Genomic DNA, 57,671 nt, shown 5'->3' with positions numbered 1-57,671 from the left:
AAAAACCACCACAAAGGGGACAGGCACCTTTGTGGTGGTTTGGGACATCAATAGGTTCTAGGCGCCGCTACAGCTCCACGCAGGGATTGTCGCGGGTCACAAGCGTTTTCACGACAACCGTCGCTCCCAGATAGCGCTCGAGCAGCTCGGCTAAGCGATCGATCGCGGCCTGGCAATCCCCCATCCGCTCGGGCTCCACGCACTCAATCGCCAGGAAAGCATCGACCGAATCGTCGGACAGGGCCGTTCGAACGCCGTCGCGCCAGTTCCAGCAGCGGCATACGGCGCCCGCATCATCGATGTAGGCGAGCTCGCCGGGCAGCGTCGGGTCATCTGTCTCCTCGCCAAGCGGCAGAAATGAATCGCCACCGTCGGTCACCTTCAGGCAAAGGTCTCCCTCAATCGCGTGCAAATCCTCGCCGCCTACGGGCAGCGCGTAGGACAGCGACACCGTGTTGTAGATGTCCACCGCGGGCGTAATGTGGCCCACCGGCTTTCCTTTGAGCACGCGCTTGAGCAGGTTCTCAATTGAGCAACGCGCGCCCTTCTTGGTCTTGAATAGGCGATATGCCTCGCGCCATGCCTTAACCGGCGCATTCTCGCTGATGGTATCACTCGTCAGGTGACGCTCCGCATCGATATTGGCGCGGTCGAGCAACGCGGCAATCGCATCAACGTCCTCTTGAGGAATCTGAGCCGCGGGCTTCATGCCCTTTACGACCACAACACCGACAGCCGCCTGCGGAAATAGCTCCCAAAACGAATCCTCGGCAACGAAACTCTTCATGTGCTCTCCCTTCATAGCATGCGCCCGAGCCCGGGTGCCTAAACAAAAAGCGCCCTTACGACGGCCACCTTCAAAGTCCTACGGTGCCGCCACAAGAGCGCTTACGCTGCCCCCATCCGGAGAAGGGGGCGATATGTCAGGCGTATTGTAACCCGAGTCATTCGCCCAAGCAAAACCGCCACAAAGGTGCCTGTCCCCTTTGTGGCGGATATGGACTCGCGGCGACGCTAGTGGCGAAGTCCCAGCAGGCCGTGGCCGCGATGACGGGCGTCGGCGTGCACCTGAGCATGCGGACCGGCGGCCTTGACGGATTCGGGCAGGTGCGAGTACTTCTTCTCGAAGTTCTCCTCGAACATCACGGCCAAGTTGTGCGCGGCCTCGTCGTAGCGAGCGGTGCTCTGCCAATACTGGCGCGGCACCAGGATGCCGTCGGGTACGCCGTGGCACGTGGTGGGAATGTCGACGTTAAAGATGTCGTCGTGCACGAACTCGCTGTCCTCGATGGTACCGTCGAGGGCGCGGGCCACCAGGGCGCGCGTGTAGGCAAGCTCGATGCGATGACCCACGCCGTAGCCGCCGCCGATCCAGCCGGTGTTGACCAGGTACACACGCGTGCGGCCGTCGGCGATGCGCTCACCGAGCATCTTGGCATAGACCATGGGGTCGAGCGGCATAAACGGCTCGCCAAACAGCGAAGAGAACGTGGGCGTGGGCTCGGTGACGCCGACCTCGGTGCCGGGGATCTTGGCCGTAAAGCCCGTCACAAAGTGATACATGGCGGCGTCGGCCGTCAGGCGCGAGATGGGCGGCAGCACGCCAAAGGCATCGCAGGTCAAAAACAGCACGACGCTCGGAGTGGTGCCCATACCCTTGGTCCACGCGTTGGGAATGTGCTCCACAGGGTAGGCCACGCGCGTGTTGTGCGTGACCGAGACGTCATCGTAGTTGGGCTTGCGGCTCTCGTCGAGCACCACGTTTTCGCAGATCGCGCCAAAGCGGACGGCGTTGAAGATCTCAGGCTCGTGGAACGCGTCCAGGCCCTCGCATTTGGCGTAGCAGCCACCCTCGATGTTGAAGATGCCCATGTCGGACCAACCGTGCTCGTCGTCGCCGATCAGTAGGCGCGTGGGGTTAGCCGAAAGCGTGGTCTTGCCGGTGCCAGACAGGCCAAAGAACACGGCGGTCTCGTGCGTGACAGGATCCATGCTGGCCGAGCAGTGCATGGGCAGCACGTCGTCCTCTACGGGCAGCAGGTAGTTCATGACGCTGAAGATGGACTTTTTGATCTCACCGGAGTAACCGGTGCCGGCAACCAGAATCACGCGCTCCTGGAAGTTGATGACCACGGCGGCGCTGGAGTTGAGGCCCTTAATGGCGGGATCGCACTGGTAGCCGGGAGCGGCGAGCACGCAAAAGTCCGGCTCACCGGTGCGCGCAATTTCGCGAGCGAGCGGGCGAGCGAGCATCTGCTTAATAAAGAGCGCCTGGCTGGCACGTTCGCAGGCGACAAGCAGGCGACGTGTATGGTTGCGATCGGCACCGGCCATACCGCGCGTGACGAAAACATCGCGCTCGTTGAGGTAGTTGACGATACCGGCCTTGATGGTCTCGTAGCTCTCGATCGAAAGCGGTCGGTTGACGGCGCCCCAGGCGATCTTGTCGTGCACGTCGGGCGTGTCGACGATAAAGCGGTCATTGGGGGAACGACCAGTGCGCTCCCCCGTCTCGATCACCAGCGCGCCGTTGGATGCCATGCGGCCTTCTTCGCGGCGGATAGCGTGCTCGACGAGCTCCGCGGCGGGTAGATCGACCAGCAGACGGGGCTGATTCTCGGCGGGATCTTCGACCAGCGTAATACCAAAGTTGGACAAAACATCTGCAGGGGTAACACCAGGCATGGGGCCTCCTTTAAAAACGCGACACGAGGACACGACGCGCACTTTACTCACGTAAAGCCCGTTGTACCCGATATGCAAAAACGTTTTTGCGGCAAGGGCGGCAAGCCCGCCCAACGGTCAAAAATCGCAGGCAAGCGGCCTAGTCATTGGGGACGTTTTTAAACGACTAATCGTTGGGGACACTCTTGAACAGGCAACAACCAAGGAGCGTCCCCGGATGCCGGCACTCGGGGACGTTCCTAAAGTGCCGGCACATAAGGAACGTCCCCGAGTGCCGGCTACTGAATGGCGCCGCCGAAATTATCGAACAATCTGTTCAAAAACACGAACGAACACCGTCGCGTCTATACTAGAGCGCAGCAATAGAAAGGACTCCGCTTTGAGCATCACGCCCATCGATAGCATTCGCCGCGCCATCGCCCGCCGCAATGGCGTCGCCGACCCCACCGTATCGGACGGGGCGCACGGGCAGGGCGGACGCATCGAGAACGGCCTGTTCCCCGCATCGCACACCGCCGAGGAGCTCGCACGAATCCAAGAGCTAAGCCAGCGTAACGCCGGCGGTCCCGACAGCAGCCAGGCCACACGCCGTCGCCGCGAGCGCGATCGCCAGCCCGGCCCCATCCACCGCATGGTCAATGCCTGGTGGAACCGCCTGCTCGGAGCCGTCTACGGCGGCGGCTTCTCCACGCAAGAAGCCGAGTACGAAGATCACGCCACCCGTCGCGACTACCTTTGGAATACCCTGGGCACCGCCGTGTGGGGCATGGTGTTTCCGTTGCTCACCATCGTGTCTACGCAGCTCGTGGGCGCCGAAGAGGCTGGCAAATTCTCCATCGCCTTTGTCACCGGCACGCTCATAATGATCGCGTGCAACTACGGCGTGCGCAATTTCCAGGTCTCGGACATCGACGAAAAGACGTCCTTTGCCTCTTACCAGCTCAACCGCTGGATCTGCGGAGCGCTCGCGCTGGCATGCGGCCTGGTATACAGCAGCGCCCGCGGCTACGATGCGCAGATGGCCACAATCGGCCTGGGCGTCTACCTGTATAAGGCGATCGACGGCATTGCCGACGTGTACGAGGGCCGCCTGCAGCAGGCCGACAAACTCTACCTGGCCGGCATGAGCCAAACGCTACGATCCGTCGGCGTCATCGCGGTCTTTAGCGTGGCACTGTTCCTCACGCGCAGCATGCCCATCGCCGCCATGGCCATGGGTGTCACCGCCATCGCCTCGCTCGTGCTGGTCACCGCGCCGCTCGCCCTGCTCGAAACCGAAAAATCGCGCCGCGTGAGCCTGCGCGAGGTCGGTCACCTGTTTATCCAGTGCGCCCCGCTTTTTGGCGCGCTGTTCCTGTTCAACCTTATCGAGAGCATGCCCAAGTTCGTGATGGAAGGCACGCTGGCCTACAAGTATCAGCTGTACTTTAATGCCCTGTTCTTTCCGGCGCAGGCTATTTTGTTGAGCATTGGATTTATCTATAAACCGCAGCTTCTGCGTTTGTCGAGCATTTGGGCTAATCCTCGCAAGCGTCGTCGCTTTGACCTGATTATTGTTGCCGTTATGGCACTGATCGTGGTCATCACCAGCGTGTGCGCCGCATTTATGGCAGGTCCCGGTATTCCCCTCATGAGCTTCATGTACGGCCTCAATTTTGAGCGCTACCGCACGCTGGCACTGCTGATGGTTGTCGCCGGCGGCGTCACCGCGGCCATCGACTTTCTCTACGCCATCATCACGGTGCTGCGCCATGCCGGCGACGTCACCAAAATCTACCTGATCTGCTTCGCCGTAAGCGTAGTGCTGCCGGTGATCCTGATCAACCTGCTGGGTCTGATGGGCGCCGTGGTGAGCTACCTAGCCATCATGGCCCTACTCCTGGTGCTGCTGATTATCGAATACGCCCACATCCGCCAACGCATCGAGCGCGACCGCAACCCGTACGGCGCCTAATTGGCGCAATGGGGGGTCTCGTTGCGGACGATTTGCGACACGCAAAACTAAGTGAGTAGACTTTTGCCGAATCCCTGACCACACCGGCAAAACACAAGTCAGTGACCTGCGGTTTTGTTGAGGCAAATTTGCCGGCTGCTCGGCATTTCCAAAAAAGTCTACTCACTTAGCCAGCGGGCAGCCAAAAAAGAACCGTCGCAACGTCGTTTGACTCCGTTGCGACGGTTTTTCGAGCATTTTCGCACTGCCGAGGACGCAGACGTTCCTCATTTCTCGCGCTTACCGAGCAAGAAGGCGCTATTCTCCGAAAGTAGTCAAAAAAGCTCCGTCCCAAATTAGCTACCCTTTGCACCGATTATTCGCCTGGGTTGATATTCGCGTAGAACTCCGCGCCATCATCCAGGCGCAGGATCCCGACGCGGCCGAACTCGGAGCCGGTGGCGGCGGCGCAGTCGATATCGATACGATCGGGCACGCCGGCGGTATCCTCGCCACCCAGGCGCACAATCTGCCCGCGGCCCGACTCCTCATCAAGCCCCGCCAGGCCGCCAACCTCGCAATAGCGCCCAAGCGACACCGTGGGCGTGTGGCCGCTCACCACGACCGGACCCTCGCCCTCGGCAGAAAGCAGTCCCGTCGGCGCATCCCAATAGCCGTGACGAATCCACAGCAGGTCATCGGACGACTGCACCGCGAGCATCTGCTGCAGCAGCTCGCGATCGGCACCCACCGCTCCGACGCCATCGGCACAATCGACGCCATGCTCAAGTAAAAACGCGCGCGCCGCCTTCATCTCGATTCCAGCATGTACCAGCAGATACGGGCGCTCCTCGGTCTCGGCCACCGCGTAGAGCGGCAGCGCGGCCATCCATCGCACGAGCTCCTCGTATGCCTCAAATTCCATGTCGTTGAGCTGCTCGCGCGTCGTCCAGCCACCGTTGATATCCCAGGTCTCGGCATCGAGCGGATCCTGGCCAATGATGGCATCGAGCATGATCTGCTCGTGATTGCCCTTGAGCACGTGGGCGTTGGGCAGCGAGCGCACGAGCTTAATAACGCCGACCGGATCGGGCCCGCGATCGATCATGTCGCCCAACACGTACAGCGTGTCGTCGGACGTCAACGAAATCTTGGACAGGGCCTCGTCAAGCGCACGCACGTGCCCGTGAGCATCAGATGTCACATAGATCGCCATGGTACGCCTCTCCTTGCATTGCGGCCAAAGCCCGGCGCCGCAACTAAAACTTCAAGTTGAACTTAAACGTTACCCATTGTACTCCGTTGCAATAAAGCTGGAAAGGGTTTCCGAGCAGAGGCAAAGACGGCAGCCGTCTATGACGATATCGCGCACGCCCGCAATCCAACCCCATAAACCCACCATCTTTGGGTACAAATAACCGCAGACAACTAACCGTGCCACGCCAACCACCCAGGAGCGGACACCATCCATGAACCAGATCCTTCTTTTTATCGGCCTCGTCATCATTTTGTGCCTGACCATCAAACCCGTCGGCAAAAAGCTCCCCTTCCCCACCCTGCTTATCTTTATCGCGCTCGGCATGCTGCTGGGCGTCAACGGCCCGGCGCATATCGACTTTAGCGACTACGCACTCACCGAAACCGTCTGCAGCACGGCGCTATTGTTCATCATGTTCTACGGCGGCTTTAACACCAACATAGACCGCGCCAAGCCCGTCGCCGCGCCGGCGGTGCTGCTGAGCACGCTCGGCGTCGTCATCACCGCAGGCATCACCGGCGTGTTCGCCCACTTTGTGCTGGGCTTCGACTGGATCGGCGGCCTGCTGCTGGGATCGGTCGTGGCGTCCACCGACGCGGCCAGCGTCTTTAGCGTTCTGCGCGAGCACAGCCTTTCGCTGAGGGGCGGCACCGACTCGCTGCTCGAGGTCGAATCGGGCTCCAACGACCCCGTCGCCTACATGCTCACCGCCGTGCTCGCGACCCTCGCGGCGGGCGGCAATATCGACATTCCCGTGCTGCTGACCAAGCAGATCATCCTGGGCGTGGGGTTGGGCCTTGCCATCGGCTGGACATCCAGCCGTCTGATTGAGCGCGCACACGCAACGGCCGAAGGCGCGCAGACCATCTTCTTGTTCGCCGTGGCCATCGTCGCCTACGCGCTGCCGAGCTACCTGGGCGGCAACGGCTTTTTGGCCGTATACCTTGCAGGCATTGTGCTGGGCGCAAGCGACATCACCGGTAAGGTCGAGATGGCGCACTTTTTTGACACCCTCACCGAGATGGCCGAGATGACCATCTTCTTTTTGCTGGGCCTGCTCGTCACGCCCGCGCGCCTGCCGCAGATGCTGCTGCCGGGCCTGGCGCTCATGGCGTTTATGCTCTTTGCGAGCCGCCCCATCGCCGTCTGTCTGCTGCTGGTGCCCTTTAAGACGAACCCTCGCCAGGTTGCACTCGTAAGCTGGGCGGGCTTGCGCGGCGCGGCTTCGGTCGTCTTTAGCCTCTTTGCCATGGTAGCCGGCGTTCCCGGCGGTCACGACCTGTTTGACCTGGTGTTTGTGATTGCCGTATCGAGCATTGTGGTGCAGGGTTCGCTACTGCCGGCGGTGGCGAAGAAACTCGATATGATCGATGCGGCCGGCGACGTACGCCGCACCTTTAACGACTACCGCGACGAGGACGGCATGTCGTTTGTAAAGCTCAAGGTGGGCGCTGGCCATCCGTTTGCCGGACGCTCGCTCGCGGACATTGGCAGCGCCACAGACATGCTCGTGGTCTTGGTGCTGCGCGACGGGGCGCACCCGGTACTGCCCAACGGCGATACCGTCATCGAGGAAGGCGACCTTCTGGTGATGGCAGCCCCAACGTTCGAAGAGCGTGCCGAGGTTACGCTGCGCGAGGTCACCGTGACGCCCCACGGTCGCCTGGCCGGTCAGCGCCTGCGCGACGTGCCGCAAGGCAAGCACCCCTTTATCGTGGTGATGCTCAAACGCGACGGCCAAACGATCATCCCCGACGGCAACACCCTCATATACGCCGGCGACGAAGCCGTCATCGCCACGCTGGCGTCGTAGTGACCAGGGGTTAGCTAATTTGCGACGAAGAAATCAAGCGCCTAGAGAACCTCATGCCTTCGCTCGCAGATTTGGATTTGCCCGAGGAGTAAAGCACCCCTCCCCCATGTAACCATCCTGTAAATCATAGCGGCGCACTCGGGTTTTGCTGTGATTCGGTCGCGCCTGACGCTCCACTGTGCTAAAGTATCCCGAACGTTCAAACGACTACGAGGGGAACTAGAAGATGGCACGTGTGCACAACTTCTCAGCTGGCCCGGCCGCGCTGCCTACAAGCGTGCTCGCCGAGATCGCCGACGAGATGATGGACTACCGCGGTTGCGGCATGTCCGTACTCGAGATGAGCCATCGATCTAGCATGTACCAGCAGATTATCAACGACGCCGAGGCAACCCTGCACCGTCTGCTGAGCATCCCCGACAACTACCGCGTCCTGTTTTTGCAGGGCGGCGCCACGCTGCAGTTTGCGGGCATCCCCATGAACCTCATGCGCCGCGGCCGCGCCGGCTACGTCGTGACCGGCAACTTTGCCAACAAGGCGTACAAGGAGGCCGCCAAGTACGGCGAGGCCGTGCTGCTCGCGAGCTCCGAAGACACCAACTTCGACCGCATCCCCGACATGGCCGACATCAACGCGCGTATTGCCGCCGAGGCCACGGGCGACGGGCTCGACTACGTCTACATCTGCCAGAACAACACCATCTTCGGCACCATGTACCACGAGCTGCCCAACTGTGGCGATGTGCCGCTGGTCGCCGATGTCTCGAGCTGCTTTTTGTCGCAGCCGCTCGACGTCGAGCGCTACGGACTCATCTACGCCGGCGCTCAGAAAAACGCCGGCGCCGCGGGCGTGACCGTGGTCATCGTGCGCGACGATCTCATCGCAGATGGCCCCGCCTTTGCGCAGACGCCGCAGTACATGGACCTTAAGACCCAGACCGCCAAGGGCTCCATGCTCAACACGCCTAACACCTTTGGCATCTACGTATGCGGCAAGGTGTTCCATTGGGTGGAGCAGACCGGCGGGCTCGCAACCATGGCCGAGCGCAACTGGGCCAAGGCCAACCTGCTCTATGACCTGCTCGAGCACAGCGAGCTGTTCCATGGCGCCACGCAGGCCGACAGCCGCTCCATCGCCAACGTCACCTTCCGCACCGGCGACGCCGAGCTCGACGCGGCCTTTGTCGCAGGCGCGGCCAAGCACCAGATTCAAAACGTCAAGGGCCATCGCCTGGTGGGCGGCATGCGCGCCAGCGTCTACAACGCCGTAACCATGGAAGACGTGCAGGCACTTGCCTCGTACATGAAGGACTTCGAAGCGCAGCATAGTTTGAGTCCGCGATCTAACTAGCCCGCAACGCGCGGGCCGACCAGCCATCTCAAACCACCCTGTTTAGATCAAAACCTGCTAAGGAGTTTTTCCATGCGTAAGATTAAGACTATCGACGACATCACCAAAGACGGCAAAGTCGAGTTTGGCGAGGGCTACGAGTTTGTGGGCACCGCCGAGGAGGCCGACGCTATCCTGATGCGCTCCACCGACCTGCACGGCTACGAGCTGCCCGAGGGCATCCGCGCCATCGCCCGCTGCGGCGCCGGCGTCAACAACATCCCCGTCGAGGAGTACGCCAGAAAGGGCGTCGTCGTCTTTAACTCCCCCGGTGCCAACAGCAACGCCGTCAAGGAGCTCGTCCTGGGCATGCTGGTGCTTTCGAGCCGCGGCGTCGTGCAGTCGATGAACTGGGTGCGCAACAACGCCGACGACCCCGAGATCCAGGTCGATGCCGAGAAGGCCAAGAAGGCCTTTGTGGGCCGCGAGCTCAAGGGCAAGCGCATCGGCGTCATCGGCCTGGGCAACGTAGGCTCCAAGGTCGCCAACGCCTGTGTCGACCTGGGCATGGACGTTTACGGCTACGATCCGTTCATTTCCGTCGAGCACGCGTGGGTGCTGAGCCGCGAGGTGCAGCGCGTGGGCACGCTCGAGGATCTGTGCCGCGGCTGCGACTACCTCACCGTGCACGTGCCCAGCAAGGCCGATACCATCGGCATGATCAGCACCGAGCAGATCGACCTGCTGGCCCCGGACGCCGTGCTCATCAACTACGCGCGCGAGACCATCATTGACGAGGACGCCGTCGACGCCGCCCTGCGCGCGGGCAAGCTCAGCTGGTTTAGCTGCGACTTTGCCACACCCAAGACCGTCAAGATGCCCAACACGTTTATCACCACGCATTCGGGCGCCGGCACCGGCGAGGCCGAGGCCAACTGCGCCGACATGGCCATCAGCGAGCTCAAGGATTACCTGGAAAACGGCAACATCGCGCACAGCGTCAACTACCCCGCCTGCAGCATGGGCAAGGCGCGCGCCGCAAGCCGCATTGCCTGCCTGCATGCCAACGTGCCCAACATGATCGGCCAGATCACGGCCATTCTCGCCAAGGACAACGCCAACGTGCAGCGCATGACCAACGAGTCCGCTGGCGAGAACGCCTACACCATGTTCGACACCGATGAGCACCTGGACGGCAGCACGATCGAGGCACTTAAGCAAATTCCGTCGATGTATCGTGTGCGCGTGATTAAATAGCGCCGGCGCCAATCCTGCCAGACAGACCACGAAGCCCATTCGGCCCCCGTTTTCACGAAACGGGGGCCGATTTTGTTGCTCCGGACGACTTTAAAATGATACCCAGAACAAGTTTTTTCAGATAATCGATAGTGAGGCTCAAGTCGCTAAGCACACCCGCTTTGATAAACAGCTTTATCAGGGACTTTAGTAGGTAAAAATCGATCTCTATGTGCCGAATGTAAGTTGACTGTCCATTTTCCGAAACAACTTATTCTAGATAGCATTTTTAAGGCCCCTCCAAGGCGAAATATAAGTCTTTTTGTGACCAAAACTCTAGTCCGCGCGACCGTTTTCCACCCGCGCGGCTACATTCCTGCCCAATCGATAAAAATCTCCTCACGAAGCCGCCGTTCGAGCTCCTGCTGTCGCGGCATCTTGTCTTTCAGCGGCACATCGAGATAGGACATGATGAGCTCCATCACCACGCGGAAGGCATCGGAGTCGGCCAGCTGACCATAGGTGATCAGAATGACGGGATATCCCATCGCTTGCAGCGCCGTCGTTCGATCGGAGTCCGAAATCTTGGATTCAATGGATCCGTGAATGGCTTTACCCTGGCATTCAACCAGACACTCTCGGCTGCCGTCCTTATTTGCCAGCAGGATATCGGCATAGCGCCTATCAAGCCCCGAAATCAGGCGGGCGCTGCGCGTCAAGCGAATCTCGACGTTATTGGTAAGGCGCAGCCCTTCGCCGCCGCGCAACCTCGTAAGGCCAAACAGCATCGAAGCCTGGACCTCGAGCGGCGATGCCGCCACCCCCCTAATGCACTTCGCGGCGCGTGTGAACGATTTAGCGCCGCGGAGCCCCTGGATCTTATCGACGTACTCTGTAAGCTCAGAGAGCTCAATCAAGGGAGGTCGTTTCCACAAGTCCGTTGGATTCCCCGAGACATCCTTTACGTTTTCCCAGCCCGACCGTGCGTCACTCCACCGGCTCCCATATGCCTGCACAAGTGTCGACTTTACCTGAGGCGCAATCTTGCACACGGCGAAGGTGCCGCACATCTCATACATGCACATGATCAGACGCTCGTTTGAGACCGAGGAAGCCAGGGACAGCAGGGTAAAGAGTGGGGACGCGACATCGAGGCCAAACTCTGTCTGCCGCACGAAATCAAACGGCCTCTCCCCGTTCCAAACATGCCTGACAATGCGATCGCCCTTACGCCCGCAGCCGCCCTGCGCCAAAACGTGTAACGGGGTGCCCAGGAAATGCGCGACGAGCGGATGCTCGCAAAGGCGCTCCCTGCGCGGATCGTCCGCAGAATCGGGCAGGTCCGGCATTATCGCCAAAACCTGTGGAGGTATCCGGTGATACCGAAAGGCAGATATGTCGCACAGCATGTCGTCCATAAAGGCTACGTACCCACCGCGCCGTTTGTAAACCCGCTCGGACGGCAAACGCGCTGGCTCGGCCTGCGAACGGTAAATGCTGCTGCGCGCGCGTCGCGAATCTCTCAGGAGGCTTACAATCGGTTTGGAAAGCAGACTGATTGTGAGGTTGCATATGGTTGATGAGGACTTTGCCTGGCGGCTTGCTCAGGAGCTCGTGCGGATCGACAGCTCAGACCCGGGCGCGTATGAGGATGAAATTGAGCGGTATATCAAAGCGCTGGTTGAGGCTCAGCTGGAGCGGTTGAGTCATCCGGTGCTCCATGCCGTGCAGGTTGAGGAACTCGAGGTGCTCCCCGGACGCCGCAACCTTATGATTACCATACCGGGCGTGAGCGACGAGCCGCGGCTGGTCTATATCTGCCACATGGATACCGTCACCTTGGGCGACGGCTGGGATACAGGCATTCCGCCGCTCGGAGCAATCGTGCGTGACGATAAACTCTATGGCCGCGGTGCCTGCGATATGAAGGGTGGCCTGGCCTGCGCCATTTCCGCACTGTTCCATACGCTCGAGCGCATGACGGCAAGCGGTGAGCTGCCCCGACGTGGCTTTTCGCTCATCTGCTCGGTCGACGAGGAAGACTTTATGCGTGGCTCCGAGGCGGCCATTGATGCCGGCTGGGTCGGTTCGCGCGAATGGGTGCTGGACACCGAGCCCACCGACGGACAGATCCAGGTGGCGCACAAGGGGCGCACATGGTTCGAGATTGAGATGGCAGGCGTCACGGCGCACGCGAGCCAGCCTTGGAAGGGCGCCGACGCCGTCGCCGCCATGGCAGAGGTCGTCTGCGCGTTGCGCCGCGCGTTCATGGCGCTGCCCGTACACGATGAGCTGGGGCCATCGACCATCACGTTTGGACAGATCGAGGGCGGCTACCGCCCCTATGTCGTGCCCGACCATGCCAAGGTCTGGGTCGATATGCGCCTGGCCCCGCCGACTGATACGGCCGCCGCGACGCGCATGGTAGAGCAGGCCATCGCCGGCGCCGAAGCCGCGGTCCCCGGCTGCCATGGAAGCTATACCGTGACAGGCGACCGCCCCGCCATCGAGCGCGATCCAAGCTCTCCCCTTCTGGCTGCACTCAAGCGTGCCGCCGATGACGTGACGGGCACAGACACGACCGTCGGCTTCTTTACCGGCTACACCGACACTGCCGTCATTGCCGGCAAGACAGGCAACCGCAATTGTATGAGCTACGGCCCCGGCTCGTTGGCGCTCGCGCACAAGCCCAACGAGTATGTGCCCCATGCCGATATCGTTCGCTGCCAAAACGTGCTCATCGCGCTTGCCGATAACACGCTCTGGGACGCAAGCGGCCAAGTTGGGGCATAATAAGCCGCGAACAAACCGACTCGCGCGTTAGGACCGCCCATGAAAGCACTTCCGTTTCCCTGCATCCGCCCAGCTCAGGACCGCGTGCTCGAGGCGCTGCCTGCGATGGGCGGTATCCTGAGCGGCAACGACGCCCTGCGCGGCGCCATTGCTGACGGCCTAATGCTCAAGGATCCAGGCGCGGCGTATTACGTGTACGAGTGTTCGGGAGAGCTGGGACGCGTGACGGGCGTTGTGGCAATTTGCCCGGTTGGTGTACTGACGGACGACAACGCGTCCTCCGCAGATGCGGCCGCAGCCGCCCGCGCAATCGCTGAGCTTAAGGTGCAGCCTCGCCCTGTAACGCTCGCCTACGAAGCCTCGCCCGTCATGGATATCATCCTCGGCGCCGCCAAAGAAGGCGCGTCGCTCTATGCCGTCACCGACCCCGCCGGCATTACGCACCGTGTGTGGGAGGTCAAGCGCGAGGACGCCGTTGCTGCCATCCGTGCCATGCTCGATCAGGCACCCGACCCCGTGTTCGCCGGTGACTCCGCCTATGCCGCCGCACTGGCTGGGGCATCGCAGATTCTGGCCGATGAGGCCCGTGCCGCCGGAACGTACACCGGCAAAGAGCCGTTCAACTTTGCCGTAGCTGCGCTCTTCCCCGCCGCGCAGGTCAGCGGCGGCGCGCCGCAGGTTCCGACGGGTCTGCTCACTCACCAGATCTCACGGTTCTAGCGGACTCAAACGCGAAGCTGGAAAACCCAGCATCCAAACAAACAAGGGGCGGGGATGCAATGCCCGTGCATGCATCCCCGCCCCTTTCGCATCAAACAATTTCGCCGGCAAACCGCGCCGCAACGCCAGCGCTACCCGCGCTGCGGGCCTACTGCCGCTACAAGCGGTTCAAGCCCCAGCTCGCGCGCGTAGTCTTCCTGCGTAAAGACTTCGACCAACTCAAACGTGTCGGATTCGTCGTCAAACGCAAAGTGCAGCACCGAGCAGTTGCCCGGCACGCGATCGCGCTCGTCGGCCGCCGCACCCTTCACGTGATCCATAAACTCCTTGATAGCCGAGCCATGGCTTACCGCGAGCACACACGTATGGTCCGGACGCTGCATGAGTTCGGTCAGCGTCGCCACCATGCGCTCGCGCACCTGGATCTGGCCCTCGCCGCCAAATTGACGATAGAAATCGCGCCACGGGCGCTCGGGCATAAGCATCACGCGCTCGGCCTCAAAGTCGCCAAAGAACCACTCACGCAGGCCGTCCAGGCGCTCGTACGCCAAGCCCGGCCACAAGTTGGCGATAGTCTGCTCGGTGCGATGAAGCGTGGAGGTGTAGGCATGATCGGGCTCAATGCCGCGCGCACGTAAAAACATGCCGGCGCGCGCCGCCTGGTCGCAACCCAACTGCGTAAGCGGCGAGTCACTCCACCCCTGAATGATACGCTTAAGGTTGAATATCGTCTGTCCATGACGGACCAGATACAGATCTTTATTCATAGGGGTCCTTTCGTTCGTTACCAACCCAAGAGCGAAAACGCCCCGTCGCAATAGCCAAAATGAAGCACGGCACCGTTGTCGGGTAGCTCTCCCCCGCCAGTCACATACTCAAGAAACTCCTGGCAGGCTGAGCCGTGGGAAACCGCCAGCACGCAGTCGTGCTGCGGCCGGGCCATAATACGGGACAGCGCCGCGACCATGCGCGACTGAAGCTGCACTTCCGACTCGCCGCCAAAGGCCACCGGATAATCGCCCCAGGGCTGCGGCGGCATCTCGCGATTTGATGTGCCCTCCAGCGAGCCAAAATGCCACTCACGCAGGTCATCGACCAGCTCAATGGAACGGCCCTCGCCAACGATAAGCTCGGCCGTATGCCGCGCCCGGCCCAACGGCGAGGAATACACATGATCAAAGGCCACGCCACGCGCCGCAAACGCCGTACGCGCCGTCAGCGCCTGCTCGCGCCCGCGCGCCGTAAGCGGCGAATCGTGCCAGCCCTGCAAAATGCTCTGCACATTGAGCTCAGTCTGCCCATGCCGCACCAAATACAGATCTGCCACACGCTCTCCCCTCGTACCACCACAAAGGGGACAGCACCTTTGTGGTGGTTTACCGTCTGATCACGCCGCGGTGACGCTCAGCTACACCAGCACGTCGGCGAGCGGGCGCTTGGGTACGTGGTGCACCTGCGCATCGTCACGCCAGTAATTAATTGAGCCGTCGGGGTTGGAATCGATCGCATCGATCATCTGCGTCTCGGCCGGCACGCCAAAAGCCATGATCAGCTTGAGCTCATACTTGTCGTTATCGAGCCCCATAGCATCGATCGCGTGGGGCGTAAAGGCCTTGAACATGCAGGCTGCCACCTCGGGCGTGGCGCTGCGAGCGGCGAGCATCATCGTCTGCGCGGCAATGCCCGTGTCGACCTCGGTGATGGGCGCGGCGGGCTTACCCGGAACAGCGCGCTCGGCAAGAATCGCGATGTAGCCGGTCGGACGCTCGCCCTCGGCAGGACCCGACCAATCCTTAAGCGCGCCGGCCCATGCAAGCTCATCAAATACACGCGCGCAATCCTCGGCACCGCTCACCACATGAAAACGCAGACGCTGAGCATTGGCGCCGCAGGGAGCCAGGTGCGCCAGTTCCGCCAGCTCGAGCAAAAACTCGCGCGGCACGCGCATGGACTCGTCAAAACGGCGGCACGTACGGGCGCGGCGGACCAGCGCGTCAAACGTGTCCAGGCCAAGCTTTTCGCAACCCTGCTTTGCCATCGACTCGGCGCTTACCGGCGCCGCGGGAACAGCTTCGTTCATAAGACCCCCAATAAAAGCCAATTGTTCTTAAGAAAATCTAACCTAAAACGTAGGCAATTACACACAGCGGCGCAATGTTCCACACCTGTTGAATATTCCGCATCCAAACGGGAACAAAGGTAACAATTCGGGAAGATGAGGCTCCCATTCGCCCTTCCCGCCCCACGCGACGGCGCCCTTGGGCGATACTGGTTGCAAGAGCTACGGCTTACGCCGCACGGAAAGGAGACATCATGGGCATCTTTAAGAACGATGACAAGCAATCGAGCGCGTTTGGATTTGACGAGAAAAGCATGGCAGGCAAGGCCGTCAAGGCCGTGCGCTGGATTTACGCCATCACGGGCGTCTTGGCGCTCGTCGCCGGCATCGCACTGCTGTTTGCGCCCGCCAAATCCCTCGTCTTCCTGACGACCGTCTTGGGCATCTACTTTGTGATCACGGCCGCGATCAGGCTGTTTACCGCTGTTTTCGAGCCGCTGCTGCCCACCGGCTGGCGCGTTACGAGCATCATCTCCAACCTGCTCATCATTCTGGGCGGCGTCATAATCCTGCGCAACCAGGCCTTCTCGACCGCGACGCTCACCACGCTCGTGGTGGTCGTCGCCGGCTTTGGCTGGATCGTCGAGGGCGTCATGTCGATTCTGGAATCCGAGCTTTCCGCCAACCGCGCCCTCGCCATCCTGAGCGGCGCGCTCTCCATCATCGCGGGCATGTTCGTGTTTATCTATCCGCTGTGGTCGGCCAAGATGCTCGTCATCTTTAGCGGTGCCGCGCTGCTGGTGTTTGGCGTGACGCTCATTGTTCGCGCCATTCAGTTTGGCAAACTGGTGCGCTAGATGCCAAAGACGCTCTTTATTGATGCCGACGCCTGCCCGGTCACGCGCGAGTCGATTGACTGCGCGCGGCGGGCGGGCGTCGCCGTTGTTATCGCCGGCAACAGCACGCAAAACCTGGAACGGCACATTCGCCGCGACGACCCGCGCGATGCCGAGCACGCGCGACGCGGCTTTTGGGTCACGACGCTCGACGTGAGCGTGGGCGCCGACAGCGCCGACTTTGCCATTGTCGAACGCCTGCAGGCGGGCGACGTGGTCGTGACGCAGGACATTGGCTTGGCGAGCATGGTGCTCGGGCGCGATGCCGCCGCTATCGGTGTGCGCGGGCGCGTCTACGACAAAGCAACCATCGACATGCAGCTGTTTATTCGCCACGAGGAAAAGAAGGTACGCCGCGCCGGCGGACGCACTCGCGGTCCGGCAGCATTTACCAGCGAAGACCGCGCCCGCTTTAAACGCAACCTCACCGAGTTGCTGCACTAACCAAGGTAGATTTTTGAGACATGCCTAAAATCTACCTTTTTGTTTTGAGCGGTGTGAGCGCTCGGAATCCATGGCTCAACAAAAAACGGGCTTCAAAATGCCATGCGTCGCCGCATTGCGCAGGCGCTGAGCATGGCTATTTGAAGCCCATTTTTTAGGCCTACTTAGAGGCCAACGGCGGAGAGGATGAGGCCCCAGCCAGCGCCGATGACGTACATCATGATCAGGAACACGGCATTTTCGCGGGCGCTGCGGTTGGTGCGGAACAGCACCAGATAACCCACGCCGGCGGAAATGAGCGTGCCGGCGAGCATCGGCGCCAGTTGCAGCGCGCCTTCCAGATACAGCTGTGTAATGACCACGCTCGCCGAGCAATTGGGAATCAGCCCGACAAGCGCCGAACCCAGGACAGCGAGTGTCTCGTTGCCGCGCAGGAACTGCTCGATCGCGGACTCGCCGAACGTCTCGAGCACGGCGACCGGAATCAGCGTCACCAGAAAAATGAATACCGAGACCTGCACGGTGTGCGAGATCGCACTGCGGATGATCGACAGGACAGGCGTCCCTTCGTGGGAGTGAGAGTGACCGTGACCATCATGGTGTTCATGTTCGCCCTCATGACCGTGATCGTGGCCATGTCCGTGTTCGTGCTCGTCCTCGTCTTCATCACAACCGCAATGGTCGCGCTCGCACAGCTCGTGGATGTGGTCGGCGCTCACGCCTGCCTCGGCCACCTCGTCGATGATGTCACCGCCGCTGTGGTCGTCGTGCGCGCAGTTCACGTGGGCCGGGTTGGCCGCGGTTCCCAGCACGGTACGGCGAATCGCCGCGTGCGCGCGGGCGTTACGGCGCAGGCCGCGAATGGCAGCGTCCACGATAAAACCCGTGACCAGTGCGATCAGCGCTTTCGAAGCCAAAAGCATCGCCATAGTCTGCACGGGAACCTGCTCGGCAAGCAACAGCGGCAGCATCTCATCGGAGGTCGAAAGGAACACCGCCACCAACGTGCCCAAGGTCACGACACGGCCGGCGTACAGCGTTGCTGCCATGGCCGAAAATCCGCACTGCGGCACCATGCCCAGCAGCGAGCCAACCACGGGACCCGCAGCGCCGGCGCGCTTGATAGCGCCGTTGACGCGGTCGCCCGCAACGTGCTCAAGTGTCTCGAGAGCAAGATACGTCACCAACAAAAACGGCACCAGCGACAGCGTGTCCTTGCCGGCGTCGAGCAGAATATCAATCAGTAAATCCATGACGGATGGAACCTTTCGTGTCTTTCGGCAGCATTGTAAAAGTCCTAGCGGTCAACTAGGGTATTGTAGTTGTCCCGGGCGCGGTGCCAATAGTTGCCTATGGTAAACTATCATCTCGCCATAACTCAGTAACCTCGAGCCGCACAACGCGGCCCGTCCAAGGAGTAGCATATGAACGTATCGCAAGCACTCGAATACGAGCGCCAGCCGTTTATCCCCATGTTTATCTACGGCGACCACGGCGCCATGGAGTCCGAGCGCCAGAAGGGCGAGGAGGCCCTCAAGGTGCTCGAGACCGAGTACTTTACCGCCGAGGGCGACCCCGGCTTCGACTTTGCCACCGTGCGCGACCTGGCCGACCGCAACCGCGACCTGTGCGACCAGATTGGCGAGGCGCGTCTGCGCAACGTGACGCCCGCGACGCTCTCGCGCGGCCTGTCCGATGCCGACACCTGCGCCGCCATCGGCAAGATGCAAAAGCGCACCGCCGCGTCCGTTATGCGCGAAATCCGCGGCGACCGCGACGCGCTCGGCGTGGCCTACGCCCGCAAGCCCATCCAGGGCACCGTGCTCGGTATCGACATCGAGACCACCGGCCGTGCACCCGAGCGCGGCTATATCATCAACGTGGGCTGGGAGATCATGGAGCTCACCAGCGACGCCGTCCCGCATGACGCCGAGGCACACTACTGCGGCCTGCCCGACATCTACCGCGGCGAGGATGTGCCGTTGTCGAATATCCACCACATCACCTGGGACGACATCGACGGCAAAAAGCCGTTCCGCGAGAACAAAGAGCTGCAAAAGCAGCTGCTCAAGCTTATGAAGAAGTACCCGTACATGGCACACAATGCCGCCTTTGAGGACAGCTGGTTCAAGATCCACCTGGACGGCTACGCCGAGGCACGCCGCGCCGGCAAGATCATCGTCATCGACTCGCGCCAGATCTGCCGCAGCCTGGACGCCGACGTGCGCTCGCTCCCCCGCGAGTCCGCCCCAGCCGCGCTCGAGAACTGGGCGCGCCGCCGTGGAACCCTCGCCGCCGACGCCAACGAGCAGCACCTGGGCTTGGACGACACCGACCTCATGCTCCGCACCGTCCAAGCCGAGTTCAACCTCAAGAACCTATTCGCGAAATAACCGATCCATCTGCGGGAGCGCCTGCCAGGCACAGCGCAATCCGTCTGGGCACACCGGCACGCAGTAAACTAGGGCGCAGCCTTATGGCTGCACCCTAGTTTTCATCAAAACGAGCAAATACGCGTGCTTCACATAGTCGGCAGGTTGGCCCACCTACATTTTTCGAGTTGTTCGGCCAGCTGAACCACTAGTCAAGGCCCCTTGAACCGCAATCGAGCGCTATAGTCGCCCCAATTTCGCAACCAAGCCCTATAAATCTACCTGAATCAATTCGAATAGGACGTTGCGATCGCACCATTCGTATAGGATAAGGCCGAATAACTCAAATTATGTTGGTGAGGCATCTGAGCGGTCGGCAAAAACGCTTAGAAGCTACGAATCCGCAACTAAAGTTCACCAAAATGGGGCAGCCGACAGAAACCTCCCCAGCCGAAGCTGCCCCCCCTCAATACGACAGCTCAAAAACCCACCGTTCGCAGAAGATAAGCCGCGCCCCAATACCGTTGCCCGAAGTTTCGAGCGTATATGGCGTCCGCTATGCCATCATGCGCGTATGGGAATCGTTCTGTCACATACCACGGCACGCGCTGTATACCAAACAGTCAACTCGCTCGCAAGCCACGCGACCGATCCCATATCTATGGAAAAGATCAAGGTGTCTGCGCCGACCACGTCCAACCTGGAAGCGGCGCGAGCATGGCTCAACAGAAAGAATGTCGATTCTGAAAGCATCCATGTGCTGACGTTTTCCAATAATGCCAAAAGGCACCGCAAGGGCTGCATCTGCCACTGCACGCGCTATACGTTTGATGCAGAAAGCTACCTAGAACTCGAGCCGAACGTCTACATCGTCGATATCAAGCTGTGCGCGTTAGAAGCAGCAGCCGACCTCAACCTTTCGGAGCTCGTTGAGTATTACTTTGAAATCTGCGGCTCCTACGCGCTTGGAACGTCCGACGAAACTCAATATCGCGAGCGCCCAGCCCTAACCAGCGTTGAAGAGCTCAGAGCCTTCTTTTCAGAGGCATCGGGGTATCGTGGATCTAATAAAGCACTTAAGGCACTTTCTTATGTACGCGAAGGCTGTCGCTCCCCACTCGAAACGGCGTTTGTCATGATGCTGACAATGCCCAAGTCAATGGGTGGCTTAGCCATACGCGCTATCAAAACGGACTATCCGATCCCAGTCCCCAAAAGATACGCCGCCCTAACGCGACGGACGGTTTTCTACCTCGACGCGCTGCTCGAAAATTCGATGACCGATATCGAATACAACGGCTTTTACCACGACGAGCCCGAACAGCAATCAATTGACGAGGAACGCCGAAACACGCTGCGAAACATGGGATATGCCGTTATCACAGTTAGTCGTCATTCGTTTTTCAAGCAGTCCGCTTTTAGGCGGGTCATGGAAGCGATTCGCATTCGCGAGAAGATATGGCCCGGTCGACTCCCGGATAACTTCGCCATCCTGCAAGAAACTCTTCGTCAATTTGTCTTGCGGCGCTACTTCGAATACGGCCGCCGCGTCCTGGAGACACTCAAAGAAGAAGAGGCCGCCAAGCGCGAAATTGCAAGCCAATATCCGCAAGCTGATGACCCGAGCATCAACGATGTGCCAGAACCCGACGACATGCAACACGTCGGGGCCCTTGCTGAGGAAATCAATGGGCCTTGGGAATGCGACATGTTCGCAAAAATCGATGAAAACCGCACGGAAGACGACACGATTATTGATCTAATTGAGAATTCGCTCTTCTAAAGGCGATCTCTGCGGATGTCCACCTACATTTTTCGACTTATTCGGCCACCGATGTGCCAGATTGGCTGCAGCAATGCTCAATATAACTTTAGATAAAACTGATTCTGCAGGAACTCCCGTAGAGGAAGAACTGATTCTCGCTGTATTTAACACGATAAAGTACAAATATGAACAGTCCTAAAGCTTCTCAAGGTGGCTTTCTTAGCATGCTGGCCGAACATCTCGAAATATGTTGGCGAGCATTGCGTCGATGTCTCCCAACCCGCAGAAAATCGCAGAGGCGGCAAGCAGTCATCGAAGTTAACGTAAATTGTATTGACATATGAACATGCGCTCATATAATCGGAAGTAATTTATATGAGCGCATGTTCATATGAAAGGATGTTGCAATGAGCAGCCACGCTGATGAAACAAAGACTGGCATCGAGGCCACCGAGCCGATCGTCCCCACCACCTGCTCGCCCGAGGACCTTCCCGACGAGGAGCTGTTGTACGACCTGGCCGACCTGTTCAAGGTCTTCAGCGACACCACACGCATCAAGATCCTCTATGCCCTCATGGGCCGCGAGCTCTGCGTGGCCGACATCGCCGAGGCGACCGCAACCTCGCAGTCGGCAGTATCGCACCAGCTGCGCACGCTCAAGCAGTCGCACCTGGTCAAGTTCCGTCGCGACGGCCGCAACATCCTCTACTCGCTTGCCGACGATCACGTCTACACCATGCTCAACCAGGGCATGAGTCATATCTGCGAATAGCAACCAACCACGGTACCAGCGCGGCCTGCACCCAAGCCGCAAAACAGGGAAAGGAACCCACCATGAAAAAGCAGTTTAAGCTCGACGAGATCGACTGCGCCAACTGTGCGCGCGAGCTTCAGGACGAGCTGGCCAAGCTCGAGGGCGTCAAATCCGTGTCCGTCAACTTTATGACCCAGAAGCTGACGCTCGAGGCCGATGACGCCGAGTTCGACGAGATACTCAACCGCGTTGTAGAGTTTACGGCCGACGCCGAGCCGAACTGCGAGATCATTCTCTAGCCCAGGTTTACGCCAACCTGCAAGGCCGCGCTTGCCGCGGCCTTTGCTCGCGAAATTATATGAGCGAGTGTTCATACATTCAAATGGGAGGATACGAGTCATGGCCACCGCCGACCCCAAGAAGAAAAAGAAGAAGCGTAAGAAAAAAGAGTCGCTCGAGCATAAGCGCAACCGCATCCTGGTAGCGCTGGGCATTTTTGCCGTGGTGTACGCCCTCGATGAGCTCGGCACCCTCGCCGCCGCATTCGGCACCCCGGGTAACATCTACGCCAGCTTCGTGCTGTTCCTGGTGCCGTTCCTAATTGCCGGCTACGACGTGCTCCAGAAGGCGTTCAACAACATCCGCCGCGGCAAGGCCTTCGACGAGAGCTTCCTCATGGCCGTCGCGACCATCGGCGCGTTTGCCATGGTGCTCTTCCCCGATACCGACCCGCACATGGCCGAAGGCGCCGCTGTCATGCTGTTCTACCAGGTCGGCGAGCTGTTCCAGGCATACGCCGTGGGCAAGAGCCGCAAGTCGATCAGCGCCATGATGGACATCGCACCCGACTACGCCAACGTCGAGCAAGCCGACGGCACACTCGAACAGGTCTTTCCCGATGACATCGCCGTCGGCACCGTGATCGTGGTCAAGCCCGGCGAGCGCGTGCCTATCGACGGCGTCATCGTCGAGGGCGAAACCCAGCTCGACACCGCCGCGCTCACGGGCGAGTCAGTCCCCCGCCCCGCCAAGTCCGGCGACGATATCATCAGCGGCTGCATCAACATAACGGGCCTCATCCACGTGCGCACCACCAAGCCGTTTGGCGAGTCCACCGTCGCGCGCGTCCTGGAGCTCGTGGAGAATGCCAGCGAAAAGAAGGCGCGCACCGAGAACTTCATCACGCGCTTCGCCCGCGTCTACACCCCCGCCGTCACCGGCGCTGCCGCGGTGCTCGCGCTCGGCGGCGGCCTGGTCACCGGTGCCTGGTCCGACTGGATTCTGCGCGGTCTGACCTTCCTAGTCGTCAGCTGCCCGTGCGCGCTCGTGATCAGCGTGCCGCTGAGTTTCTTTGGCGGCATCGGCGGCGCGTCAAAGCTGGGCGTTCTCATCAAGGGCTCCAACTACCTCGAGACGCTCGCCGACGTGGACACCGTCGTCTTCGACAAAACCGGCACCCTCACCAACGGCACGTTCTCGGTCGTCGCGGTGCACCCCGAGGCTGGCTATACCGAGCAGTCGTTGCTCGAAGTCGCCGCCCTTGCCGAGTCGTTCTCCGATCACCCTATCGCGCAGTCAGTGCGCGCCGCCTACCAGGGCGAGCTCGACCCCAAGCGCGTGACAGATTCCGCCAATGACGCGGGCCACGGCGTGACGGCGATCATCGACGGCAAGCATGTCGTCGTCGGCAACGCCAAGATGCTCGCCACGGCCGGCGTTGAAGCGCCGGACTGTGAGGTTGTCGGCACGATCCTCCACGTGCTCGTCGATGGCATCTATGCCGGCCACATCGTGATTGCAGACACCATTAAGGCCGATGCCGAGCAGACGATCCGCGACCTGCACGCCGCTGGCATCAACCGTACCGTCATGCTCACAGGCGACCGCGAGGAAGTGGCTGCGTCCGTTGCCGAACAGTTGGGGCTCGACGAGTTCCACGCGCAGCTGCTGCCGGGCGACAAGGTCGAGCGTGTTGAAGCGCTGCTCGCGGCCGAAAGCGGCAAGGGCAAGCTCGCCTTTGTGGGCGACGGCATCAACGATGCGCCCGTGCTCACCCGTGCAGATTTGGGCATTGCCATGGGCGCCATGGGGTCCGACGCCGCGATTGAGGCCGCCGACGTTGTGCTGATGGACGACAAACCGTCCAACATCGCCCGCGCGATCCGCGTGGCGCGCAAGACCATGATGATCGTCTGGCAGAACATCATCTTTGCGTTGGGGATTAAGTTGCTGATCCTGGTGCTCGCGGCGCTCGGCATCGCCAATATGTGGCTTGCCGTCTTTGGCGACGTGGGCGTGGCGATCATCGCCATCCTGAACGCCATGCGCGCGATGGGTGTCAAGAACCTGTAGCGCCTGTGGTCCCTCCGGCCGGGGCCGGGCTTGGTTTTGAAAACGTCCTCGCGCATGAGGCCCGTCTTTCCTGCTCCTGCGGGGCAACGGAAAGACGGGCCTCGCGCTGCGGAATGTTTTCAAAACCAAGCCCGGCCCCGGCCTGCGGTGACGTTGCTGGCGGTTCTTGGGCATCGCTTGCTGGCGGGGTTCCTTGTCTGAGTTGGACTTGGTTGGCGGGGCTACTGGTCCCGGTCGCTGTCCCGTCCCAGCATCGCCCTCAGCTTCTCAAAGCTTTCCTCGCTCAGGCAGTGCTCCATGTGGCAGCCCTCTTGCGACGCGACCTCAGCCGAAACACCCGCATCCTCCAGCAGCCCCACGAAAAAGCAGTGGCGCTCCCACATTTGACGGGCAACCTCAAGACCGCGTTCCGTCAGATGCACGTCGCGTTTGCCCATCTCCACGTAGCCGGTGCTCTCCAAGGCCGCCATGGCTTTAGAGACGCTTGCTTTGGTTACGCCCAAGTATTCGGCAACGTCGATCGAGCGCACGATGCCCTGACGTTCCGATAGAACGTAGATCGATTCGAGATAGTCTTCTCCGGATTCACGCAGGGCCATGGGCCGCCTTTCGCGATGGCTTCTAGTTAGCCTTTGGATACTTTTGCTTGATTTACTTTACCGCAAAAGTTGCCCATGTCTTACTACTTTGCCTAAAAGTTAGCCGTGTTTCACAAAACGTGCGGGACGAAAACAAAATGGGGACGCCCCGCAAGGAGTGTCCCCAGGCGCCGGGTGCCGGTCCGCAGTTACATCAGCCCAAAGTGCTTGGCGGCGTTGTAGATGCCGTCGTCATCCACGGCGGTCGTCACATAGGTCGCTGCAGCTTTCACGGTCTCCTGCGCGTTGCCCATGGCCACACTTGTGCCCACGGCCGAGAACATCGACAGGTCGTTCTCGCCATCGCCAAAGGCAATCGCCTCGCTCGCGTCGACACCCAGGCGCTCCAGCGTCGCCGCCACGCCCAAGTCCTTACCGCCGTTGGCAGGGATAATATCGCAGAACAGATCGCACCAGCGCGTAGTGAGCGAATGCGACACGGCATCGGTCACGATATGCTCGTCGGCCGGGTCCACAAAGGCGCAGAACTGGTAAACCGGCGCGTCAAAAGCGTGCTCAAACGGCTCCTTGTGGTAGACGATTCCCGCGTTGCTGCCGGCCGTCACCACGCGCTCGGACAGGCAGTTCACAAACGAGTTCTCGCCCTGCATGCACAGCGAGTCGTAGCACCCCTCGGCCACCTGGTCCACAATCACCGCAACGTCGTCCGGGTCAATCGGGCAGCTACGGTAGACGCCCTCGGCATCAAAGCAGTGCTGGCCCGAGAGCGTAATGTACGCATCCCAGCCCAAGTCGAACAGCCAGTCCGGCATCTGGTAGGTCGGACGGCCCGTGGCGATCACGCACGCGATACCCTGCTCATGAAAGCTGTCGAGCACCTGCTGCGCCGACGCCGGAATCCGATGCGTTTTAAAGCTCAGCAGCGTGCCGTCGATATCGAAAAACGCGGCTTTGATCATCCTCGTTTACTCCTCGCCCTCGAGCTTTTCGCTCGCCTCGAGCCACGCCATCTCCAGCTCGTCCATGGCGGCATGGGCCTCGTCGATCTTTGCCTGCTGCTCGCCGAGCGCCGTGTAGTTGGTGGGATCGACCTGGGCCATCGCGGCCTCGGCCTCCTCCACGCGGGCGCGCTGCGTCTCCATTTTGCGCTCGAGCGAGCTCACCTCGCGGCGGAGCTTCTGGCGTTCGGCGTTGGAAAGGCCATTGGGCTGACCGCTCGTCTTGGGCTTTTCGGCCGCAGCTGCCGCGGCACCGGTGTCGAACGTGCCGGTCTTGGCACTCGGCGCACCCACGGGCTCGCCCTCGGCCGTGGCATTGCACAGGCGCAGGTACTGGTCGACGCCGCCGGGCATATGCGTCAGATGACCGTCAAGCAGCGCCCACTGCTGGTCGGTCACGCGCTCCATCAAGAAGCGGTCGTGCGTCACCAGGATCAGCGTGCCCGGCCAGCCGTCGAGCAGGTCCTCGACAATCGCCAGCATGTCGGTATCCAAGTCGTTGCCCGGCTCGTCCAGGATAAGCACGTTGGGCTCGTCCAGGATCGTCAGCAGCAGCGACAGGCGACGGCGCTGGCCGCCCGAAAGATCGCCGATGCGGCTCCAGAGCTGCTGCGTCGTAAAGCCCAGGCGCTCGCAAAGCTTCTCGGGCGAGGTCTCCTTGCCGTCGATGACGTAATACTTCTTATAATTGCTCAGAACCTCGCGGATCGTGTCACCCATGTAGGGCTCGAGCTCCTCGAGCTGCTGCGACAGCACGCCAAAGCGCACCGTCTGGCCGATCTTCACGCGGCCGCGCAGGGGCGCGATCTTGCCCTGGATCACGTCGAGCAAGGTCGACTTGCCGGCACCGTTCTCACCCAGCAGACCATAGCGGTCGCCCGCGCCGATAAGCCAGGTCACATCGGAGAGCACCTGCTTGGGCGCGCCGTCGGCATCCGCATAGCCGGCGTCCACGTCGATCACGTCGATAACCTGCTTGCCTAGGCGGCTCACGGCAAGACGCTTGAGCTCCAGCTCGTCGCGCACGGGCGGCACGTCGGCGATGAGCTCGCGGGCGGCCTCCACGCGAAACTTGGGCTTGGTGGAACGGGCCTGGGCGCCACGGCTCAGCCACGCGAGCTCCTTGCGCGCCATGTTGCGACGGCGTTCCTCGGTAACCGCGGCCATACGGTCGCGCTCCACGCGCTGCAGGATGTAGGCCGAGTAGCCGCCCTCGAAGGGGTCGACTTGGCCGTCGTGGACCTCCCACATGCTGGTGCAGACCTCGTCCAAGAACCAGCGGTCATGCGTGACCACGAGCATGGCGCCCTGACCGCGCTGCCAGCGGGCCTTTAAGTGACGCGCGAGCCAGTTGATGGTGCGCATGTCCAGGTGGTTGGTGGGCTCGTCGAGCATGAGCACGTCGTAGTCGCCGATCAGCAGGCGCGCAAGGTCCACGCGACGGCGCTGACCGCCCGAAAGCTCGCCCACCGTGCCCTCCCAGGGCACATCGCTAATGAGGCCAGCCAGGATCTGGCGCGTGCGGGGGCTCGAGGCCCACTCGTACTCGGGCGTGTCGCCCACAACGGCATGATGTACGGTATCGGTGTCGACAAGCTGGTCCTTTTGGCCGAGCAGTCCGATCGTGGTGCCGCGGCGGTGCGTCACGCGTCCGTCGTCGGGTTCCAGCGTGCCGGCGAGCACGCTCAGCAGCGTCGACTTGCCGTCGCCGTTTTTACCGACAATACCAATGCGGTCGCCCTCGCCCACGCCGAGCGTCACGCTATCGAAAATATGCTTGGTGGGAAACTCTAGGCTGATGGAATCGCATCCCAAAAGAATCGCCATATGCCCTGCTCCTTCGTAGAAATTCAACGTTGTCCATGATAGCAGCGAGCCCCACCCCAAACCACTACGAAGGCGCCTGTCCCCTTTGTGGTGGTCGTTTCGGTCGCAGAGCAAAAAGGCGGGCCATCTCGCAAAAGAGATGACCCGCCTCTCCAATCAGTCCCACGGCAACCATGGCCGCCGCGGGCCTCAAGCATGTCCCGGACTAGGAGAACATGCCGGTGAGGTAATCATTCAGCCGCTTATCCTTGGGCCGTTGGAAAATCTCATCGGTCTCGTCGTACTCGACCATATCGCCCATGTAGAAGAACGCCGTGCGGTTGGACACACGCGACGCCTGCTCCATGTTGTGCGTCACGATGACGATGGCGCGGTCGGCCACGATCGACGACATCAGGTCCTCGATCGCCAGCGTCGAGATGGGGTCGAGCGCCGAGCAGGGCTCGTCAAACAAGATCACGTCGGGATTGAGCGCCAGCGTGCGCGCGATGCACAGGCGCTGCTGCTGACCGCCCGAAAGCGCGTAGGCGCTCTTGTCGAGCTTGTCTTTGACCTCGTCCCACAGCGCCGCGCCGCGCAGGCTCTCCTCGACCATGCGGTCGAGCTCGTCACGGTCGGTGATGCCGTGGCGCTTGGGCGCAAACGTGATGTTGTCGCGAATGGACTTGTGGAACGGGTTGGGCTGCTGGAACACCATGCCAATGGAACGGCGCAGCTCGTAGGTGTTCTCGGTCTTGGTGTTCACGTTGCGGCCGCGGTAGTTGATCTCGCCCTCCACGCGACAGCCGCGAATCTCGCGATTCATGAGGTTGAGGCTGCGCAAGAAGGTCGACTTGCCGCAGCCCGAAGGCCCGATGAGCGCCGTGATCTCGCCCTTGTGAAAGTCGAGCGACGTGTCGTGCAGCGCATGATGGTCACCATAGTACACGTTGACGTCCTTGGTGGAGAGCACGACCTCGTCGCTCACGGCCTTGCCGCTCACGCGAACACGTTTCTCGCTCTCCCCCACGCTCGACAAAAAGTCCTGGGTGTCGGACGATGCCGCCTCGGTTGCGGGCGTTACATTCATCTCGCTCATTCGGCCGTCATCCTCCTTGCCAGTTGCTTGCCCACGATACGGGCAACTACGTTAAACAGCAGCACGCAAATCATCAGCAGTGCCGCGGTGCCCCAGACGATCTGCTGGGCCTCAGGGCTGCCCTCGCCATAGATCTTGTAAATGTGCACGGCAAGCGACTCACCGGGACGGAACACGTTCCAGGCGCAGGTGGGGCTCGACAGGTTAAAGCTCAAGAAGTTCAGGCGAACCGGCGAGCTCATGCCCGAGGTAAAGAGCAACGCCGCGGCCTCGCCAAACACACGGCCGGCCGAAAGCACGATGCCGGTCACGATGGCGGGCATGGCCTCGGGAATCAGGATGTGCAGCGTGGCCTCCCAGCGGGTGAGGCCCATAGCCAGGCACGCATCGCGCTGGGCCTGCGGCACGTCCTCGAGCGCCTGCTGAATCACGCGCACCAGGATGGGGATGTTGAACATGGTGAGCGCGACGGCGCCGGAGATGATGGAGTACTTCCAGCCCAGCTGCACCGAGAACACCAGAAAGCCGAACATGCCCACGACGATGGAAGGCAGCGAGGACAGCGTTTCGATGGCGGTGGAGGCGATGTCGCGGATGGGCCCATCGGGCGCGTACTCGACCAGGAAGACCGCGCCGCCCAGGCTGATGGGCACCGAGATGATCAGGGTAATCAGCAGCAGATAGAACGAGTCGAACAGCTGGTAGAGCACGCCGCCCTGGGTTCCGTTGGCGCGCGCGGGCTGCGTGAGAAAGCCCGGCTGGAACAGCGTCGAGATTCCCTCGAACAGGATATAGGCCACCATGGAGACGACGATGAGCATGACGATGGCGGCGATCGCCGTCAGCACGCCCGTGGCGATGCGGTCCTGCTTTTGGACGCGCCCGAGTCTCGTCTCGTCGATATGGATGCGCGTGCTAGCCACGAGCCTTCGCCCCCTTGCGGCCAATGAGATGGATGATCAGGATGAAGATGAGGCTCATGCCCATCAGCAGCAGACCGAGCGCCCACAGGACGTCGTCCTGGGCCGAACCCTCGGCATAGACCGCCATGGATGTGGTGAGCGTGGTGGTAATGGTCGAGGCCGGCGACAGCAGCGACGTCGGCATGGCCTCGATGCCGCCAATAACCATGCGCACGGCAAGCGTCTCGCCAAAGGCGCGGGTCATGCCAAGGATGACCGCGGTCATGAGCGACGGCATGGCAGACTTGAGCACCACGTGCCAGATGGTCTGCCAGCGGGTGTAGCCCAGTGCGAGCGAGCCCTGACGGTAGCTGTCGGGCACGGCGCGCAGGCCATCGACCGAAAGCGTGGTCATCGTCGGCAGAATCATGACTGCCAGCACGATGGCGCCGGGCAAGATTCCCAGACCCGTGCTCACGTGGAAAACGCTCTTCATAAGGCCAACGACCACGTGAAAGCCAATCAGGCCAAAGACGACCGAGGGAATGCCGGTCAAAAGCTCAATAAGCGGCTGAAAGACCTTGGAGCCAAACTTAGGCTGGATCTCGACCGCAAAGATGGCAGAGCCGATGGCGATGGGCAGCGCGATGAGCGTGGAGAGCACCATGACCGCAAACGAGGTGACGATCAGGGGCAGGGCGCCGGTGTAGGGCAGGCCGTTTTCGGCTGTGTTGGCCAGGTCCCACTTGGTGCCGGTGAAGAACTCGACGATTGAAACGCCGTCCTTGAGAAAAGCCGAGAGGCCCTTTTGGGCGACCATAAAGATGAGCGCGGCAACGACAAGCGTCACGAGCGCTACGCACGCGCCCGTGACGCCCAGGCCCACGTTCTCAAGGTCGCGCTTTGGCAGCTGTTTTGCCATTGCAAACCTTTCCGGGGGCGATTGCTTATTTAGCAGAGACCTTGCCGCTGGCGTCCTTGACGACCTTCATGGCAGAGACGGGAATAAAGCCCTGCTCCTCGACGAGCTTACCCTGGACGTCGTCGGAAAGCATGAACTCCAGGAAGGCCTTGGTGGCCTCGTCGGCGTCCTTCGCGCAGTACATGTGCTCGGTAGCCCAGATCTTAAAGGAGTCGTCGGTGACATTTGCGCTCTTGGGCTCGACGCCCTCGACCTTAATGGCGTTGAACTTGGAGTCGTCGAAGTGCGAGAAGTCGAGGTAGGAGATGGCGTTGTCGGTGCTGCCCATCTGAGTCTGGACGTCGCCGGACTTGTCGAGCTCGGCGTCGCCCTTAAAGTCGACGGCCTCGTCACCAAAGACGGCGGCCTCGAAAGTGGCGCGGGTACCGGAGCCGGCCTTGCGGTTGAGGACGACGATGGTGGCGTCGTCGCCGCCGACCTCCTTCCAGTTGGTGATCTGGCCGGAGAAGATGCCCTTGAGCTGCTCGAGGGACAGGTCGTCGACCTTGACGTTCTTGGAGACGACGGGGCCCATGCCCACGACGGCGACCTCGTGGTCGACGAGGTTCTTGACCTGGTCGGCCTCGAGCTTGGTCTCGGCGAAGACATCGGAGTTGCCGATGGTGACGGTGCCGGCGGCGACAGCGGTCAGGCCCTTGCCCGAACCGTTGCCCGAACCGGAGACGGAGACATCGGGGTTGGCATCCATGAACTTCTCGGCAGCGGCCTCGACGAGAGCCTGGAACGAGGAAGCGCCGTCGTAGGTCACCTCGCCGGAGACGGACTCGGCAGCAGCGGCGCTACCCTTGTCAGCGGCGCCGGAGGCACCTGAGCCGCCGCAACCAACGAGACCGAGACCGACGATGCTGGCAAGACCACCAGCGAGGCCGAGGAACTGACGACGAGAATAAGCCTGATCGAGCATGATCTTCCTTTCATACATGCGACTCGCGGGCACCCTGCCCGCTTTGCTGTTTGGAAAGATACGGCCTCGATCGGGCAGCGCCCGCGCCAACTGCGGTTTCTTACGGGCATTTGATAGACCCTTACCGCAAGCGCGGCTCGGCTTTACAAACGAATAACAAACCCGCCACCAAGCATGACCCGCCTTTTACACCAATAAAAACAAAGTTGCGGTGAAATAGTTCCTGCTTGGCCATCAAATGGCCCATTCTAGGAACTATTCCACCGCAACTTAAAAAGCCCGGACGAAAGGGGTGCTAAGTTGTTAAAACGCCGCAGCCTTAAAGCTCAAGCTCGTTCAAACGTAAGATCGCCACGATATAAATCTTGAGCGCCTGCTTGAGCTGTTCCTCGTTGGCGCACTCGTTGGGACCGTGCATCTGGCCGCCCCACTCGGGCAGCTCCAGACCGGTCTCCTCGGGGCCAAACGAGACGGCGCGGGCAAAGTTGCGCGCGTACGTGCCGCCGCCCATGGCAAAGGGCTCAGCATGCTTGCCCGTAAACTCGTTATAGGTATCAATAAGCGCCTTCACGGCCGGATCGTCGGCAGAGACCGAGAACGGCACCTTCGCACGACCCACACGGCACGTCACGCCAAAACGGCCCACGAGCGGATCGAGCTGCTCGCGGATGGTATCGGCACTCGTGCTGTCGGGGAAGCGCACGTCGATGACCTGCTCAATATGGCCATCCGCCACGCGGATGACGCCAGCGTTGCAGGTAAGCGGGCCAAACGCCGGACTCGTCGCATCGATACCCAGGCCGCGACCATAGGCGTCCGCATGCACAAAGGCCAGGAACTTGACGAACTCGTGCTCGGCAGGCGTCAGCAGGCGCTCGTCGCGTGCACCAAACGCGTCCTCGGCCTCGCGCAGATACGCCACGATCAGCCCGACGGCGTTGATGGTGCCCTCAGGCATCGAAGCGTGGCCGCCAATACCGTGGGCGAAAATCTGCGCATGCCCGTTATCAAGCGCCGTGATCTCCAGGCGGTCGGCGTTCTCAACGGGCGCCGGCAGCTCATCGGCGGCAATCGCGAGCTCGCAGATGGACTGCGACGGAATGGCATTGCTCGCCTCGGAGCCGCTCCACGACACGATGCGCCCGCCGTCGATCTTGGGACTCACGAACGTCGCCCCAAACTGGCCCTTCTCGGCATTGCAGACAGGAAACTCGGCATCGGGCGTAAACAAAAAGTCGGGGTCTGCGTGGTTCTCCAGATAATGGTGAACGTCGGACATGCCCACTTCCTCATCGCAGCCCAGCAGCGCGCGGAAAGTATAGCGCGGGGTAATGCCGTGCTTGAGCAGATAGGCGCCGGCGTAGAGCGACAGCACCGCCGGACCCTTGTCGTCGATAACGCCGCGGCCGAGCAGCCAGCCCTCGCGACGCTCCATCGCAAACGGGTCGGTGTTCCAGCCCGGGCCGGCGGGCACCACGTCCACGTGGCAGATGGTCGCGAGCTGCTTGTCGCCGCGGCCAGGGATATCGGCAATGCCCACATAGCCCTCGTCGTCGCTCGTCTGATAGCCAAGCTTCTGCGCGATGCCGAGCGCACAGTCGAGCGCGTCACGGACCGGGCGGCCAAACGGCGCGCCGGGCTCTGCATCGGCAGAAACTGCCACGGACGGATAGCTCACCAGCTGCTCGATATCGGCGACGACATCTTCCCAGACCTCGTCGACATACTCAGCGACGCTCTGCTCCACCTGATTCATAGACTGCCTCCTTACCAATGAGCGGCAAGCGTACCCGCCCCTCACATTTAGTTCCTAGATAGAGAAAAGTTTAGCAAGCTCGGCCACCGAGTGCACCACTGCATCGGCACCCGCCGCCTCATGCTCACCCGGCGCCGCCGCGCCCGAATAGATGCCGATGCACGGCACGCCCATCGCGTGCGCGCCCTCGACGTCGTTAAAGCGATCGCCGATCATCACGGCATCGTCCGCCGTCGCGCCGAGCGCCGCCAGGGCATCGCGAACCGAATCGGCCTTGGTCTCGCGCCCCTGCGGCGGATTCATGCCAACCACGGCTTCGAACTGAGAAAGACCAAGCTCATGCACCATGTCGATGCATTTGGCCTCCATGCGTGACGTCGCCACGGCCATACGCTTGCCCCGGGCGGCCAACTCATCCAGCAGCTCGGGAATCCCATCGAACACGGGGTACTCCTCCGGTCCCAGCTCATCAAAAAAGGCGCGGTACTCGTCGGCCACCACAAGCGACTCCTCGCGGGAAAAGCCGTAAAAGTCGTGAAAGCTCTTCCACAGGGGCGGCCCGATCATGCGGCGCAGATCACCCATCTGCGTCTCCGAAAACCCGCGCGCAGCCAGCGTCTTGCGCGTCGAGGTCATCACTGCCCGACCCGTATCGGCCACCGTGCCGTCAAAATCGAACAGCACAACCGGCCGCTCGCAAAGTTGCAATGCCGCCATCGGCACCCTTCTTCCCCAGTTGATGATTTCCACACCACCGCTTCAAACTGTTGACTATTCAACAATTGAACCTAGCAATGTAGAGCAACTCCACTATACTTGTCGCACTTTGCTTTCAGAAGGCGGCGCTGCCGCGCCCCAACGAAAGGTGCAATTATGTCTTTTGCCATCATAACCGACTCCACGTCGGACATCTCCCCCGCCCGTGCCCAAGAGCTCGGCATTTACGTGATTCCGCTGCATGTGATTATCGAGGGCGAGGACCTGCTCGACCAGGTGCAGATTACCGCCGAGGAATACGTCGCCCGCATGGCTGGCTCCGAGCAGCTGCCGCACACCTCGCAGCCGAGCGCCGGCGAGTTCAAGGCGCTGTTTGACCGCGTACGCGCCGATGGCCACGACAGCGCGATCTTTATCTCGCTGTGCAGCGAGTGGTCCGCCTGCTATTCCAACGCATGCCTGGTCGCCGAGACCCACGAGCTCGACGTGCGCTGCATCGATTCGCGCACCGGCTCGGGCGCCGAGGGCCTGCTGGTGGAGTACGCGCTGGCTATGCGCGAGGACGGCCGCAGCCTGGACGAGACCGAGGCGCAGATCCGCGCGGCCCTGCCCGACGCCCACCTGCTGCTGATTCCCCGCACGCTCGAGAACCTCGTTAAGAACGGCCGCGCGCCCAAGCTTGCCGGCCAGCTCACGCAGATGCTCAACATTCGCCTGGCCGTTTCGCCGGAGTGGAAATCGGGCGAGATCAAGGCCATCAAAAAGGGCCGCGGCGCCAAGCGCATCGTCGCCAACACCATGGCAGATTGCCTCGCGTTTTTGGACGAGCACCCGGGCTCAAGCGTGCGTGTGCTCACGACCGGCGCCGCCGAGGAGCAGGAACTTGTCAACGAGGCACTCGCGGGCCAGGATTACGTAGACGCCGGCACCGGCCCCATCGGCTGCACCATCGCCACCCATGTAGGCGTCGACGCCATCGCCATCAGCTACTGCCCCCGCTACCAGCCCATCCACTAGGGGCACCTTTACCACTTGCGGTGGAATAGGAACTGTTTTTGGCTTATCAGCCGCAAATCAATCCCTATTCCACCGCAACTTAGAAATCGGCGATCAGCCCAGCGGACCCTGAAACAGTTCCTGATGAGTGCCCATTCTCACCAGCCTAATCACTGGGTTAGTCTTATGGGGAAGATAAAGAACGACCACATCGACCAAGCCATCGGATAGGTGGAAATCGATGTGGCCGTTGTAGTTTCCGCCCGGGTTTGAGAGCTCGTGGGCGCCATACTCCGCCGGAAGTGACCCATGAGCCACAAGCTCTGCAACCGCCGCTTTAAACTCACTTTTTAGCTGCGGATGCATGCGCATCGTTCGTTTGTAGTCCACCTTAAATTGAGCCTCGACTTTAATCTCGAACATCGCTATTCCTCATCGAGGAATGACATAAGCTCATCAGCGTTATTGAATGACAGGCTATCGTCCGGCAAAATCCCCAGCTCATGAGCCTCGGCGATCACCATGGCGCGCCTCGTCACCTCGTTGGGCACCTCCGCCCTTCCTACAATCTCAAAAGGAATCTTTCGCTGATTTACCAGCTGCCGAACGGCAAGATTGAGATAGGAATTGAGGCTGAGGCCGACCGAATCCAAGAACTCAGTCGCCTGCTCCTTGAGCCCCTCTTCGATTCGAACCGTCGTAGGCTTAACTGTTGCTGTAGACATTTGCGACCTCCTCGCCCTCGTCTTTTACACCAGTATACCCAATATAAATGGCAATCTGATGTTAGATAACATCAGATTGCCATGCGTATTCATGTCGCGTGGGCACGATTGATCTACATCAGCCCGCTGAGCGCAATGTCAACGGCCTCGTTGAGGTCGTCGGTAATGTGTACCAGATCCGGATCGAGCGGGCTAATCATACCGGTGCTCATCACCGGGCCGTTGAGCCAGTCGAATAGGCCCTGCCAGTACTCGGTGCCCACCAGCACGAGCGGCATGCGCTTGACCTTGTGCGTCTGCACCAGCGTGAGAACCTCGAACATCTCGTCGAGCGTGCCAAAGCCGCCGGGAAATACGATGGCGCCCGAGCTGTACTTAACGAACATGGTTTTGCGCACAAAGAAGTAGCGGAAGTCCATGCCGAGGTTCACGTATTTATTGAGCCCCTGCTCGTGCGGAAGCTCGATACCCAAGCCGACCGACTTGCCGTTGGCGCTCGCCGCTCCCCTGTTGGCCGCCTCCATGACGCCGGGACCACCGCCGGTGATAACCGCCACGCCGCGCTGGGCGATCTTGCGGCCAACGGCGCGTGCCGCCTTGTAGAGCGGATCGGTCTTGGGCGTGCGGGCACTGCCGAAGATGGTCACCGCAGGACCAAGCTCGGCAAGTGCGCCAAAACCATCAACGAACTCTGCCTGAATGCGCAGCACGCGCCAGGGGTCGGTGTGCAACCAGTCGGTCGAGTCCTCGGGCGCCAGCAGGTTGGCGTAGGTGTTGTCCTTGGGAATCATGGGGCCGCGCATGACCACGGGGCCGCGGCGGTACGTCTCGTCGTAGGCAGGCTCGCCCTCGACGTTCTCATTCTTAATCATGGGTACTCCTATCGAGAAAAAGAAAAGCGGGCGGGGTCGACGCCATGCGTCAAACACCCGCCCGAACATCAACTATTCGGTATGGTACCCACGATGCATCAAGTGCTTGCAAGCTATCGGTCATCGGTCGCGCAAGCGGTGTTAGCAAACGTGATGACCGGCCGGCGCTCGCCCCTTGCCGTTGCCCGCGCTCTGCAAGCGCCCGTGCTGCTCTTAGTAATCCACCGCCGCAGGGCTGTTCATCCAGTCGCTCACGAACGCGCCGTAGCGGCCCTCGATAATGGCCTGGCGGGCCCGCTGCATAAGGTTGAGCAGGTAGTAGATGTTGTGCATCGAAAGCAGAATGCCGCCGAGCATCTCCTTCTGCGTGACCATGTGACGGATGAGCGCACGGCTGTAACCGCCCGTGCACACCGGGCAGGTGCAGGTGGGATCGATGGGACCGTCGTCGTGCGCAAAGCGAGCGTTGCGGAAGTTGAGGCGACCCTCGCTGGAGAATGCCGTGCCCATACGGCCGGTGCGCGTCGGCAGCACGCAGTCAAACATGTCGATGCCCACGCCAACGCCGCGCACGAGCGTGGTCGGGTTGCCGACACCCATCAGGTAGCGCGGCTTATGCTTGGGCATGTACTCGCTCACGAGCGGCGCCAGGGTCTCGAACATGGTCTCGTGATCCTCGCCCACCGAATAGCCACCGATACCATAGCCCGGGAAGTCGCCGCACTCCTCCAGATGGCGCAGCGAACGCAGGCGCAGATCCAGGTGCATGCCGCCCTGAACGATGCCAAAGAGCGCCTGGTCATCGCGGGTATGCGCCTTATAGCAGCGCTCGGCCCACATGCTCGACAGCTCAACGGCGCGCTCAACGTAGGCGCGCGTGGCGGGATAGCCCGGGCACTGGTCGAGCTGCATGCAGATATCGGAGCCGAGTTTCATGGCGATTTCCATGTTGTCCTCGGGCGTCCAAAACACGTGGCGGCCGTCGTAATCGTTGACGATAAAGCGCACGCCCTCATCGGTGAGCTTGACGGCATCGTTGTGGCTGAAGACCTGGAAACCGCCCGAGTCGGTGAGGATGGGGCCGTGCCAGTTCATGAACTTGTGCAGGCCGCCCAGCTCGGCGATGGTATCCTCGCCGGGACGCATGGACAGATGATAGGTATTGGCGAGCACGATCTGGGCGCCGAGCTTCTTGACAGTCTCGGTAGGAATGCCCTTGACGTTTGCCTTGGTGCCCACGGGCATAAAGATCGGCGTCTCGATGTCGCCGTGCGGGGTGTGCAGCACGCCGGCGCGCGCGTGCGTCGTCGGATCCTCGGCAATCAGGTCGAATTTAAAAAGGTTCTGGTCCATAAACTGGAACTCCTTGGTTGCGGTTCATACGCAAACCATTATACGGGCAACCCGCAAGAAGCACCGACTCGACAGAAACTGGTGCGAGGAGGATACGGCAGGGACACGGCAAATGAGCGTGGATTTTTGGACGCTTACCGGATGAGCGTGGATAATCTCCCACTTTTGCCCAAAGCACAGCCCAAAAACGGGAGATTATCCACTTTCATTCTGCGGGCACTCATTTAAGTACGTCCCCGATGAGTGGAGCTATTTACCAGCCACGCCAACGCCGATGTTTTGGCAACGCCGATGTTTTGACAACGTCAGCGAGCGGTCACCAGGGCGAACAAATTGGCATGAAAAGAGGGCGGCATTGACCTTCTGGTCATGCCGCCCTCTTTGAATGACAAGTTGTCGCCCTGGTGACCGCGCAGCGTCGACCCGTTACGCGGTTTGGTAAAACCGCGTAACCCTACGGACGCTGGCCCATGCCACCCTCGAGGGTGACGGTCTCGCCGTTCATATACTTAAAGTCGGGACCGCAGAGCTGAACGACAACGCGGCCGATTTCCTTCTCGACGTCGCCGTAGTGGCCTGCCGGCGGCATGTGGACGTTGGCCTTGAACGCCTCGGGATAGGCATCTTGGAAGTTCTCGAGCGCGGCGGTCCAAGCAAGCGGGCAAACGATATTGACGTTGATGCCGTCCTTGCCCCACTCGTTGGCGGCAACGCGAGTCAGACCACGGATACCCTCCTTGGCGGCGGCATAGCTGCACTGACCATAGTTGCCAAACAGGCCGGCGCCCGAGGCAAAGTTGACCACGGAGCCCTTGGTCTCCTTCAGGTGCGGATAGGCCTTCTGCATGTACAGATAGGTGGCATACAGACCGGAATAAATGGCCAGGTTAAACTGATCCATGGTGTGGTCGGCGATGGTAACACCCGAGGCGCTGGCCTGAGCATTGTTGACGACGGCGTCGATGCGGCCGAACTCCTCAATAGCCTTGTCGATGACGTTCTGGACGACGGCCTCGTTGTCCTGACCAGCCGAGACATCGGCCTGAACAGGCAGAACCTTGACGCCGTACTCGGCCTCGAGGGATTCCTTGGCAGCCTCGAGCTTGGCAACGTTGCGGCCGGTAATGACGAGGTTTGCGCCCTCCTTGGCAAAAGCGATATCGATACCGTAGCCGATGGAGCCGGCGGAGCCGTCCTTGAGCGTGGCCTTGCCGCCGCCGGTGACGATCACGGTCTTACCAGTGAAAAGTCCCATATAAAGTCCTTTCAAATCGCGACGGGCCTGCCCGTCGACTGCGCGCATCCAACTTCACGCGCCAAAAGCTGAAATGCAACTTTAGCGGGTTCAAGTGAAAAATAAAGCCCATGGCAGGCGAACGGCGCAACGTCTTTCGGCGAAGGGAATGTCAAGTACAAACTGGATAAAGTGGCCGAGTTTTTGCTATCGACGCGAGCCATCGAACACGTTTTGAAACTTTGCTGCAGCGCGCGGGATGTCGGCGCGAGACTTTATCATAGGGTGACAAACAACGATGAGGAGCACATGCCTATGACAGACGAGCTGGACCCCCAGACTCAACAGCATATTGATGATTCCGCAGACGTCACTGCAGATGCCGACGCTGTGACCTGCGATGATATTGACCTCGACGGCCCATTCTTGGACGAAAGCGCTACGGCGGAAACCCCTGGCGCCGAAGATGCAGACGAGCAAAACGACGATGCGCCCGCTCAGGACGACCGCCCCGTACAGGATGCTGCTCCGCAAGCTGCGGGCCCTATCGAGGTTTCTTCGGAAGAAGAGCTCGACGCCGTCATGGACTCCATGATGGATGCCGTCAAAGCGATGAAAGACGCCGTGGCCGACGCTGACGTTGACGCCGAGGAAGAGGAGGCCGCCGAGGCAGCCTCGACCTTCGTACCCGGCGAGACTCCGGTTGCCGACCAGGGCAGCACCATGCCCTCGTTTCTGCAGCTCGAGCATCCCACGATTGGCGCCGATGCGGTCGACCCGCACGCAGCAGGCTTTTCTGTGATCGAGGGCGGTACCGGCAATATCGCCGTGCCGCAGGCTGCCGATGCGGACGCTGCCGACACCGCTCGCCCGACCGCCCCGCACTCCTCCGCCGCGAGCCGCGATCTGGGGACCGCTGTCTCGAACACTGCGAACGCCGTGGGCACCTTTATCGCCCAGGGCGCCTCGGCCATGCGCGAGATGAACGCCGCGAAAAAGGCACTTGCCGATGCCCGCGCTCACCTGGCCGAACTTGAGCAGCGCATTGCCGATCAGGCCGAGGAACTCGAGACGCGCCAGGATATCGCAGGCCGCTACGACCAGATCGTCGCCGACCAGCGCCAGGCGATTGCCACGGCCCAAAAGACTGCAGCGGCCGCCGAGATTGACCGTGATGCCCACGCCTCCAAAGCGACAGAGCTCAAGGGTCAGCTCGAACAAATGAAGACAGAGGATGACGCGACTGAGCTCCGTCTGAAGGCCGCGCTCGATGCCGTGGAGGCCCGCGAGGCGAGCTCGCGCGAGACCGGCAACCGCCTCGTTCGACGTCTTGAGGATTCCAAGCGCATCCGCGACAAGGTGAAGGCAGAGCGAGACGCCGGCATTGCCGCCGCACAACAAACCGTCGACGCCACGCGCGCCCAGCTCGAGACGCTGCGTCATGAGTATGCCGAGCTGCAACGCAATCCCTCGGCAAATCCCGCCAACTATACGGTGCGCACCAGCGAGCTCTCGATGCAGATTTCCGACACGGCAGATGCCCTGCGTAAAGCCGAAGAAGATGTCCCGCGCATCACCGCCGACCTTGAGCATTCACTTGCCGCAGCCGAGCAGGCCGTCGAGCAGGCTCAAGCCCCTATCGCCGACGCAAAACGCGCGCACCAAGCCGTGACGACCGAAGCCGATGCCGCGCGCGACGAGCTGCAGACGGCGAAGACTGCCGCCGCGACTCGTCAGCGCGAACTGCGCGAGAAGATCACTGCCGAGGACAAGGCACGCCGCGACCAGGAGCAGACCATCGCCAACGCCCAAGCAGATGCCGCACATGCACAGTCGATCATCGAACAGGCGACCGAAGTGCACGACCACCCAGAGATCACTGAGTCGCTTGCAGGATCCTTGGCCCGAGACAAAGCCGAACACGCCGAGACCGAGCGAGAAGTCGCCCAGCTCGAGGCCACCGAGGACGCGGTGCGCGAACGTACCCGCGACTCACGCATCAAATTCACCGGCGCCATCGTCTGCATCGTCGCCGCAATCCTGGCGATCATCCTAGTCTGGCTGTTCGCAAGCAAGTAGTCATTGGGGACGTTCTTAAACGACTAGTCAAACAAGAACGTCCCCAACGACTAGCCCAATGACGAGAGTGGATAATCTCCCACTTTGAGCCCCCAAGCAGGCCAAAAACGGGAGATTATCCACTCTCATTCTGCAGGCACTCATTTAAGTACGTCCCCAATGAGTACCTGCCGATGCTTTGGCAAAGTCAGCGAAAACGCCCCTGAGCGAGCAAGGTGACGTGAAAGAGGGGGGCATTGACCTTCTGGTCATGCCCGACGATTGAACATCAGATTGCCGCTTAGGGGGGTTTGCAGCGTCGGCCGGTTACGGCGTTTGTAAAACGCCGTAACCTACAAAATGAGCATCGCGTCGCCAAAGCTGAAGAAGCGGTAGCGCTCTTCGATAGCAGCGGCGTAGGCATCCATGATCTGGTCGCGGGTGGCAAGCGCGCTTACGAGCATCATGAGCGTGGAGCGCGGCACGTGGAAGTTCGTGATCAGCGCGTCGACCACGTGATAGGTCGAGCCGGGCATGAGGTAAAGCTGCGTCGTGGCGTTCTCGCGCGCCACGATGTCGCCGCGGCCGAGCGTGTCGGCACCGTCCTCGCGGCCTTCAAAATAGCGCGCCGTCACAGCCGGATCGGACACCGGCGCGTCCGCGTCAAACGCACTCTCGAGCGAGCGCACCGCGGTGGTGCCGACGGCGATCACACGATGACCCTCGGCCTTCGCCTTATGCACGGCGTCGACAACCTCCTGCGACACGTGGTAGCGCTCGGTGTGCATGACGTGCTGCGTAGGGTCGTCCTCCTCCACCAAGCGGAAGGTATCGATGCCCACCTCGAGCTCGACGGCGGCAAACTTCGCGCCCTTGGCCTCGATAGCGGCCATGAGCTCGGGAGTAAAGTGCAGACCCGCCGTAGGAGCGGCAGCCGAGTGCTCCTCCTTCATGGCGTAGACGGTCTGGTACTTCTCGGGATCGCCCTCGTAATCGGTAATGTAGGGCGGCAGCGGCACGTGACCGGCAGCATGAATGGCCTCGTCGAGCGTGCGCGGCTCGCCGGCGGCATTGCAGCCGGCCGGCTCAAAGCGCACCAGACGGCCTCCGCGGCTATCGGTGACAAAGTCGATGACCTCGGCCGTCAGCACCACGGGAGCCCCCTCGGGCGCATGGGCGCCACCGGCGCGATACTCAATCTGAGCACCGGGCTTCAGGCGCTTACCCGGCTTGACCAGGCACTCCCAAACGTGGCCCAGCGGGTCAACATCCTCACGGCGCTTGAGCAGCAGCGTCTCGACCACGCCACCCGAGCCGGCTTTGCGACCGATCAGGCGGGCCGGCATCACACGCGTCTTGTTGATGACGAGCACATCGCCCGGCTCGATATAGTCGATGATGTCGCGGAAGATGCGGTGCTCAACGGTACCGCCGTGCTCCAGCGGCTTCCCCGCCTGGGAGCCTTTGCGATCCACCACCAGCAGGCGGCAGGAGTCGCGCGGCTCGGCAGGAGCCTGGGCAATCAGTTCCTCAGGAAGGTTGTAGTCAAAATCATCGGTACGCATAGACACGTCGGATACTCCTTATATAGCTAAAGTCCGCTCTACATCCTAGCAGGCTGACGTCCCAAACGAACTACTTTTTGGCGGCTTTGCGCTCGTCGCGGATGCGGGCGCGGTCCATGGCCGCCTCGACAGCAGAAAAGCGGCAGCCGCAGTAGTTCTGTCGATACATGCCCAGTTCGCGCGAACGGCGCGTAGCCTCGGGATAATACGGGCGAAAATCGCGAATCACCGGGGTGAGCCCATGGGCGGCCGCCAAACGCTCAAGCACGTCATTGCAGGTGTCGAACAGCTGATACGGCGAGACGGCGAGCGTCGTACCCACATATTCAAACCTGCGCTCCTGGGCAACGCGGCATGCCTCGGCCAAGCGCAAGGCATAGCACGAGCGACAGCGACGGGGCCGATCGGCACCCAGCGGGGCCACGCCGGCCTCCCAGCGCTCGCGGTCCTCCCCCGCCTCGATGAGCTCGATGTCGCCATCGGCACACCACCGGCGCAGCTCGTCCAGACGCCGCCGCCATTCATCGCGCGGTTGAATATTGGGATTGGTCCAGCAAATCGTGGGCTCAAACCCCTCCTCGCGCAGCAGGCGAACCGGCTCAAGCGAGCATGGTGCACAGCACGCATGCAGCAACAACGACTTCATCGACATCCCCGTCCCAGAAAACTCACACCGACATCATGGCAGCTAAAATAGCCCCGTCCCAAAAAGACTACTTTGCGAAAAAGCGCACGCCAAAGGACGTATCCTCGCAGGCGACGATACGGCGGTCGCGCAGAATGGTCCGCACGTAATACCAATCACCCACACAGCCCGACAAGTGCAGACCAGCCGCCAGGTAGCACAGCAGCGGATAGTCCGAGAACGCAAACCCCAGGGCAAATGCTGTCGTCACAACAACCGTCGGCGCCAGGCAAACCGCCATGTACCGCCGGCGCGAATACACAACGCCCTCGGCGCAGGCATAGATCATCGCCGTCTCGCGATTCGCCCCAAAGGTCACCTGCGCGCCCGCAGGCGCCAGCAGCTTAAAAAACACCGCATGCACCAGCTCGTGCACGGCAAACGATGCCATTGAGACCGCAGCCAAGCCGACTATCCAGCCCACGACAGCCATCCAGCCGCCCGCCTCAGCCGCGTCCAAGTCCGCAGGCCCGCCCAACAGCATAAACACCGGCACCAGGCACACGGCAAACACCGCGATCACGGCCATCCCCCACACGAAGCAAGCGTGTAGAAAATCCTCGTCCTCAAACGCATGTATGTTGGAAATCTCATTCATAGCATCTTAGGATAGCGCCCCTGCCACGCACCCGCCCGCATGTGCGATAATGTCGAACGATATGCACGAATTGACCACCGCGCCGCCGAACCCCGTGCCCGGCCGCGCTCTTACCTATATGCGAAGGAGTCCCATGGCATCCAAATACTCCATGAACGACCGTCCCAGCTGGCCGCGCCGCGCCATCGTTACCGCCGGCGAGCCTTACGGCAACAAAGGCCTGCACTTTGGCCACGTCGGCGGCGTCTTTGTCCCGGCCGACTTCTTTGCCCGCTTCCTTCGCGACCGCCTGGGCCGCGAGAACGTCATCTTCACCTCGGGCACCGACTGCTACGGCTCGCCCATCATGGAGAGCTACCGCAAGCTCAAGGAGAATGAAGGCTACGATAAGTCCATCGGCGAGTATGTCGAGTCCAATCACTCCCGCCAGGCCGCGACCCTCAACAACTACAACATCAGCTGTGACATCTACGGCGGCTCGGGCCTTGAGCCGGCTGCGCAGATTCACAACGAGGTGACCGCGGAGATTATCGAGCGTCTGCACGAGCAGGGCACCATCTCCAAGCGCTCCACGCTGCAGTTCTACGATGCCAAGGCCGGCACGTTCCTCAACGGCCGCCAGGTCATCGGCCGCTGCCCCATCCAGGGCTGCAAGTCCGAGAAGGCTTATGCCGACGAGTGCGATCTGGGCCACCAGTTTGAGCCCGAGGAGCTCATCGCGCCCAAGAGCCAGCTCACCGGCGAGGTGCCCGAGCTGCGCCCGGTCGACAATCTCTACTTTGATCTGCCGGCCTACCTCGACTTTATGAAGACCTATACCGCCAAGCTCGCCCAGAACCCGCAGGTTCGCTCCGTGGTCTCCAAGACCATGGAGGAGTGGCTGCTGCCGGCTCAGCTCTACATCCAGAACAAGTTCCGCGAGGCCTTCGATGCCGTCGAGGACCAGCTCCCCGAGCACACCGTGCTGGAGCCCGAGGGCAACAAGAGCAGCTTTACCGTCACCTTCCCCAGCTGGAAGGAGCGCGACGACGCCCACGCGGTGCTCGCCAACGGCGGCGTGCGCTTCCGCAGCGGCAAGGCGCTCGTGCCCTTCCGCATCACCGGCAACATCGACTGGGGCGTTCCGGTGCCCGAGGTCGACGGCGTGACCGACGTCACCTGCTGGTGCTGGCCCGAGAGCCTGTGGGCGCCCATCAGCTACACTCGCACCGTGCTCGCACGCGATGCCAAGGCCGCCGGCGTGACCGAGGGCGTCGCCGCCCAGGATGCCGCCCTCATGGGCGAGCCCGCCGCCGATTCCACGCAGGTCCCCGCGCCCACCTACCAGCACAGCTCGCTCGACTGGCGCGACTGGTGGTGCTCTGACGACGCGCAGATCTACCAGTTCATCGGTCAGGACAACATCTATTTCTACTGCATCGCGCAAACCGCCATGTGGGAGGCCCTGGGTTGGGACCTTACGCAGAGCACCGTCAGCGCCTGCTACCACCTGCTCTACATGGGCAAAAAGGCCAGCTCGTCCTCGCAGACGCCTCCCCCGCCGGCAGACGACCTGCTCAACCACTACACCTGCGAGCAGATGCGCGCTCACTGGCTGTCGCTCGGCCTGTCCGAGAAGCCAGTGAGCTTTAGCCCCAAGGCATACGACACGCGTGTGACTGGCAAGGACAAGGACGGCAACGAGGTGCGCGCCTGCGACGACAAGCGCGTCATCGATCCGGCCCTTAAGGAGAGCGCCCTTTTGACCGGCGTGTTCAACCGTCTGGCCCGCAGCTGCTTCTACGGCGTCGCCGTCAAGGAGGGCGACGAGAGCCCCTACCGCAACGGCTGCATCCCCGCCGGTGCCGCTTCTGACACCGTGGTCGAAGCCGCCGAGCAGGCAGCTCTCGCCTTTGAGCAAGCCATGTACAAGTTCGAGACGCACCGCGCGCTCGCCGTGTGCGACGACTACCTGCGTGCCGCCAACAAGCGCTGGAGCGACGCCTCTAAGGCCGCCAACAAGCTCGAGGGCGAGCCGGCAAACGCCGCAATGACGCAGGCCCTCGTCGACGCCTTTACCGAGCTGCGCGTGGCGACCGTGCTCATGCACGGCATCGTCCCTGCCGGCTGCGAGCTCATCTGCGAGTACTTCGACGTTGACCCGGTCGCCTTCTTTAGCTGGGATAACATCTTCGCCTCCACGGATGAGTTTGTGGAGAGCCTGGGCGAGAAGCCCGGCGAGCACCGCGTGAAGCCGCTACCCCCGCGCTTCGACTTCTTCAGCAAGCACGAGAGCCAGTACTAAAACACTCGACATGTAATGGAATGGGAAGGAAAGACGGATGTCCAAGCCGCGTCGTCGTAAGCAGAAAAAGCAGGTCAAGGCCGAGCTCAAGCTCAGGCAGTTTGCCGCCACCGAGCTTTCCGACCAGCTTGCCGCCCAACACTCCGCCGCCGATCTGCCGCGCTTTATGGTCGACACGGTCGCCGGCGCCTATGCGCCCGCCGATGCCGAGCTCATGATCAAGGGCTTCGGCGCCGCGGTCACACGCCCGGTCACGCTGCGCGCCAACACGCTCAAGGCGACCGCCGAGGACATCGCCGCCGCGCTCGACGCAGCCGGCATCGCCCACCAAACCGTCGCCTGGTACCCGGACGCTTTCATCCTGCCCGAGGCCCAGGTTTCCGACCTGTGGGACCTCGACATCTACCGCGACGGCAAGATCTACTTGCAAAGTCTGTCGTCCATGATGCCGCCGCTGGTCCTGGGCGCACAGGCAGGCGAGGACATCCTGGACATGTGCGCAGCCCCCGGTGGCAAGACGACGCAGATCGCCGCCCTCACGCAGGGGCAGGCGCACCTTACCGCCTGCGAGATGAGCATTCCCCGCGCCGAGAAGCTCGAAGCCAACCTCCACCGCCAAGGCGCAAAAAACGTGCCCGTCATGCGCATCGACGCACGCGAGCTCGACGAGTTCTTCCGCTTTGACCGCATCCTGCTCGACGCCCCCTGCACCGGCACGGGCACCGTCATCAGCGGCAACGAGAAAAGCCTGCGCGGCCTGACCGAGCAGCTGCTGAGCAAGTGTGCCCGCTCGCAGCGAGCACTTCTGGACCGCGCCATGGGAGCCCTTAAACCGGGCGGCACGCTCGTCTATTCGACTTGTTCGATCTTGCCGCAGGAAAACGAGGACGCCCTGCAAGAGGCCCTCGACAAGCACATGGATTGCGAGCTTATCCCCCTCGACGGCACGCCGAGCGAAAGTGAAACGCGCCGTGCTCAGGAAGTTGGCGAAGAGCCACGCATCGAGTGCAACGCCCTCACCGAGGCCATCGCCGCCAGCCACGTCTCGTCCGTCGCCAACGGTATGCCCGGCACGCTGACCATTCCGCCTAGCCGCGACTTTGAGGGCTTCTACATTGCCCTGATCCGAAAACGCAGCTAGCGCACGGATCCAAAACTCAACAAGCTATCTCTGTGCGCGTTTGCCCTGCTGGTCGCGATGCTGTTTAAGCATCGCGCGCTCCTTGCGTTCGACCCTTTTGCCCTTAATGGCCGTGACCACAAAGTAGATGACCGCGGCGGCAACGATTGCGCCCACACACAGGCCAATCGAGCCCAACATTGCTGTCAATTCCATACCGCGTCACCTCTCTTTTAAACGGGACTTTCAAGATAGCACCTCGATCCCCGCCACCACAGCTCCTTCACGTTCGCCGCCCTTCGGTCTAACGGAGGACGCGGCGGGGAAAAATCAACTCGTCAAACGATTTAGCAAGCACAACGCTGCCGGTACCCTGCCGGCCGTCATCACATAGAATCGAGCCTCCATGGATACCCTCAACGATCTAAACGAGCGCGTCGACGCCTTCGTCGGCACCAGCTCCTTCGACACGCCTGCCGCGGCAAACGACCAAGCTCCCATCGATGTGCCCGCCGAGGTTCACGAAGACATCGTCGCCTCGGTCGATTTCTCCGAGGTCGAGCTCGCAGACGAGTTCACCGAGCCCCAGGTAGCCGTCACGCCCAACGGCCTGCTCCCTATGGAGCCCCTGCCCATCGACGGACGTCTGCGCAAGGCTGCCCTTCGCATGCCCGACGAGATCGAGGAGGCCAGCGGCTTCACGCTCTTCGGCCGCCGCATCAAGTCGTTCATTTACACCACCGATGTCGCGGTTATCCGCAACTCCAACGCCGATGCCGTCTTTGCCGTTTACCCCTTCACGCCGCAGCCGGCCATTACGCAGGCACTGTTGACCGTCGCCGAGTGCCCGGTCTTTGTAGGCGTGGGCGGCGGAACTACGACCGGTAAGCGCTCCGTTCAGATGGCAGCCGTCTCCGAGATGCAGGGCGCGGCGGGCTGTGTGGTCAACTCCCCCGCCACCGCCGAGATGGTCGAGCACATCACCAACATCGCCGACATCCCCGTCATCGCCACGGTCGTACGTTGCGACGACGATGCTCACGCAAAGGTGCGCGCCGGCGCCAAGATTCTTAACATCGCCGCTGGCAAAAACACGCCGCAGGTCCTGCGTGAACTGCGCGAGCACTATCCCAACCTGCCGCTCATCGCGCCGGGCGGCAAGACGCCCGAGAGCATCCGCGAGACCATCGCCGCCGGCGCCAACGCCATCATCTGGACGCCGCCTTCGGCACAGCAGCTACAGACCGACATGATGCAGCGTTATCGCAAGATGAAGGAAGACGCCACGCCCGTTATCTCGCGCGACGATGTGCCCATTATCGACCAGGTCGCCGCCGCCGAAGTCAGCCAGGTCGAGAACATGAATCCCGACGTGCCGATTCCCGACGAGGTCATCGAGCGCGTCGCTTCGATCCACGAGCGCGTCGAGGAGCGTCGCGCCAACCGCGGGCTCAAGCCCTCACTGCACGGCTTTTTCTTCCGAGGAAAGAAACGCTAGCAAAACATCTTGGCCCGCCCCACAAACGTGAGGCGGGCCGTTTTCGTTTGAGCAATCATGCAGCGATGTGATGGGGCAAATTAATCCACGCGCTTGTCGCCCATAAAGAAGAGCGCCACCGTACCAGGTCCGGTATGCGAGCCAATCAGAGTACCGATGTTATTGATCTCAATCTTGCCTTTAAGCTGCGGAACCTGTTCCTCAATCAGCGCCGCAACTGCTTCGGCATCCTCGCGGCACGCCGAGTGCGACATGATGCACTTACCCGAATAATCCGCACCGTCCTGCACGTGTGCCATCATGGTCTTAGCCATCTCGGAAATCGCGCGCTTCTTAGTGCGAATCTTCTCACGTGGCGACAGCTTGCCGTCGCAATCGACCGTCATAAGTGGGCAAATCTTAAGCGCCGTGCCGATGATCGCGCTCGCAGCCGAAATGCGACCGCCGCGCAGGTAGCTCGACAGATCGGTCGAGAAGAACCAGTGGTGCAGGTTGAGCTTATGCTCCTCGATCCAAGCGGCCGTCTCGTCGAGTGAAGCCCCGCTATCGCGCACGTCGGCGGCACATTCCGCCAGCAGGCCAAAGCCCGAAGACGCTGCCAGCGAATCGATGACGCGCACCTTGCCGCCCTGGGGATAGCGATCCGCGAGCATCTGCGCCGCAACGCAGGCCGATCCATACGTGCCCGAAATACCCGACGACAACGTCAGGTGCAGCACGTCTTTGCCCTCGGCAACAAGCGGCTCCCAAAACTCCTCGTACTCACCCACGCTCACCTGAGACGTCTTGGGCATGGCGCCCGCGGATATCTGGGCAAAAAACTCGTCCGGCGTAATCGACTGATACAGATCGTCCGCATAGACAACATCGTCGATCTCGTAATGAAAACACACGACAGGGATATTGCGCGATTCAAAGAACTCCCGAGTTCGATCGGCGGCGGATTCACAGGTCAGGACAAAATCACTCATATGAGGCTCCTTACGTATAGTTATAAAAATTATCGCACAGCAAGCATAAATACGGTACAAATGTCCACTATTTACCAAATAGAGCCAAAGGTGGTGAACATCTTTACCGTCATCATCTCTATCGATCCCGGAGGCATACGTCTGTAAAAGCGACCCTACGTCTCCACCCAACCGCCATATCTACCTCAACTAAATCGATTTACCAAACCGTTCGGCCAACAATTCGACCTCCCATCCCCAATCGAAACAAAAGCGGCGCATACTGATAAACGTTTGACGCTGTTTATCAGTTTTACCAGCTCCATCGGAAGGTGTTTCATGGTCGCATTCGATCGCAATCCGCAAGACTTCAAGTATCTGCGTCTGCTGTCGAGACAATTTCCCACCGAGCAATCCGCGTTTACCGAGATTATCAATCTCTCGGCCATTCTCAACCTGCCCAAAGGCACCGAGCATTTTATGAGCGACGTGCATGGCGAGTACGAAGCCTTTATGCACATCCTCAACAACTGCTCGGGCGTCGTGCGCGAACATGTCGACGAGATTTTTGGCGACACGCTTTCCTTTGACGAAAAGGGCGAGCTGTGCACGCTCATCTACTACCCGCGCGAGAAGATCGACCTGGTCCGCAGCCGGCGCGAAGACTCGCCCACCTGGTACAGGACGATGCTTGACCAGCTCATCATGGTCGCCCGCTCGCTTTCGAGCCGCTATACGCGCTCCAAGGTGCGTAAGGCCATCCCGCGCGATTACGCCTACATCATCGACGAGCTGCTGCACACGCATCCGGACGAGAACAACTATCGCGTGCGCTATCACGAGCGCATCGTGGAGTCCATTCTGGAGACCGCCAGCGCCGACGACTTTATCGAGTCGCTTGCCTCGCTCATCAAGCGCCTGGCCGTCGACCACCTGCACCTGGTGGGCGACATCTTCGACCGCGGCGGCGGCGCGGCCAAGATTATGGACCGCCTGCTCACCTACCATTCGCTCGACATCCAGTGGGGCAACCACGACCTGCTGTGGATGGGCGCCGCTGCCGGCGAGCCCGCCTGCATCGCCACGGTGCTGCGCAACAACCTACGCTACGACAACTACGAGATCCTGGAGAACGACTACGGCATCTCGCTGCGTGAGCTTGTCGCCTTTGCCGATGCCACCTACACCGACGGTGAGCCCATCACCCCGCTGATCAAGGCCATCAACGTGCTGCTCTTTAAGCTCGAGGGCCAGATTATCCAGCGCCACCCCGAGTTCGATATGACCGACCGCCTGTTACTCGACAAGATCGACCACGACACCGGCACGGTCACGCTCGCCGACGGCAGCGTGTGGCCGCTCACGACCAACGACTTCCCCACCGTCGACCCGACGGACCCCTATACGCTCACATCTCAGGAGCAGCACATCATCGACAAGCTCGTGTCCGAGTTTGTCACCGCCGATCACCTGCATCGCCATATCGATTTCCTCTATTCCCACGGCTCGATGTACAAGGTCGCCAACGGCAACCTGCTGTTCCATGGCTGCGTGCCGCTCAACGAAGACGGCACCTTTAGCAGCATGAACTGCCTGGGCACCTGGCACGCTGGCCGCGATTATCTCGATTTTTGCGACCACATCGCCCGCCGCGCCTGGCGCGTGTGCGACCGCGACGCCCTCGACTGGATGTGGTACCTGTGGATTGGCTTTAACTCACCCGCCAGCGGACGCCTGGTGCGTACCTTTGAGCGCGCCTATATCGCCGATAAGAGCACCTGGGTCGAGCCGATGGACCCGTACTTTACGCTTACCAAGTCGCCCTCGGTCTGCGATGACATCATGCGCGAGTTTGGCGTCGTGCCCATGGCATGTTCACCGACCGGCCACATCATCAACGGCCACACGCCCGTTAAAACCACCAAGGGCGAGCAGCCCATCCGCGCCGAGGGCAAACTGCTGGTCATCGATGGCGGCTTCTGCCGCGCTTACCATCCCAAGACGGGTATCGCCGGCTATACGCTCATCTCGAGCTCGCGCGGCTGCCGCCTCAAGTCGCACCGGGCCTTTACGACGGTTGCCGAGGCACTCACGCGCAACGTGGACATCGAAAGCGAGACCAACCGCTTTGACGAGGCCGACCGTCGCCGCATGGTGAGCGACACCGATTCCGGTGCCAAGATCCGCAGCCAGATCCAGGACCTGCGCCAGCTGCTCGATGCATATAGAAACGGTGCTATCGAGGAGCGCGCCTAGCACCACCCGTGGGGATTGGCTAAACTTGCTGAGTTTGTCATCCCCGCGGCGCCCCGGCGCCACCATAAGGCAGGTACCATGCAAAAGCTCCTTGCGCAGATCATGAAGTTTGGCGTCGTCGGCGTCATTGCCACGGTCATCGACTTTGGCATTATGAATCTCCTCCACTACGGTCTGGGCCTCAACATCCTAATCGCCAACACCAGCGGCTTTATCGTCTCACTCATCTTTAATTACGTCGCCAGCATGAAGTACGTGTTTGCGCACAAGGAGGGCATGAGCCGCCGCCGCGAGTTCATTATCTTTGTCGTGCTGTCCATGATTGGTTTGGTGCTCAACGACGGTATCGTGCTGGCGCTCAACGCCGGTCTGGGGCTCGAAGCCAATATCGCCAAGATTTGCGCCACCGCGCTTGTCATGGTCTACAACTTTGTGACCCGAAAGATCTTCCTGGAGGGCGACGAGACCAAGTAACTCGCAACCTTACAGCTTTACGATGCCCACGGATGACGCACGTCGAGCGCTGTGTCGTTCGTGGGCTTTGCTCGTTTACGGGCAAATTTTCAACGTTTGCGGATTAGCACTTGATAATTTGGCGAGTTCGTATAGTTCTTGGCAAAGACCTTACGTTTCCCTTGCAAAAGCTCTAAAGTATCCTCTGCTCGATTCATCAACGCATTGGATGTGATTACGTGCGCAAGGCACTGGCACAACCTCATACTAAGCAGTTCCTCAAGTTCGCTGTCGTGGGCCTTATCTCCTTTGGCATCGACTGGGGTATGCTCATTGCGCTCGTCGAGCTGTTCCACCTCGACTTTTTGATGAGCACCACGGTCTCGTTCATCACGTCCGTCGTGGTCAACTACTGGCTCAGCATGAAGTACGTGTTCGACCATCGCGAGGGCATGAGCCGCAAGCGCGAGTTCACGATCTTCACCATCCTGTCGGTGATCGGCCTGGGCCTCAACGACCTATACATGTTTGTGGGCGTCACGTTTTTGAGCATCGGCTACCAAGCCATGAAGGCCATCGCCACGTTCCTCGTCACCTGGTACAACTACTTCAGCCGCCGCTTCTTCCTCGAGGGCGCACGGTCGTAGTCGATTCGCTATTTGCTTGAATGTATAACCGGTTGGAATTCCCGTTCCAACCGGTTTTTTTGTTTGCCGAGAGACCCGGCGACCCAGTCCCATTCGCATGAAAAACGGGCGGCCCGGATGTTTGTCCGAACCGCCCGTCTGGCGCACTATGTCGAGGTCCCTAGCCTGTAACGTAATACCAGACCACGTTGTCGCCATTGGAGAGAACGTAGTTACCGCAGGCCGTCATGGGCGTTGTGCCGTTGACGGAGTACATCCAGCCGCTCGTGCCACCGTACTGTTTCTCGGCCAAACCACCAATCGCGGAGACATACGTGCCGTACGACGAGCCATGTGCGTTAACGGAAAGGCCCAGCGCGCACAGGGCATCATAGACGGTAGCGCCTTCGTTAAAGGTAAAGGTGCCACCAGAAGACACAGGATTGCCCACAGCGCTCGATGTGACCGAAACCGTCACTGTTACGTAGCTGGACTCCTGCGAGCCGCTCTGGCCGCCCGAGGAGGCGTTTCCACCATTAGAGGATGAGGCTCCATCAGACGACTGTCCACCGCCAGACGCATTGGAAGTATCACCGGCTCCCGTATTTTGGGCAGCGGATTTATCGCCAGACTTCTTGCCGTCCTGGTCCTCGGACTTCTTGTTATCCGAGTTCTTGTCCGATTCCTTGTTTGAAGACCCGGAATCGTCCTTGGACTTGGACTCATCAGAGTGCTTGGACTCATCTTTTGCGTCATTCGATGACTTGGAATCCTTGGAACTGGCCTCGCCCGAAGTCGTAGTCGAGTCAGACCCCTTGGCGTCCTTCGCGACGACGCTCTCCCCCGTCACGGTCTGAATGATCCAGTCGATGGACCAGGCACCGCTTGCGGAAGGATGGACGAAACCCAGCGAGACGACGATCAGAATGGTGCACGCGGCAGTCAGAACGCCGAGGAGCGCCTTGCGGCGAGGGGCGGACGCCGCCGAAGCGGCGCCCTGTTGCTTTGCATCGTCGAACTGAATGAACGAGGAATCTGGTTGCTTGGGGTCAGCGTCCTTGGATTTATTGGACACAGCCCTCACCTACCGACGTTTGGTGAACACGAACACGCCGACGATGGCGAGACCGATGACGCCGGCGGCAACGCCAACAATGGCGAGCGGGTTGGTGCCAGCCTCCTGCTCGGAGGCACTAGAGGACTTCTTAGCAGTGGTCGTGGAAGCAGCACCCGTATCGGACTTGGAATCGGACTTCTTGTCGGACTTGTTGTCCTTCTTATCGGACTTATCGGTGTCCTTCTTGTCGGACTTGTTGTCCTTGGTCTCGGTCTTGGTCGACACCGTCGTCTTGGTCACCGGCTTCTGACCCGGGGCGATAGCGCCGCCGGCCTGCTGGCCCTTAGAGCCGGAGCCGGAACCCGTGCCAGTGCCGGCACCAGCACCAGAACCGTTGCCAGCGCCACCGTTGCCACCATTAGTGCCAGAACCGCCATTGCCGCCAGGGTTAACAGCATTCTTGGTCCACTTGGCATACAGCGTCAGATCGGCCGTCACCGGCGTACTGAAGTCATACGCCTGCGTGCAAGCCTCATCGGTGAACCAACCGCCGAAAGTGTAGCCATCGCGCGTCGGATCGGCCGGCTTGACCAGCTTGCCGTCGGCCGTAGTCTGGAAGTCGACCTTAGAACCCTCGCCAGTCTCAAACGAGACCTTAACGCCACCACTCAGCTTGAAAAGCGTGCCGGAATCGTTGATGTAGTAGAGGCTACCCTTGGCATCGCAGACAATCGGCGAGTCACAGTAATTGTTGTGTCCCGCTGCGCTAAACGCACCGGTCGCCTGTGCGTCACCCATCTTGTAGCGATACACGCCACCGCCCGAGGTGTAGTTCACATAGTCGGAAGTCGCACCATAGTTGACAGTGAAATAAACGTACGTGTCATCCGCCTGGACACTCACGAGCGGTGCGCCCTTGATGCCACCGGCAGGAAGCACGGAGCCATCGGCAGACGAAACCAACGTCGTAGCAAAGTCATTATCAAGGTCGACAATCGCCAGCGCCGAACCGCCAGAAACCTCGCCACCGACAATCAGCTTATTGCCATACAGCGTGGGCATGCAGGCACAACCCGTAAGACCAAGATCGATGACGCGTTCTTCGGAAATGCGCGAAGAGGCCCTTGCGTTTGCGTCCGACAGTGCCAGCACGTGGAGCTTGCCGTCACGCGAGATCACATAGGCATGCTTGCCGTCTTTGGACAGTACACAGCCGGAGTTGACGATGGCACCAACCGAAACGCTGCCGAGCACATCACCCGTCGACTTGCTCAGCATCTCAACGGTACCTGCACTCGTCGGAACCAGAATATAGCCGTCGCCCACTGTAGCGCTCGTCCAGTAGTAGCCCTCATCAGCATTAACATGCTGCCAAGAAACAGCGCCGGTCAGTATATTAATACGCGTCAGATGACCGTTATTGTACGTACTCGTTCCATAGTCGACATCAACGGTGCCAACGTAGAGATAGTTGCCATCGACCGTCAACTGGGAATTTGACTGGGCAGATTTGCTCACAGAGTCAGTGACCCAAACCGTCGTCAGCGTATCGGCCGTCAGAGCCTGGACCGCACCGCCGTCAAGCGGGACGATGACCAAGCCTTTCGTATAAATCGGACGCGTGGTGTAGCCAATCGCAGTCTGAAGGTTCGACTCGGCAAGCACCTTGCCCGACTCGGCGTCGATCTTAAGCAAACGCTTGTTCACGGCAAGGTAAACGTTGCCGTTCACGACAATAGGCTCGCTCGCATTGGGATACGTGGCGCCCGAGTAGGCCCTCCAATCGAACGTCCAAGAGCTTACCAGCGCGCCCGTAGGTGTGGACACGTTCTTGACCACCGCATTGGAATTGCCACTCCAGTCGGCTTTCCAATCGGTCGGGCGCGAAGCGCTCGGATCGACTACGACTTCATCGGGATTAGGAACGGTGTCGCCAGGGGCGTAAGCCCAGACGATTTTGTCGCCCGACTTGAGCACGTAATCGCTATCGAGCTGAGGCCCGGGAACGCCGTTGACAAAGAACGACCATGCACCCGACAGCTCGGTGCCATCAAGCGGGGAGACAAGACTATGAACACCCCAATAACCAAATTGGTCGTACATCTTGGACTCAATGCCAATGGCATCGAAGTAGGCAGCGGAAGCGTCCTTGATCGTCGTGCCCTCGACAAACACCTGCGTCGAAGGATCGGTCCAGCGCTGCGCCTTCTCATCCTTCTTACCGATGATCTCCATTGAAACGGAAACCTGGCCGGGCATGGTTCCATCAAAGCCATAGACCCAGGTAACCTTGTCCCCGGCCTTGAGTGTGTAATTGCCCGCGCCGACATTGGCCGCCTGACCGTTAACGAAGAACTGCCAGAATTTCCAAGTGTTTTCGTTAACTTTCTCGCTCGAAAGCGTCACGGTCTTGTTGAACGGTGAAGTCAGCGACTCGAGATACCAGCCGTACGTGCCTTTCCCCGTTTTGGCGCCAATGCCGGCCTTTTTAAAGGCCTGCTCGGAAAGATCAGCAGCGGTCGCGCCCTCTTCCACCAAAGCTGTCGTGGGCTGCGCCCATGTCTGCTGAGCACCCGAGGTGTCCTGGCCGATAACGGTGCAGCTAACGGAAATCTGATTGGCGGGTGCGGGGTCGCCGTACTTCGAGTAGTACCAGACGACGGAGTCGCCGTCCTTGAGCGTGTAGCCGCCCGCGCCGACCGCGGAGGCGCTGCCGTTGACGAACAGCTGCCAGTACGCGCCGGTCGCCGGGTCGTAGGCGAGCGTGCGGCCCGCGTCGAAGGGCGACGTGATCGAGTTGAGCGCCCAGCCCCAGGAGCCGTTGGGGTCGTAGTCGGCTTTGAGGCCGGCCTGCTTGAAGAGCTGCTCGGAGAGGTCGGCCGCGGTCGAGCCCTCCTTCAGAGCGATCTGCTGCGCGGCGGCCCAGGTCTGCTGGGCGCCCCCGGCGTCGGTGCCGACGACGGAGCACGTGGCAGAGACCTTGACGACGGGCGCGGGGTCACCGTACTTCGAGTAGCACCAGACGACGGAGTCGCCGTCCTTGAGCGTGTAGCCGCCCGCGCCGACCGCGGAGGCGCTGCCGTTGACGAACAGCTGCCAGTACGCGCCGGTCGCCGGGTCGTAGGCGAGCGTGCGGCCCGCGTCGAAGGGCGACGTGATCGAGTTGA

Annotated in this window: 50 protein-coding genes; 21 read left to right on the top strand and 29 right to left on the bottom strand. The window is 60.9% G+C overall.

Annotated elements, in window-relative coordinates:
* Window positions 1–67: 67 nt before the first annotated feature.
* Both DW943_RS02335 and pckA read right to left on the bottom strand, forming a co-directional pair.
* Window positions 68–787: a B3/4 domain-containing protein gene (locus DW943_RS02335; protein ID WP_117862062.1), complete on the bottom strand. Its 720-nt coding sequence runs from the start codon at window positions 785–787 to the stop codon at window positions 68–70.
* A gap of 227 nt (window positions 788–1,014) precedes the next feature.
* Window positions 1,015–2,685 carry a phosphoenolpyruvate carboxykinase (ATP) gene (pckA, locus tag DW943_RS02330; RefSeq protein WP_199572734.1) on the bottom strand — a complete coding sequence of 557 codons (1,671 nt, stop codon included), beginning with the start codon at window positions 2,683–2,685 and terminating at the stop codon, window positions 1,015–1,017.
* Between the two features lie 379 nt (window positions 2,686–3,064).
* Between pckA and DW943_RS02325 the strand changes: the two genes are divergently transcribed.
* Window positions 3,065–4,639 carry a lipopolysaccharide biosynthesis protein gene (locus DW943_RS02325; protein ID WP_233543576.1) on the top strand — a complete coding sequence of 525 codons (1,575 nt, stop codon included), beginning with the start codon at window positions 3,065–3,067 and terminating at the stop codon, window positions 4,637–4,639.
* Between the two features lie 355 nt (window positions 4,640–4,994).
* Here the strand turns inward: DW943_RS02325 and DW943_RS02320 are convergent, their stop codons facing one another.
* On the bottom strand, window positions 4,995–5,834 hold the full coding sequence (locus DW943_RS02320; protein ID WP_089572054.1) for a metallophosphoesterase family protein: 840 nt from the start codon (window positions 5,832–5,834) through the stop codon (window positions 4,995–4,997).
* A gap of 253 nt (window positions 5,835–6,087) precedes the next feature.
* Between DW943_RS02320 and DW943_RS02310 the strand changes: the two genes are divergently transcribed.
* The 3 genes from DW943_RS02310 (at window position 6,088) to DW943_RS02300 (ending at window position 10,276) form a co-directional block, all read left to right on the top strand.
* On the top strand, window positions 6,088–7,689 hold the full coding sequence (locus DW943_RS02310; RefSeq protein ID WP_089572058.1) for a potassium/proton antiporter: 1,602 nt from the start codon (window positions 6,088–6,090) through the stop codon (window positions 7,687–7,689).
* Window positions 7,690–7,915: 226 nt separating this feature from the next.
* Entirely contained in the window at window positions 7,916–9,040 is a 1,125-nt protein-coding gene (gene serC / locus DW943_RS02305; protein ID WP_117862061.1) for a 3-phosphoserine/phosphohydroxythreonine transaminase, read from the top strand.
* 72 nt (window positions 9,041–9,112) lie between these two features.
* Entirely contained in the window at window positions 9,113–10,276 is a 1,164-nt protein-coding gene (locus DW943_RS02300; protein WP_117634994.1) for a phosphoglycerate dehydrogenase, read from the top strand.
* Between the two features lie 347 nt (window positions 10,277–10,623).
* On the opposite strand, the gene DW943_RS10635 is transcribed toward DW943_RS02300, so the two are convergent.
* A complete protein-coding gene (locus tag DW943_RS10635; RefSeq protein WP_233543574.1) occupies window positions 10,624–11,172 on the bottom strand; it encodes a hypothetical protein in 549 nt (182 codons plus the stop codon).
* Window positions 11,173–11,827: 655 nt separating this feature from the next.
* Between DW943_RS10635 and DW943_RS02290 the strand changes: the two genes are divergently transcribed.
* The gene (locus DW943_RS02290) at window positions 11,828–13,048 is read left to right on the top strand and encodes a M20 family metallopeptidase (protein ID WP_117862059.1); all 1,221 of its coding nucleotides are present in this window, start codon (window positions 11,828–11,830) and stop codon (window positions 13,046–13,048) included.
* Between the two features lie 39 nt (window positions 13,049–13,087).
* Window positions 13,088–13,768, top strand: a complete 681-nt coding sequence (locus DW943_RS02285) for a DUF1015 family protein (protein ID WP_117758349.1) — start codon at window positions 13,088–13,090, stop codon at window positions 13,766–13,768.
* A gap of 131 nt (window positions 13,769–13,899) precedes the next feature.
* Here the strand turns inward: DW943_RS02285 and DW943_RS02280 are convergent, their stop codons facing one another.
* From DW943_RS02280 to DW943_RS02270, 3 genes are all read right to left on the bottom strand, one after another.
* On the bottom strand, window positions 13,900–14,535 hold the full coding sequence (locus tag DW943_RS02280; RefSeq protein ID WP_117862058.1) for a histidine phosphatase family protein: 636 nt from the start codon (window positions 14,533–14,535) through the stop codon (window positions 13,900–13,902).
* Between the two features lie 17 nt (window positions 14,536–14,552).
* Complete coding sequence (locus DW943_RS02275; protein WP_055252053.1) at window positions 14,553–15,095, bottom strand: histidine phosphatase family protein; 543 nt, start codon at window positions 15,093–15,095, stop codon at window positions 14,553–14,555.
* Between the two features lie 81 nt (window positions 15,096–15,176).
* Window positions 15,177–15,848, bottom strand: a complete 672-nt coding sequence (locus DW943_RS02270; protein WP_117563980.1) for a nitroreductase family protein — start codon at window positions 15,846–15,848, stop codon at window positions 15,177–15,179.
* 233 nt (window positions 15,849–16,081) lie between these two features.
* Between DW943_RS02270 and DW943_RS02265 the strand changes: the two genes are divergently transcribed.
* On the top strand, window positions 16,082–16,684 hold the full coding sequence (locus DW943_RS02265; RefSeq protein ID WP_117583774.1) for an HdeD family acid-resistance protein: 603 nt from the start codon (window positions 16,082–16,084) through the stop codon (window positions 16,682–16,684).
* Window positions 16,685–17,167, top strand: coding sequence for a DUF188 domain-containing protein (locus DW943_RS02260; protein WP_117563982.1), 483 nt, complete (start codon window positions 16,685–16,687; stop codon window positions 17,165–17,167). It abuts the gene before it with no gap.
* 164 nt (window positions 17,168–17,331) lie between these two features.
* On the opposite strand, the gene DW943_RS02255 is transcribed toward DW943_RS02260, so the two are convergent.
* Window positions 17,332–18,420, bottom strand: a complete 1,089-nt coding sequence (locus DW943_RS02255) for a putative manganese transporter (protein ID WP_117862057.1) — start codon at window positions 18,418–18,420, stop codon at window positions 17,332–17,334.
* A gap of 171 nt (window positions 18,421–18,591) precedes the next feature.
* On the opposite strand from DW943_RS02255, the gene DW943_RS02250 reads away from it, so the two are divergent.
* The 5 genes from DW943_RS02250 to DW943_RS02230 all read left to right on the top strand — a co-directional run bounded on the left by DW943_RS02250 (window position 18,592) and on the right by DW943_RS02230 (window position 24,411).
* Window positions 18,592–19,560, top strand: a complete 969-nt coding sequence (locus DW943_RS02250) for a DNA polymerase III subunit epsilon (protein WP_089572078.1) — start codon at window positions 18,592–18,594, stop codon at window positions 19,558–19,560.
* A 640-nt stretch (window positions 19,561–20,200) separates the two neighbouring features.
* A complete protein-coding gene (locus DW943_RS02245; protein WP_117817598.1) occupies window positions 20,201–21,322 on the top strand; it encodes a hypothetical protein in 1,122 nt (373 codons plus the stop codon).
* Between the two features lie 389 nt (window positions 21,323–21,711).
* Window positions 21,712–22,077: a helix-turn-helix transcriptional regulator gene (locus tag DW943_RS02240; RefSeq protein WP_055252065.1), complete on the top strand. Its 366-nt coding sequence runs from the start codon at window positions 21,712–21,714 to the stop codon at window positions 22,075–22,077.
* A gap of 62 nt (window positions 22,078–22,139) precedes the next feature.
* Entirely contained in the window at window positions 22,140–22,358 is a 219-nt protein-coding gene (locus tag DW943_RS02235; RefSeq protein WP_117862056.1) for a cation transporter, read from the top strand.
* Between the two features lie 100 nt (window positions 22,359–22,458).
* Window positions 22,459–24,411, top strand: coding sequence for a heavy metal translocating P-type ATPase (locus DW943_RS02230; protein ID WP_199572732.1), 1,953 nt, complete (start codon window positions 22,459–22,461; stop codon window positions 24,409–24,411).
* A gap of 221 nt (window positions 24,412–24,632) precedes the next feature.
* Here the strand turns inward: DW943_RS02230 and DW943_RS02225 are convergent, their stop codons facing one another.
* The 9 genes from DW943_RS02225 to DW943_RS02185 all read right to left on the bottom strand — a co-directional run bounded on the left by DW943_RS02225 (window position 24,633) and on the right by DW943_RS02185 (window position 34,207).
* Window positions 24,633–25,010, bottom strand: a complete 378-nt coding sequence (locus tag DW943_RS02225) for a metal-dependent transcriptional regulator (protein ID WP_089572084.1) — start codon at window positions 25,008–25,010, stop codon at window positions 24,633–24,635.
* 188 nt (window positions 25,011–25,198) lie between these two features.
* Window positions 25,199–25,969, bottom strand: coding sequence for a Cof-type HAD-IIB family hydrolase (locus DW943_RS02220; RefSeq protein ID WP_117862055.1), 771 nt, complete (start codon window positions 25,967–25,969; stop codon window positions 25,199–25,201).
* A gap of 6 nt (window positions 25,970–25,975) precedes the next feature.
* The gene (locus tag DW943_RS02215) at window positions 25,976–27,835 is read right to left on the bottom strand and encodes an ABC-F family ATP-binding cassette domain-containing protein (protein WP_117862054.1); all 1,860 of its coding nucleotides are present in this window, start codon (window positions 27,833–27,835) and stop codon (window positions 25,976–25,978) included.
* A 205-nt stretch (window positions 27,836–28,040) separates the two neighbouring features.
* Complete coding sequence (gene pstB, locus DW943_RS02210; RefSeq protein ID WP_117862053.1) at window positions 28,041–28,913, bottom strand: phosphate ABC transporter ATP-binding protein PstB; 873 nt, start codon at window positions 28,911–28,913, stop codon at window positions 28,041–28,043.
* The gene (gene pstA, locus DW943_RS02205) at window positions 28,910–29,836 is read right to left on the bottom strand and encodes a phosphate ABC transporter permease PstA (protein WP_117862052.1); all 927 of its coding nucleotides are present in this window, start codon (window positions 29,834–29,836) and stop codon (window positions 28,910–28,912) included. The genes pstB and pstA overlap by 4 nt, the downstream gene beginning before the upstream one ends.
* Window positions 29,829–30,737: a phosphate ABC transporter permease subunit PstC gene (gene pstC, locus DW943_RS02200; protein WP_117862051.1), complete on the bottom strand. Its 909-nt coding sequence runs from the start codon at window positions 30,735–30,737 to the stop codon at window positions 29,829–29,831. Before pstC ends, pstA begins: the two co-directional genes overlap by 8 nt.
* Window positions 30,738–30,762: 25 nt before the next feature.
* Complete coding sequence (locus DW943_RS02195; protein WP_117862050.1) at window positions 30,763–31,701, bottom strand: phosphate ABC transporter substrate-binding protein; 939 nt, start codon at window positions 31,699–31,701, stop codon at window positions 30,763–30,765.
* Window positions 31,702–32,020: 319 nt separating this feature from the next.
* Window positions 32,021–33,457 carry a M20 family metallopeptidase gene (locus tag DW943_RS02190; RefSeq protein WP_117862049.1) on the bottom strand — a complete coding sequence of 479 codons (1,437 nt, stop codon included), beginning with the start codon at window positions 33,455–33,457 and terminating at the stop codon, window positions 32,021–32,023.
* Between the two features lie 54 nt (window positions 33,458–33,511).
* Window positions 33,512–34,207: an HAD hydrolase-like protein gene (locus DW943_RS02185; RefSeq protein ID WP_233543573.1), complete on the bottom strand. Its 696-nt coding sequence runs from the start codon at window positions 34,205–34,207 to the stop codon at window positions 33,512–33,514.
* Window positions 34,208–34,330: 123 nt separating this feature from the next.
* Here DW943_RS02185 and DW943_RS02180 point away from each other — a divergent pair, with 123 nt between their 5' ends.
* Entirely contained in the window at window positions 34,331–35,191 is an 861-nt protein-coding gene (locus DW943_RS02180; protein WP_117735923.1) for a DegV family protein, read from the top strand.
* A gap of 93 nt (window positions 35,192–35,284) precedes the next feature.
* Here DW943_RS02180 and DW943_RS02175 read toward each other — a convergent pair whose 3' ends face one another.
* The 5 genes from DW943_RS02175 to DW943_RS02155 form a co-directional block, all read right to left on the bottom strand.
* Window positions 35,285–35,593, bottom strand: a complete 309-nt coding sequence (locus DW943_RS02175) for a type II toxin-antitoxin system YafQ family toxin (protein ID WP_055250871.1) — start codon at window positions 35,591–35,593, stop codon at window positions 35,285–35,287.
* Between the two features lie 2 nt (window positions 35,594–35,595).
* Entirely contained in the window at window positions 35,596–35,895 is a 300-nt protein-coding gene (locus DW943_RS02170) for a type II toxin-antitoxin system RelB/DinJ family antitoxin (protein ID WP_055250873.1), read from the bottom strand.
* 113 nt (window positions 35,896–36,008) lie between these two features.
* A complete protein-coding gene (locus DW943_RS02165; RefSeq protein ID WP_117564470.1) occupies window positions 36,009–36,767 on the bottom strand; it encodes a TIGR00730 family Rossman fold protein in 759 nt (252 codons plus the stop codon).
* Between the two features lie 213 nt (window positions 36,768–36,980).
* A complete protein-coding gene (tgt, locus tag DW943_RS02160) occupies window positions 36,981–38,120 on the bottom strand; it encodes a tRNA guanosine(34) transglycosylase Tgt (protein ID WP_055250876.1) in 1,140 nt (379 codons plus the stop codon).
* Window positions 38,121–38,574: 454 nt separating this feature from the next.
* Complete coding sequence (locus DW943_RS02155) at window positions 38,575–39,375, bottom strand: SDR family NAD(P)-dependent oxidoreductase (protein WP_006235414.1); 801 nt, start codon at window positions 39,373–39,375, stop codon at window positions 38,575–38,577.
* A gap of 294 nt (window positions 39,376–39,669) precedes the next feature.
* Here DW943_RS02155 and DW943_RS02150 point away from each other — a divergent pair, with 294 nt between their 5' ends.
* Window positions 39,670–41,433: a hypothetical protein gene (locus DW943_RS02150; RefSeq protein WP_117862048.1), complete on the top strand. Its 1,764-nt coding sequence runs from the start codon at window positions 39,670–39,672 to the stop codon at window positions 41,431–41,433.
* A 332-nt stretch (window positions 41,434–41,765) separates the two neighbouring features.
* Here DW943_RS02150 and queA read toward each other — a convergent pair whose 3' ends face one another.
* From queA to DW943_RS02135, 3 genes are all read right to left on the bottom strand, one after another.
* A complete protein-coding gene (gene queA, locus DW943_RS02145) occupies window positions 41,766–42,977 on the bottom strand; it encodes a tRNA preQ1(34) S-adenosylmethionine ribosyltransferase-isomerase QueA (protein WP_117639730.1) in 1,212 nt (403 codons plus the stop codon).
* 70 nt (window positions 42,978–43,047) lie between these two features.
* Window positions 43,048–43,623 (bottom strand): epoxyqueuosine reductase QueH, encoded by a 576-nt coding sequence (locus tag DW943_RS02140; RefSeq protein ID WP_117564473.1) that lies wholly within the window; start codon window positions 43,621–43,623, stop codon window positions 43,048–43,050.
* A 67-nt stretch (window positions 43,624–43,690) separates the two neighbouring features.
* Window positions 43,691–44,260, bottom strand: a complete 570-nt coding sequence (locus DW943_RS02135; RefSeq protein ID WP_117564474.1) for a DUF3267 domain-containing protein — start codon at window positions 44,258–44,260, stop codon at window positions 43,691–43,693.
* Window positions 44,261–44,393: 133 nt separating this feature from the next.
* Here DW943_RS02135 and DW943_RS02130 point away from each other — a divergent pair, with 133 nt between their 5' ends.
* Both DW943_RS02130 and DW943_RS02125 read left to right on the top strand, forming a co-directional pair.
* The gene (locus DW943_RS02130) at window positions 44,394–46,544 is read left to right on the top strand and encodes a methionine--tRNA ligase (protein WP_089572112.1); all 2,151 of its coding nucleotides are present in this window, start codon (window positions 44,394–44,396) and stop codon (window positions 46,542–46,544) included.
* A 37-nt stretch (window positions 46,545–46,581) separates the two neighbouring features.
* Entirely contained in the window at window positions 46,582–47,685 is a 1,104-nt protein-coding gene (locus DW943_RS02125; protein ID WP_117639732.1) for an RsmB/NOP family class I SAM-dependent RNA methyltransferase, read from the top strand.
* A gap of 24 nt (window positions 47,686–47,709) precedes the next feature.
* Here DW943_RS02125 and DW943_RS10430 read toward each other — a convergent pair whose 3' ends face one another.
* A complete protein-coding gene (locus tag DW943_RS10430) occupies window positions 47,710–47,880 on the bottom strand; it encodes a hypothetical protein (RefSeq protein ID WP_158549278.1) in 171 nt (56 codons plus the stop codon).
* A 190-nt stretch (window positions 47,881–48,070) separates the two neighbouring features.
* On the opposite strand from DW943_RS10430, the gene DW943_RS02120 reads away from it, so the two are divergent.
* Window positions 48,071–49,162 (top strand): hypothetical protein, encoded by a 1,092-nt coding sequence (locus DW943_RS02120; RefSeq protein ID WP_117862047.1) that lies wholly within the window; start codon window positions 48,071–48,073, stop codon window positions 49,160–49,162.
* 80 nt (window positions 49,163–49,242) lie between these two features.
* On the opposite strand, the gene DW943_RS02115 is transcribed toward DW943_RS02120, so the two are convergent.
* Entirely contained in the window at window positions 49,243–50,133 is an 891-nt protein-coding gene (locus DW943_RS02115; protein WP_117639736.1) for a DegV family protein, read from the bottom strand.
* Window positions 50,134–50,451: 318 nt separating this feature from the next.
* Here DW943_RS02115 and DW943_RS02110 point away from each other — a divergent pair, with 318 nt between their 5' ends.
* The 3 genes from DW943_RS02110 (at window position 50,452) to DW943_RS02100 (ending at window position 53,468) form a co-directional block, all read left to right on the top strand.
* A complete protein-coding gene (locus tag DW943_RS02110) occupies window positions 50,452–52,368 on the top strand; it encodes a fructose-1,6-bisphosphatase (protein ID WP_117862046.1) in 1,917 nt (638 codons plus the stop codon).
* A gap of 78 nt (window positions 52,369–52,446) precedes the next feature.
* Entirely contained in the window at window positions 52,447–52,842 is a 396-nt protein-coding gene (locus tag DW943_RS02105) for a GtrA family protein (protein ID WP_117862045.1), read from the top strand.
* A gap of 218 nt (window positions 52,843–53,060) precedes the next feature.
* Window positions 53,061–53,468 carry a GtrA family protein gene (locus DW943_RS02100; RefSeq protein WP_022095123.1) on the top strand — a complete coding sequence of 136 codons (408 nt, stop codon included), beginning with the start codon at window positions 53,061–53,063 and terminating at the stop codon, window positions 53,466–53,468.
* A gap of 160 nt (window positions 53,469–53,628) precedes the next feature.
* Here DW943_RS02100 and DW943_RS02095 read toward each other — a convergent pair whose 3' ends face one another.
* Both DW943_RS02095 and DW943_RS02090 read right to left on the bottom strand, forming a co-directional pair.
* Complete coding sequence (locus tag DW943_RS02095; protein WP_233543571.1) at window positions 53,629–54,522, bottom strand: DUF4430 domain-containing protein; 894 nt, start codon at window positions 54,520–54,522, stop codon at window positions 53,629–53,631.
* Window positions 54,523–54,531: 9 nt separating this feature from the next.
* Window positions 54,532–57,671, bottom strand: a 3,140-nt coding sequence (locus tag DW943_RS02090) for a DUF4430 domain-containing protein (RefSeq protein ID WP_199572730.1), incomplete at its 5' end; no start/stop codon positions are given.

Origin of the sequence: Collinsella sp. AM44-11, assembly GCF_003467145.1 — a bacterium.
Taxonomy (GTDB): Bacteria; Actinomycetota; Coriobacteriia; order Coriobacteriales; family Coriobacteriaceae; genus Collinsella.
Note: the sequence above shows the minus strand (reverse complement) of the source record. Positions and strands in the feature narration are given on the sequence as shown.

What these genes read in the sequence shown, in the direction of transcription:
- DW943_RS02150 (WP_117862048.1), top strand. Translation starts at nt 39,670, where the DNA reads ATGACAGACGAGCTGGACCCCCAGACTCAACAGCATATTGATGATTCC.
- DW943_RS02265 (WP_117583774.1), top strand. Translation starts at nt 16,082, where the DNA reads ATGGGCATCTTTAAGAACGATGACAAGCAATCGAGCGCGTTTGGATTT.
- DW943_RS02130 (WP_089572112.1), top strand. Translation starts at nt 44,394, where the DNA reads ATGGCATCCAAATACTCCATGAACGACCGTCCCAGCTGGCCGCGCCGC.
- DW943_RS02310 (WP_089572058.1), top strand. Translation starts at nt 6,088, where the DNA reads ATGAACCAGATCCTTCTTTTTATCGGCCTCGTCATCATTTTGTGCCTG.
- DW943_RS02120 (WP_117862047.1), top strand. Translation starts at nt 48,071, where the DNA reads ATGGATACCCTCAACGATCTAAACGAGCGCGTCGACGCCTTCGTCGGC.
- DW943_RS02110 (WP_117862046.1), top strand. Translation starts at nt 50,452, where the DNA reads ATGGTCGCATTCGATCGCAATCCGCAAGACTTCAAGTATCTGCGTCTG.
- serC (WP_117862061.1), top strand. Translation starts at nt 7,916, where the DNA reads ATGGCACGTGTGCACAACTTCTCAGCTGGCCCGGCCGCGCTGCCTACA.
- queA (WP_117639730.1), bottom strand. Translation starts at nt 42,977, where the DNA reads ATGCGTACCGATGATTTTGACTACAACCTTCCTGAGGAACTGATTGCC.
- DW943_RS02285 (WP_117758349.1), top strand. Translation starts at nt 13,088, where the DNA reads ATGAAAGCACTTCCGTTTCCCTGCATCCGCCCAGCTCAGGACCGCGTG.
- tgt (WP_055250876.1), bottom strand. Translation starts at nt 38,120, where the DNA reads ATGGACCAGAACCTTTTTAAATTCGACCTGATTGCCGAGGATCCGACG.
- DW943_RS10430 (WP_158549278.1), bottom strand. Translation starts at nt 47,880, where the DNA reads ATGGAATTGACAGCAATGTTGGGCTCGATTGGCCTGTGTGTGGGCGCA.
- DW943_RS02300 (WP_117634994.1), top strand. Translation starts at nt 9,113, where the DNA reads ATGCGTAAGATTAAGACTATCGACGACATCACCAAAGACGGCAAAGTC.
- DW943_RS02175 (WP_055250871.1), bottom strand. Translation starts at nt 35,593, where the DNA reads ATGTTCGAGATTAAAGTCGAGGCTCAATTTAAGGTGGACTACAAACGA.
- pstC (WP_117862051.1), bottom strand. Translation starts at nt 30,737, where the DNA reads ATGGCAAAACAGCTGCCAAAGCGCGACCTTGAGAACGTGGGCCTGGGC.
- DW943_RS02240 (WP_055252065.1), top strand. Translation starts at nt 21,712, where the DNA reads ATGAGCAGCCACGCTGATGAAACAAAGACTGGCATCGAGGCCACCGAG.
- DW943_RS02140 (WP_117564473.1), bottom strand. Translation starts at nt 43,623, where the DNA reads ATGAAGTCGTTGTTGCTGCATGCGTGCTGTGCACCATGCTCGCTTGAG.
- DW943_RS02220 (WP_117862055.1), bottom strand. Translation starts at nt 25,969, where the DNA reads ATGATCAAAGCCGCGTTTTTCGATATCGACGGCACGCTGCTGAGCTTT.
- DW943_RS02280 (WP_117862058.1), bottom strand. Translation starts at nt 14,535, where the DNA reads ATGAATAAAGATCTGTATCTGGTCCGTCATGGACAGACGATATTCAAC.
- DW943_RS02190 (WP_117862049.1), bottom strand. Translation starts at nt 33,457, where the DNA reads ATGAATCAGGTGGAGCAGAGCGTCGCTGAGTATGTCGACGAGGTCTGG.
- pstB (WP_117862053.1), bottom strand. Translation starts at nt 28,913, where the DNA reads ATGAGCGAGATGAATGTAACGCCCGCAACCGAGGCGGCATCGTCCGAC.
- DW943_RS02135 (WP_117564474.1), bottom strand. Translation starts at nt 44,260, where the DNA reads ATGAATGAGATTTCCAACATACATGCGTTTGAGGACGAGGATTTTCTA.
- DW943_RS02335 (WP_117862062.1), bottom strand. Translation starts at nt 787, where the DNA reads ATGAAGAGTTTCGTTGCCGAGGATTCGTTTTGGGAGCTATTTCCGCAG.
- DW943_RS02245 (WP_117817598.1), top strand. Translation starts at nt 20,201, where the DNA reads ATGGAAAAGATCAAGGTGTCTGCGCCGACCACGTCCAACCTGGAAGCG.
- DW943_RS02255 (WP_117862057.1), bottom strand. Translation starts at nt 18,420, where the DNA reads ATGGATTTACTGATTGATATTCTGCTCGACGCCGGCAAGGACACGCTG.
- DW943_RS02115 (WP_117639736.1), bottom strand. Translation starts at nt 50,133, where the DNA reads ATGAGTGATTTTGTCCTGACCTGTGAATCCGCCGCCGATCGAACTCGG.
- DW943_RS02215 (WP_117862054.1), bottom strand. Translation starts at nt 27,835, where the DNA reads ATGGCGATTCTTTTGGGATGCGATTCCATCAGCCTAGAGTTTCCCACC.
- DW943_RS02195 (WP_117862050.1), bottom strand. Translation starts at nt 31,701, where the DNA reads ATGCTCGATCAGGCTTATTCTCGTCGTCAGTTCCTCGGCCTCGCTGGT.
- DW943_RS02250 (WP_089572078.1), top strand. Translation starts at nt 18,592, where the DNA reads ATGAACGTATCGCAAGCACTCGAATACGAGCGCCAGCCGTTTATCCCC.
- DW943_RS02235 (WP_117862056.1), top strand. Translation starts at nt 22,140, where the DNA reads ATGAAAAAGCAGTTTAAGCTCGACGAGATCGACTGCGCCAACTGTGCG.
- pckA (WP_199572734.1), bottom strand. Translation starts at nt 2,685, where the DNA reads ATGCCTGGTGTTACCCCTGCAGATGTTTTGTCCAACTTTGGTATTACG.
- DW943_RS02105 (WP_117862045.1), top strand. Translation starts at nt 52,447, where the DNA reads ATGCAAAAGCTCCTTGCGCAGATCATGAAGTTTGGCGTCGTCGGCGTC.
- DW943_RS02125 (WP_117639732.1), top strand. Translation starts at nt 46,582, where the DNA reads ATGTCCAAGCCGCGTCGTCGTAAGCAGAAAAAGCAGGTCAAGGCCGAG.
- DW943_RS02225 (WP_089572084.1), bottom strand. Translation starts at nt 25,010, where the DNA reads ATGGCCCTGCGTGAATCCGGAGAAGACTATCTCGAATCGATCTACGTT.
- DW943_RS02270 (WP_117563980.1), bottom strand. Translation starts at nt 15,848, where the DNA reads ATGAACGAAGCTGTTCCCGCGGCGCCGGTAAGCGCCGAGTCGATGGCA.
- DW943_RS02260 (WP_117563982.1), top strand. Translation starts at nt 16,685, where the DNA reads ATGCCAAAGACGCTCTTTATTGATGCCGACGCCTGCCCGGTCACGCGC.
- DW943_RS02165 (WP_117564470.1), bottom strand. Translation starts at nt 36,767, where the DNA reads ATGATTAAGAATGAGAACGTCGAGGGCGAGCCTGCCTACGACGAGACG.
- DW943_RS02155 (WP_006235414.1), bottom strand. Translation starts at nt 39,375, where the DNA reads ATGGGACTTTTCACTGGTAAGACCGTGATCGTCACCGGCGGCGGCAAG.
- DW943_RS02290 (WP_117862059.1), top strand. Translation starts at nt 11,828, where the DNA reads ATGGTTGATGAGGACTTTGCCTGGCGGCTTGCTCAGGAGCTCGTGCGG.
- DW943_RS02170 (WP_055250873.1), bottom strand. Translation starts at nt 35,895, where the DNA reads ATGTCTACAGCAACAGTTAAGCCTACGACGGTTCGAATCGAAGAGGGG.
- DW943_RS02230 (WP_199572732.1), top strand. Translation starts at nt 22,459, where the DNA reads ATGGCCACCGCCGACCCCAAGAAGAAAAAGAAGAAGCGTAAGAAAAAA.
- DW943_RS02180 (WP_117735923.1), top strand. Translation starts at nt 34,331, where the DNA reads ATGTCTTTTGCCATCATAACCGACTCCACGTCGGACATCTCCCCCGCC.
- DW943_RS02320 (WP_089572054.1), bottom strand. Translation starts at nt 5,834, where the DNA reads ATGGCGATCTATGTGACATCTGATGCTCACGGGCACGTGCGTGCGCTT.